This is a genomic window from Stenotrophomonas sp. HITSZ_GD (genome assembly GCF_029543105.1).
Classification (GTDB): domain Bacteria; phylum Pseudomonadota; class Gammaproteobacteria; order Xanthomonadales; family Xanthomonadaceae; genus Stenotrophomonas_A.
In genome coordinates this window covers 1-54,392 of record NZ_JARQXB010000001.1, presented here as the reverse complement: position 1 = coordinate 54,392, position 54,392 = coordinate 1, and the positions used below count along the sequence as shown (strand labels likewise).

Genomic DNA, 54,392 nt, shown 5'->3' with positions numbered 1-54,392 from the left:
ATTTGCCTGAACGCCGCAACGTCCGGGTCAGAAAAGTTCAGACCGGATTCACCCCGAAAAATCAAGAATTTGCCTCGTTTTAGAGGCTCTGCGAGCCGCATCGCGCCTCTTGGTTTTCACGATTTTTGAACGTTTCCCCCGCCCCCGCTAGGATTCTGGCCGTGACGCTTGCTTCCCTCCGCCTGTCGAGTCTCGCAGTGGCCGCCGCGCTGGCGCTGGCCGCCCTGCCGGCCGTGGCGGCGCAGGATCGCGGCCCGCCGGAGGCCCGCGACGCGTTCCCGCGCAGCGGCGGCCGGGCCGGCAACGCCGATGGCCGCTCGCTGTCCGACGCCATCCGCCGGGTGCAGCGCACCACCGGGGGCCAGATTCTGGGCGCCGAACAGGTGCCCTTCGACGGACGCAACATCAACCGTGTGAAATACATGGACGACCGCGGGCGCGTCCGCTACATGGACGACCCGGTGCCGGACCGCGCTCCGCCGCGGGCCCCGCGCCCGGTCGAACCGGCGGCGCCACCACGCGGCGATAACCCGTGACTGGCGATAGTGGCTTAACCACTTCAGTTTCCCCTGGCCGCCGGCCAGCCAACACGTAACTAGGGAGAGTTCATGCGTATCCTTCTGGTCGAAGACGAAGCCCCCCTGCGCGAGACCCTTGCCGCGCGCCTGAAGCGCGAAGGCTTCGCGGTCGATGCGGCGCAGGATGGCGAGGAGGGCCTGTACATGGGGCGCGAGGTGCCGTTCGATGTCGGCATCATCGACCTCGGCCTGCCGAAGATGTCGGGCATGGAGCTGATCAAGGCGCTGCGCGACGAGGGCAAGAAGTTCCCGGTGCTCATCCTCACCGCGCGCTCCAGCTGGCAGGACAAGGTCGAGGGCCTCAAGCAGGGCGCCGACGATTACCTCGTCAAGCCGTTCCATGTCGAAGAGCTGCTCGCGCGCGTCAACGCGCTGCTGCGCCGTGCCGCCGGCTGGAGCAAGCCCACGCTGGAATGCGGGCCGGTCGCGCTGGATCTGGCCGCGCAGACGGTCAGCGTCAATGGCAGCAACGTCGATCTCACCAGCTACGAGTACAAGGTGCTGGAGTACCTGATGATGCATGCCGGTGAACTGGTCTCCAAGGCCGACCTCACCGAGCACATCTACCAGCAGGACTTCGACCGCGATTCGAATGTGCTGGAGGTCTTCATCGGCCGCCTGCGCAAGAAGCTCGATCCGGACGGCGAACTGAAGCCGATCGAGACCGTCCGCGGCCGCGGCTACCGCTTCGCGATCCCGCGTACCGAGGGCTGATCCCTCGCTTCCAGGAACAGACAGCAGCGTGGGCGTCCGTCTTCGGTGGTTCAGGCGCTGGCGGCCGCGCTCGTTGCAGGCACGTCAGCTGCTGGCCGCCAGTATCAGTCTGGTGGCCTTCCTCGCGCTGGCCGGCTACGCGCTGGATGCCGCCTTCGCCGACACCGCGATGGACAACCTGCGTAGCCGCCTGAAGAACTACGCCACGGCCTACAACGGCAGCATCGACTTCCTGCGCGATGGCTCGCTGTACATCCGCGAGCAATCGCCGGATGCACGCTTCGACGTGCCCGGCGGCGGGCTCTACGCGGAAGTGATCCGCCCGGACGAACGCTGGTCGTCCATGTCCGCCGAAGGGCCGGTGCTGCCGGTGTCCGGACCGATGCTGGGGCCGCGCCAGGAAGAGTTCACCGGTCCGCTGGACATGGTGCAGATCGACGGCAGCAAGGGCCAGGTCTACCGCTACGGGCAGGGCGTGATCTACGAGCCCGAACCCGGCCATGAAATTCCCTACACCATCTACGTGATGGAAGACGCGCGTTCGCTCGGCGCGCAGCTGCGCGTGTTCCGCAGCGCGGTGTGGTTCTATCTCGGCGTCACCGGCATCTTCCTGCTGCTGCTGCAGACCTTCATCCTGCAGTGGAGCCTGCGCCCGCTGCGACGCGTGGTGAACGAGCTGAGCAAGGTCCAGCGCGGCGAGGCGCAGCGCATGAGCGAGCATCATCCGCGCGAACTGGAGCCATTGACCGAAAGCATCAACGCCTTCATCGAGAGCGAGCGCGAGAACCTCGACCGCCAGCGCAACACGCTCGCCGACCTGGCGCATAGCCTCAAGACGCCGCTGGCGGTGCTGCGCACGCAGCTGGACAGCGGTGCCGGCGATGCCGACCTGCGCGAGGAGTTCGACGTGCAGCTGCGGCGCATGAACAACCTGGTCTCCTACCAGCTGGCGCGTGCGGCCTCCAGTGGCCACAAGCTGTTCGCCGCGCCGGTGCCGATCGAGTCGAACGCCGAGGAAATCGTGCGTGGCTTGGAGAAGGTCTACGCCAGCAAGGGCGTGTTGTGCGAGTTCGAAATCGACCCGAACGCGCGCTTCTATGGCGAGCCGGGCGACCTGCAGGAGCTGCTGGGCAACCTGCTGGAAAACGCCTTCAAGTGGGCGCGCAGCCGCGTGCTGCTCACCGCCAAGCCCACCGCCGGTGCCGGCACCAGCAAGCGCGCAGGTTTGTTGTTGGCGGTGGACGACGACGGCCCCGGCATCGCGCCGGAGGACGTGGCCAAGATCCTGCAGCGCGGCGTGCGCGGCGACGAGCGCGTGCAAGGCCACGGCATCGGCTTGTCGATCGTGCAGGACCTGGTGCGCGGGTACCGCGGCGAGCTGCACGTGATGCGCTCGCTGGAGCTGCAAGGCGCACGCTTCGAAGTCACGCTGCCGCCGGGCATCTGAAGCCAGCGCGGCACCTGGTGCCGCGGCCCCTCGATCACGCGTGCCTCAGCCGCGCCCCTCGAACGGTGATGGTCCGTAGTACCGACGCAGGTGTGCGGCCACCTTGGGCATTGCCTCGGCCAGCACGCCAGGGGCCGAGAAGTGGTACTCGCTGACCACCGCGAAGAATTCCTCCGGCGCCTCCGCCGCGTAGGCATCGATGCGCGTGCGCTTGCCCGCGTCCACGCGCTGGCAGAAAGCGTCATAGGCCTGCTGGAAGTCCGCCGCCCACTCGCGCTGCCACTCGCGCGGCAAGGGGGGCGTGCCATCCAGTGCGCCATCGAGCACGTCGATCTTGTGCGCCATCTCGTGCACGGCGACGTGGTAGCCCGCGTGCGGATCCTCCAGGTCGGCCTGCACGTCGGCCCACGACAGGATCAACGGGCCCTGGTCCCACGCTTCGCCGATCAGCTCGTCGTCCCACTCGTGCAGCACGCCGGCAGCGTCGACATGGCTGCGGTGTACGCGGAACGCCTCCGGGTACACGATCAGCTGCGACCATCCGCGCCAGCCGCCCGGGCCGATCTCCAGCAGCGGCAGGCAGCACATCGCCGCCAGCAGCACCACCTGCGCCGGCGACAGCGTGAGCCCGTCCACGGGCGAGATGGTCTTCTCGTGCAGGAAGCGCGCGGCCAGTTCGCGCAACCGGGCCTCGCGCTCGCCATCCAGCGCGGCGATCCACGGGCATTGCGCGCGGGCCTGGGCCCACGGGGCATCGTCGATGGTCGGAGGCGGGCGCCGCAGCCAGCCCAGCAAACGCTGGATCAGCGGAACATGCCCGGCAGGAAGCTGTGCCATTTCGGCATGCGGTTGCGCGGCGGCAGCAGGTCGCCGTCGTCGCCGCCACCGCTGGGCGCCAGGGTGCTCGAACGGCGGCCCGGCGAATGCGACGGCGGCACCGTCACTTCGGGGGCCGGGCCGTGCGCTGCGGAGGTCGGCGTGACGCAGGTGCCATGGTCCGCTTCGGCCATGCCGCTGGAGGCCCAAGCCACGGCCGGGGTCAGCAGGAGAAGCAAGCAGGCGGATCGGCGCATCGTTTGACTTCCCGGACAGGGGGCACCAAGCGCCCGATTCTAACGCGCTTTTCACGGCGGCTGGCAAGCGGGCGCTGGGCGGCTCCGGGCGCTTGCTCCATAATCGCGCCGATTGCCCAGCGGGCGGAGTGTGCGGAGGGGCCCGTGGATGATCGCGCTTTACTGGCCAGGCTTGCCCTGGGCCGGCTTTCCGGGGATGCCCTGGCGCGCGATTTCGGGCTGACCCGCGCGGCGGTCTGGAAGCGCATTCAGAACCTGCGCGCCGCCGGCATCGATATCCAGGGCCGCGCCGGCGAGGGTTACGGGCTGGGTTACCCCGTCGAGCTGCTCGACCGCGAGCGCATCCTTGCCGCGCTGCCGGCCGAAGCGGCCGCCGCGCTGGACCGGTTGGAGATCGCCTGGACCGTGGAGTCCACCAATACCGAGCTGCTGTCCCGGCCGGTGCCGGCCCGCGGCGCGGCCGTGATGCTGGCCGAGCGCCAGACCGGTGGCCGCGGCCGCCGCGGCCGGCAATGGGCCTCGCCGCTTGCCGCGCATATCTATCTGTCTGTGGCGCGCGGCTTCGCCGGCGGCCTGGCGCAGCTCGCCGGCCTCAGCCTGGCGGTGGGCGTGGCCGCCGCGGAGGCGCTGCGCGCCTGTGGCTTCGGCGAGGTCGGCCTCAAGTGGCCGAACGACCTGCTGGCCGGGGAACGCAAGCTGGGCGGCCTGCTGATCGAAGGCGGCGGCGAAGTGGGTGGGCCGGCGCGCGCGGTAATCGGGCTGGGCGTGAACGTGCACATGCCCGAGGCCTTTGCCGCGGACATCGGCCAGCCCTGGGTGGACCTCGACACGCTGGCCGGCCAGCCGGTGTCGCGCAACACCATCGTCGCCGCGCTGCTGGCGCAACTGTTGCCGGCGCTGGACCTGTTCGAGGAACAGGGGCTGGCGCCGTTCCTGCCGCGCTACGCGGCGCTGGACCTGCTCGCCGGCCGTCGCGTGCGCATCGAGGAAGCGGGGCGCTTCCATGAGGGCGTGGCCGAGGGACTCGCGCCGGACGGCGCATTGCGCGTGCGTGGCGAAAGCGGCGAGCGCCTGTTCCATGCCGGCGAAGTGAGCGTGAGACCCGCATGAGCGACTGGTTGTTCGACCTCGGCAATTCCCGGTTCAAGTTCGCGCCCCTGCGCGAAGACGGCCGCGCCGGCGACGTGCAGGCGTGGGCGCACGGCGTGCAGGCGATGTCCGGGGACATCGCCGCCACGCTCCCGCGCGGCGACACTGCCTGGGTGGCCAGCGTGGCCGCGCCGGCGCTCACCGAGGATGTCATCGCGCACCTGCGCACGCGGTTTGGCGCGGTGCGCATCGCCCGCACGCTGGGCGAGTGCGCCGGCGTGCGCGTGGGTTACGCGCAGCCGCAGAAGTTCGGCGTGGACCGCTTCCTCGCCCTGCTCGGCGCGCGCGCTGGCGGGCATGTACTGGTCGCCGGCGTAGGCACCGCCCTCACCGTGGACCTGATGGATGCCGACGGCCAGCACCGCGGCGGCCGCATCGCCGCTTCGCCGACCACCATGCGCGAGGCCCTGCACCAGCGCGCCGCGCAATTGCCCGCCAGCGGCGGCGATTACGCCGAATTCGCCAACGACACCGCCGATGCGCTGGCCTCCGGCTGCGATGGCGCGGCGGTGGCGCTGATCGAGCGCAGCCTGCAACAGGCAAGCCTGGCGCTTGGCCCGGTGCGCCTGCTGTTGCACGGCGGCGGCGCGGCACCGCTGCTACCGCTGCTGCCGGGCGCCGAGCACCATCCGTCGTTGGTGCTCGATGGCCTGGCCGTGTGGGCCGCGCACCACCCGACCGCGGCCGACTGAAGCCGCTGGCCGCGGCGCGACCGTGGCTGGTTAGAATCGCGCCATGTACGTCCGCGCCCTGATCGTCGTGCTCGCCATCCTCAACGCCGGTGTCGCCCTGTGGTGGGCGGTGCGTCCGGCCGCGAGCCCGCCCGTGCCTCCGCCGGCCGTGGCCGGTGGCGTGGCCTCGCTGCAGCAGATCGACCCGCCACGCACACCCGCGGCGGCGACGGCGGTGCCGGCCAGCGCTACCGCGCCATCCGCCGCGCCCGCTGCCGCGCTGCCGGCGAAGCCGGTGGCGCCGACGCCCGCCGATCGCTGCTTGCGCCTGGGTCCGTATGCCGACCAGGCCGCCGCGGAGGCCGCCCGCACGGCCGCGGGCGATGCACTGCGCACCCCGCGCGTGCGCGAGGTGGCCGATGCCAGCAGCTTCAAGGTCATGCTCACCGGCGTGGGCGATCGCGACGCCGCGCAGGCCATGGTGGCGAAGATCAAGGCCGCCGGCCTGAGTGACTACTACATCGTCGGCAACGGGGCACAGAGCGATATCGCGCTGGGGCAGTACCGCAGCCGCGAAGGCGCCGAGCGCCGGCAGGCGGAACTCGCGGCCGCCGGGTTCGCCGCCCAGGTCGTGCCCAGCGGCGGCACCACCGGCTCGCGCTGGTGGATCGAGGCCCGCGTTGCCGGCGACGACGCCAGGCTGCGCGCGCTGCATGCGCCAGGCCAGCGATCGCTGGACTGCGCGGCCCTGCGCTAGAATGCCGGCGCCCGTCGCGGGCGACGTGCCGCTTTAGCTCAGTCGGTAGAGCAACTGTCTTGTAAACAGTAGGTCATCCGTTCGATTCGGATAAGCGGCACCACTGCTCCCCATGCGTTGAATCAGGCCGGAAACGGCGGCGCGCTGCTGCATCGCGGCAGGCGCCTCGGGCCCCTGCGACTAGACTTCCTGTCCCGAACCGCATAACCGGAGCCAAGGAATGTCCACGCGCTATCCCCCCGTGTCGCTGATCGGCGTGCCCACCGACATCGGGGCCGGCCATCGCGGCGCCCGCATGGGCCCCGAGGCGCTGCGCATCGCCGGGCTGGGCGAGGCGCTGGTGGCGCGCGGCGTGGAGGTGCGCGACGTCGGCAACCTCGATGGCCCGCGCAACCCATGGACCGCGCCGGTGGCCGGCTATCGCCACCTGCAGGAGGTGGTGGATTGGAACCGCGCGCTGATGGAGGCCACGCATGCCGAGCTGGTCGAGGGCCGCATGCCGATCATGCTCGGCGGCGACCACTGCCTGGCGATGGGGTCGATCACCGCCGTCTCGCGCTGGTGCCGCGCGCAGGGGCGCAAGCTGCGCGTGCTGTGGCTGGATGCGCATTCGGACTTCAACACCAGCGAGGTCACCCCCTCGGGCAACGTGCACGGCATGCCGGTGGCCTGCCTGTGCGGCCTGGGCCCGCGCGAACTCACCCACTTGGGCGGCGACGCGCCCGCACTGCACCCCGAGCAGATCCGCCAGATCGGCATCCGCTCGGTGGACCCGGAAGAAAAGCGCCTCATCAAGCAGCATCGCGTCGATGTCTACGACATGCGCTACATCGACGAGAACGGGATGAAGCGCACGATGGAGGCTGCGCTGGCCGGCCTGGACGCGGACACCCACCTGCACGTCAGCTTCGATGTGGACTTCCTCGATCCCAGCATCGCGCCCGGCGTGGGCACCACCGTGCCCGGCGGGCCGAACTATCGCGAGGCCCAGCTGGTGATGGAGATGATCGCCGATACCGGCCGGCTCGGGTCGCTGGACATCGTCGAGCTCAACCCGGTCATCGACAACCGCAACCTCACCGCGGAGCTGGCGGTGGACCTGGTGGAAAGCCTGTTCGGCAAGTCCACGCTGATGCGCGATTGAGCGCCAGACTGAACGCTTCCCGCCCGGCCCTTTGACGAAGCCGACCGCGTTCACATCCGCTCGACGGTCGGAAAGTCAGATTGTGCGCCAAGCGGCCCGCCTGCCTTCCGCGGGGCCGCACCGACCGGAGAAGGACATGAAGCGACTGATGACCCTGGCCATGCTTGCGCTGTTTTCCGTGGGCATGCTGAGCGGCTGCAACACGGTGGCCGGTGCCGGCAAGGACGTGCAGAAGGCCGGCGAGAAGGTGGAAGACACCGCGCACAAGTGCAGCGACGGCAAGTGCTGACCGGGTAACCCGATCCAACCAATCCAACCCATGCAAAGCGCGACGATGACGTCGCCATCCAACCGAGGAGAGAAGCAATGAAGAAAGTGATGACCCTGCTGGTCCTGGGCATGTTCTCCATGGCCGTGCTGTCGGGCTGCAACACCGTGGCCGGCGCTGGCAAGGACGTGCAGAAGGCTGGCGAGAAGGTGCAGGACGCGGCGAAGTAATTCGCCGGGATGGGAGAAGAAAAAGCGGGCTTCGGCCCGCTTTTTTTTGCGTGTCGTTCGCCGCGATCTTCGCGCGCGTTTCATCTTCGCATTGAATCGTTCACCGCGATGAGGGCGTCCTTGACGCCGGTTGACCTCTCGCGAACGGTTGGGCCGAAAAACTGTCCCCGCGCCGCCGCCAATGGTCGGCCGACATCCCAACAAGAACGAATGGAGCGCACCATGAACAAAGACATCATTTCCGGCAAGTGGACCCAGCTCAAGGGCAAGATGCAGGCCAAGTGGGGCGACCTCACCGACGACGATTTCGACGTCGCCGAGGGCAACGCCCAGTACCTGTCGGGCAAGCTGCAGGAGCGCTACGGCTGGGACCGCGACCGCGCCGAAAAGGAAGTCAAGGATTTCGATGCGTCGCTGCGCAAGGAATACGGCGACCAGTAAGTCGTTCGCCACGGTTTGACCGGACGGGGCGGGTCGCTGGGGCGGCCCGCCTCGTCCGTTTCGGGCTCCGGCCGGGGGCAACGGGTAAACTGGCGGGGTTATCGATCCAGGCCCCCGCACCACATGACCACCCGCGTCCTTACCGGCATCACCACCTCGGGCACGCCGCACCTTGGCAACTACGTCGGCGCCGTGCGCCCGGCCATCGCCGCCAGCCGTGCCACCGACGTGGAGAGCTTCTTCTTCCTCGCCGACCTGCACAGCCTGATCAAGGCGCAGGACCCGGCACGGACCCAGCGCTCGACCCTGGAAATCGCCGCCACCTGGCTGGCCTGCGGCCTGGACCCGGACAAGGTGTGGTTCTACCGCCAGAGCGACATCCCGGAGATCACCGAACTCAACTGGTTCCTGACCTGCATCGCCGGCAAGGGCATCCTCAACCGCGCCCACGCCTACAAGGCCGCCGTGGACAAGAACACGGCCGAAGGCGAGGACGCCGATGCGGGCGTCACTGCCGGCTTGTTCATGTACCCGGTGCTGATGGCCGCCGACATCCTGATCTTCAACGCGCACCGCGTGCCGGTCGGCCGCGACCAGGTGCAGCACATCGAGATGGCGCGCGATTTCGCCCAGCGTTTCAACCACGTCTATGGCCGCGACTATTTCGTGCTGCCCGAGGCGCTGATCGACGAGCAGGTCGCCACGTTGCCCGGCCTGGACGGGCGCAAGATGAGCAAGTCCTACGACAACACCATTCCGCTGTTCGCCCCGCGCGAGGAGCTGCGCCGGCGCGTCTCGGCGATCCTTACCGATTCGCGCGCGCCCGGCGAGCCGAAGACGACCGAGGGCTCGGCGCTGTTCCAGCTGTACCAGGCCTTCGCCAGCGAGGCGGAGACGGCGGCCTTCGCGCAGGCATTCGCCGAGGGTATTTCCTGGGGCGATGCGAAGCAGCAGCTGTTCGAGCGCATCGACGCGGAGATCGCGCCGCAGCGCGAACGCTATGAAGCGCTGATGGCCGATCCGGCCGCCATCGAGGCCACCCTGCGCCGCGGCGGCGAGCGCCTGCGCGAGCAATTCGCCAAGCCCTTCCTGGCCGAGCTGCGCCACGCGGTGGGCCTGCGGGATTTGTCGGCGCACGATGTCGGCCCGGGCAAGCAGAAGAAGGCCAAGGCCGCGCTGCCGGTATTCAAGCAGTATCGCGAGGCCGACGGACGTTTCTACTTCAAGCTGACCGACGACGAAGGCACGCTGCTGATCCAGAGCGAAGGCTTCGACTCGCCGCGCGAAGCGGGCCAGACCATCGCCGTGCTGAAGCATGCCACGGCGGCCGATGCGCTGGAATCGCCATTGTTCACGCTCCAGGCGCAGGCGGATCTGGTGCTGGAGGCGTTGCAGGCGCTGCGCGACGCGGGCTGAGTCCACGCGCGCGCGGCGACCTGCGCAGGGCGCGTTCCTCCGACCAAAGCCGCATCCGCATCCACTCGCGCAGCGCCTAGAATGGATGCATCCAGCGACCCCACAGGACGCCAGATGGCCGAACACGGCATCCACACCCTCGACACCGGCTTTCAGCGGCCGTGCTTCGACGCGGCCTACCTGATCGTCGAACAGGGCCGCGGCGCCTTCATCGACTGCGGCACCGCGCTTGCCGTGCCGTCGCTGCTCGCCGCGCTGCCCGCCGCCGGGCTGCGCGCAGAAGACGTGGACTGGCTCATCCTCACCCACGTGCACCTGGACCACGCCGGCGGCGCCGGCGCGCTGCTGCGCCACCTGCCCAATGCGAAGCTGCTCGTGCACCCGCGCGGCGCGCCGCACATGATCGACCCGACCCGCCTGCTCGCCGGCGCCACCGAGGTGTACGGCGAAGCGGAGATCGCCCGCAGCTACGGCGAGGTGGTCGCCGTGCCCGAGGCGCGCGTGGTGATCGCCGAGGACGGCGGCAGCGTATCGCTGGCCGGCCGCGCCTTGCTGACGATCGACACCCCCGGCCACGCCCGCCATCACCTGTGCGTCTGGGACGCGCGCAGCCGCGCATGGTTCACCGGCGATACGTTCGGCCTGTCCTATCGCGAGCTGGATTCGGCGCAGGGCCCCTTCATCCTGCCCACCTCTTCGCCGGTGCAATTCGAGCCGGAGGCCATGCGTGCCTCCATCGCGCGCATGCTCGCCCACGACCCGGCGGCGATGTACCTCACCCACTACGGGCGCGTGGCGCCGCCGGCCGCGCTCGGACGCGCATTGATCGAGCAGATCGACGCCATGGCGGCGCTGGCGCGCAGCTGCGACGACCGGCCCGACCGCCATCGCTGCCTCGTCGCCGCGCTGACCGAGCTGTATCTCGAACGCGCGCATGCGCACGCGGTGCCGCTGGACGATGCGGCGGTGACGCGCGTACTGGCGATGGACATCGAACTCAACGCGCAAGGCCTGGCCAGCTGGCTGGACCGCGCCCGCCGCGCCGGCTGATCCCCTCGGCGCGGGACGGCGCGCGCACTACACTGTGCGTCCCCCGTCCAAGAAGCCGCCCGCCGTGAATCCGATGCGCATCCTGCTGCTGTCCGCCTGCCTGTTCGTCGGAGGCGTCGCCCATGCGGCGAACGATGCGCCCACGCATATCGATGCCGAGGCGCTCTCGCGCCACGTGCGCGTGTTGGCATCGGACGAATTCGAAGGCCGCGCCCCGGCCAGCGCCGGCGAACAGCGCACGATCGACTACCTCGTCGAGCAGTTCCGGCAGGCCGGCCTGCAGCCCGGTGGCGATGCCGGCGGCTGGACCCAATCGGTGCCGCTGGTGCGCGTGTCGGTCGAAGGTCCGGTCGAGGCCTCGCTGCGCCAGGGTTCGCAAGTGCGCCCGCTGCGCAACGGCGAGGACGTGACCCTGCAGAGCCTGCGCCCCGGCGCGGAAGTCGCGGTCAAGGACGCGCCGCTGGTGTTCGTCGGCTACGGCATCAGCGCGCCGGAGCGCCAGTGGGACGACTACAAGGGCGTGGACCTGAAGGGCAAGATCGCCGTCGTGCTGATCAACGATGCCGACTTCGAAGCGCCGAAGCCGGGCGCGTTCGACGGCAAGGCGGTCACCTACTACGGCCGCTGGACCTACAAGTTCGAGGAAGCCGCGCGCCGTGGCGCCGCCGGCGTGTTGATCGTCCACGAGACCGCGCCGGCCGCCTACGGCTGGAACACGGTACGCAGCTCGGGCCTGTCGCCGTTGTTCGATATCGAGCGCGAGGATGCGCAGGCGCGCGCGCTGCATACGCCGCTGCGCGGCTGGCTGCAGCGCGAGCAGGCGGTCGCGATCTTCCGCGACGCCGGCCTGGATTTCGACGCGCTCAAGCGCCAGGCCATGCAGGCCGATTTCCGTCCGGTGGCGCTGGGCGATGCGCGCCTGAGTGCGCAGTTCAAGCTCAAGCGCGAGCGCGTGGTGACCCACAACGTGGTCGCGCGCCTGCCGGGCACCACCCATGCGGACGAGACGGTGATCTTCTCCGCGCACTGGGACGCCTTCGGCGTCGGCGAGCCGGACAAGGACGGCGACCGCATTCGCCATGGCGCGGTGGACAACGCCACCGGCGTGGCCAGCGTGCTCGAACTGGCGCGCGCCTTCGCCGCCGGCCCGCGCCCGCAGCGCAGCCTGCTGTTTATCGCGCTCACCGCCGAGGAGAAGGGCCTGCTCGGTGCCAGCTACTACGCCGCCCATCCGCTGGCGCCGCTGGACCGCACCGTGGCCGTGTTGAACATGGAGATGTTCAGCCCCGATGGCCCGACCCGCGACATCGCCTCGTGGGGCCTGGGCCGCGTCTCGCTGGAGGGCGACCTCAAGCGCGTCGCCGAGGCCCATGGCCGCCAGTACAGCCCGGACCCGAACCTGGAAGCCGGCTTCTTCTACCGCGCGGACCACTTCGCCTTCGCCCGCGTCGGCGTGCCGGCGATCACGATTGGCCCGGGGCTGGATCGCGTCGAGGGCGGCGTGGCGGCCGGCAAGGCATTGCGCGATGCGTATTTCCGCGATTGCTACCACCAGCCGTGCGACCGCTGGACGCCGCAGTGGGATGCGCGCGGCCACGCCGCCGACACCCAGTTGGTGCATGACCTGGGCCTGGAGCTGGCCAACGGCCGCGGCTGGCCGGCCTGGGGCGAGGGCAGCGAGTTCAAGGGCGAACGCGACCGCAGCGCGGCCGCGCGCCGCTGAGCGCTCCAGCGTTGCATCGGTGTCGCGCGTCGTTCCACTTCGCGCGCTGTAGGGCCGGGGAAAAGGACTAGAATTTCCCTCCTTTCCGGCCTCGCCACGGACTCGCATGTCTTCCCCCGCCGACGCTGGCGCGCATGGAGCGCGCCGCGGCTTTGTCGTCCTTGCCCTGCTGATCGTCTACCTTGTCTGGGGCTCGACCTACCTCGGCATCCGCCTGGCGCTGGAAGGCGGCGCGCTGCCGTTGACGATGGTGTCCGGCGCGCGCTTCATCGTCGCCGGCACGCTGATGTACGCCGTGCTGCGCTGGCGCGGCGTGCCCGCGCCCACGCGCGCGCAGTGGCCCAACATCGCGATGATGGGCGCCACTTTGCTGCTGCTCGGCAACGGCATGGTGGTGCTGGCCGAGCGCGATGTCTCCTCCGGGCTGGCCGCCACCGCGGTGGCCTCGGTGCCGCTGTGGATGGCGCTGTTCTCCGCGCTGCGCGGCCAGCACGCCAGCCGCGGCGAGTGGCTGGGCATCGTGATCGGCTTCCTTGGCGTGGTGTGGCTCAACGCGGGCAGCAGCCTCACCGCCACGCCGACCGGGCTGGTGCTGTTGCTGATCGCCCCGCTGGGCTGGGCGTTCGGCTCGATCTGGTCGCGCGGCCGCGACCTGCCTTCGCCGTTCATGACCGCCGCCGGGCAGATGATCTGCGGCGGCGTGCTGATCGTGCTGGCGGGCTTGCTCATCGGCGAGCGCCCGCACGCGTTGCCGACCCGCCAGGGCCTGCTCGCCGTGGCCTACCTGTGCGTGTTCGGCTCGATCATCGCGTTCACCGCCTACGTGTGGCTGCTGCACAACGTGCGGCCGGCGCTGGCCGGCAGCTACGCCTACGTCAACCCGGTGATCGCCGTCGCGCTCGGTGCCTGGCTCGGCCACGAACGCTTCGGCGCCGGCGACTTCGGCGCGATGGCGGTGATCCTCGCCGGCGTGGTCGTGGTCACCCTTTCGCGCGCACGCAAGTAAACCGCCATGACCGACACCGCATTGCGCCAGCGCCGCCAGGGCGTGGCGATCACCGCCGGCGCCTTCGTCATCTGGGGCCTGTTTCCGGTCTACTGGCACCTGCTCAAGGCGGTGCCCTCGCCGCTGATCATCGCCCACCGCATCGTGTGGAGCACGCTGCTGGTGGTGGGCTGGCTGCTGCTCACCACGCGCCTGGCGTGGTTGCGCCGCATTGCCGCCCAACCGCGCGCGCTCGGCCTGCTGGCGCTCAGCGGCTTGTCGATCGGCTTCAACTGGGGCCTGTACATCTGGGCCATCAACGCGGGCCACGTCATCGAAAGCAGCCTGGGCTACTACATCAACCCGCTGGTCAGCGTGCTGCTGGGCGTGGTGGTGCTGAAGGAACGCCTGCGAGGGCTGCAATGGGTGGCGGTGGGCTGCGCCGCGCTCGGCGTGGCCTGGCTGACCTGGGCGGCCGGTGCGCCGCCGTGGATCGCGCTGGGGCTGGCGCTCTCTTTCGGCCTGTACGGGCTGCTGCGCAAGATCGTCGCCGTGGATGCGGTCGCCGGCCTGGGCGTGGAAAGCCTGTACCTGTTCCTGCCCGCGCTCGGCTTCGTGCTGTGGAGCGAGCAGGGCCACGGCGGCGGCTTCCTGCAGGGCTGGTCGCTGCGCGACGACCTGCTGCTGGCCTTCGGCGGCGTGGTCACCGCGGTGCCGCTGATCGCCTTCGCCTACGGGGTGCGGCGCATTCCGCTCTCGCTGGTCGGCATCCTGCAGTACATCGCGCCGACCCTGCAGCTGCTGCTCGGCGTGTGGGTCTTCCACGAGGTGTTCGACCCCCAGCGCGCCGTGGGTTTCGTCGCGATCTGGATCGGCCTGGCGTTGTTCCTCGGCGAAGGCCTGTGGCAGTCGCGCCGCCGCGCGCCGGCCGCCTAGGCGGTACCCACGCGGCGCATGCACGCGCCGCGTTACGCTAGCGCATCGTTCCGCAGCGAGTGCCCGCCCCGATGACGGCCGCACGACATGGCATTGAAGCCAGCCTCGCCGCCGCCCGCCACGGGCGGCCGGCCACCTTGGCTGTGGTGTTCGCCACGGAGGGCTCGACCTACGTGAAGCCCGGCGCGCTGGCCGTGTTCGGCGAGGACGACGTGCGCCAGGGCTGGCTGAGCGGCGGCTGCCTGGAGGCCGATATCGCCCGGGCCGCGGAAGCGGCGTTGCACGCGGGCGAAGCGGCGTGGATGGAGATCGACACGCGCGGCGATGAGGACTTGCTCTCCGGCGCGGCGGTGGGTTGCCGCGGGCGCCTGCACCTGGCGCTGCTGCCGCTGCCGCAACTGCCGGGCTGGGACGTGTTGGCGCGGGCCTGGCTCGCGCGCCAGGGCGCGTTGCAGCTGCGGCTGGGACACGATGGTGCCTGCCATGCCGAGGTGGGCACGCAATCGCGGCAATGGTCGCTGACGCTCGCCGGTACGCGCGCGGCATCGCTGCAGGTGCGTATCGCGCCGCCGCCGGCCGTGGTGCTGTTCGGCGCCGGGCCGGAAAGCGCCACGCTGCTGCCCTGGCTGCGCGAACTCGGCTGGATGACCACGCTGGTGGAGAAGCGGCCGCGCTGGCGCGACCTGGGCGCGCTCGCCGACCGCCACATCGAGGCGACCCCCACGCAGGCGCTGGCCGACGGCTTGGAAGCGGACGCGGTGCTGGCGATGCACCACCATTTCGAACTGGACCGCGAGACGCTCGATGGGCTGGCGACGCATCCGGTGCCCTTCATCGGCCTGCTCGGCCCGCGCCGTCGCCAGCAGGACCTGTTCCAGCTGCTCACGCCGGCGCAGCGCGAGGCGCTCTTGCCGCGCCTGCGTTCGCCGGTCGGCCTGCACCTGGGCGGCGAGGGGCCGCAGGCGATCGCGCTGAGCATCGCCGCGCAGTTGCAGCGCTGGTACCAGGACGAGGACGCGATGGCGTGAGCGCCGACTTCGTCGCCGTGGTGCTCGCCGCCGGCGGCAGCCGCCGGCTTGGCCGTCCGAAGCAACTGCTGCGCCGCGAGGGCGAGACCTTGTTGCGCCGGAGCGTGCGCCTGGCGCGCGCGAGCGGCGCGGCCCGCGTGCTGGTCGCATTGGGCGCGCAGGCCGCGCGCTTTCGCGCGGAGCTGTCCGGCATGGCGGCCGACGTGGTCGAGATCGCGGACTGGCCGCAAGGCCTGGGCGCAAGCCTGGCCGGTGTACAGGCGGCGCTGGGCGAGCCCGGTGTCCGCCGCGTGCTGGTGCTCGGTTGCGATCAACCCGCGCTGGACCTGCCGCACTTGATTGCACTGCTCGCCGAAGCCGAGGCGAACGAGGCGCAGGGCGCCTTCAGCGCTTATACCGGCGTGCGCGGCTTGCCGGCCGTGGTGGCCGCGCAGGACTGGCGCGCGGCGCGCTTCGGGGGCGATGAAGGGCTGCGCGCGCTGGCGCGCGATCCCGCGCGCCGCTTCGGCCAGGTGGTGGCGCCCGACCTGGCCTGGGATATCGACACGCCCGCCGACCTGGCGGCGGCCGTCAGCCTCGGCTGGTTGGATAGTCCGGATTGAGCGAAGCGCGGATCTCGCCGCCCGCTGGCAACTGCAACGGCGCCGGGCATTGCGCCTGCGGCAAGGGATTGGCCTGGAACCACTCCTCCACCATGGGCGCCAGCACGTCCACGCGCATCGGCAGGCTGAGGTGGTCTTCGTCGTGCAACTCCAGGTAGTGCGCGCGCGGCGCCGCGCTGGCGAGCCGCCGGCCATGCGCCACCGGGATGTGGTGGTCCGCGTCGCCGTGCAGCAGCAGCACGCAGGCGCGCGCATCCACCACCGCGGGCGCCACGTCGAGTTGGTCCAGGTCCAGGCCGAGTTGCTGGTCGGCCGCGGCGATCACCGCGTCCAGGTCCTGGTGGCCGTAGCGCCAGCGCATGTAGCCCGATACCGCGCGTGCCTGCCAGCCGTGCGGGGCTTCGGCCAGCAGGTGGGGCACCATGTCGCGGATGCCGCGCCCGGCGTTGGCGAACGATTCCACCGCCACCACCCCGGCCACCTGGTCGCCGAGCTTGTCGGCGCTGAACAATGCGGTGGCCGCGCCATAGGACACGCCGAACAGGTAGAGCGGCCCACTGATTTCGCCGCGCTGGCGCAGCTCGCCCACCACGCGCACCACGTCGTCCGATTCGCGCGTGCCGTAGCCCGCCAGGCCGGCGCCGGACTGGCCGTGGTTGCGCAGGTCCAGCGCGATCGTGCGGTAGCCGGCCTGCGCCAGCGTCAGCGACCAGGGCAGCAGCGAATTGCCATCCATCATCCAGCCGTGCAGCAGGATGACCGTGCCGCGCGGGGCGGTGCGCGGCTGCGCAGCCAGGCCCGGGTCGAAGTCGAACTTGAAAGCGTCGCGGCGCAAGCCACCGGTGTCGCGGTTGCGGCTGAAGCGATAGCGGAAGCCATAGTCGCCCGGTTCGAACGCGCGCCAGAAGATCGGCACGTCGTCGCGGCCGGGCAGGGTGCCGCTACGGGTGGGGATCTGCCGCAGCAGGGCCTGCGAATCCAGCAGGCCGAGCAACGGCGAGGCGCCGCCGGGCGCGACCAGCCGTGAACTGAGCGAGGTGGAGGAGCAGCCGGTGCCGGCCAGCCACGCGCAAAGCAGGGCCAGCAGGCCGGCCGCGAAGAACGGGCGCGACATGGCGGGACTTACCGGAGGGAACCACGAAGCCCGCAGCCTAGCGGCGATGCGGGCCGCCTTCTACCCTCGTTCCATGACAGCGATGTGACCGTTGGCCGAGGTTGTGCCACGTGGTGCCGGCTTTCACCCGCCTCCGGCGAAGGAGGCGGGGTCGGCGCCGGCCGTCAGACCTCGCGCAGCGCCACGGTGATCGGCAGGCGTGCCGCCCGCAGCGCGGGGAACAGGCCGCCGACCAGGCCGATGGCCAGCGCCCACTTCAGCCCGGTCCACAACAGTTCGGGCGACACGCGGAACTGGAACACCACCTGGCTGAAGTTGCTGCCCAGGGTGGACACGCTGTAGCCGTTGAAGATCGCCCAGGCGATCAACCCGCCCAGCACGCCGCCGAGCAGCGCCAGCAGCATCGTCTCCAGCATCACCGCCACCACCACCGGCAGGCCGCGGAAGCCGATCGCGCGCATCGTGGCGATTTCGCGCGCGCGTGTGGCCACCGCCGCGTACATGGTGTTGAGCGCACCGAACACCGCGCCGAACGCCATGATCGTGCCGATGAACTTACCCAACACCTCCAGCACCTTGCTCAGGTTACCGCCCTGCTTGCGGTAGTACTCGCGCGTGGTGGAAACATCGAGCTTGAGGCGCGGGTCGGCCGCCATCGCGTTCTTGAACTGGCTGTAGCCGTCGGTACCGGTGGTGCGCACGCTGATGGACTGGTACGCGCGCCGGTTGTAGGTGCTGGCCAGGGTCTCGGTGTCGGTCCACAGCTCCGAATCGTGCGCGTCGCCGCTGGTGAACACGCCCACCACCGTCCAGGCCTGATTGCCGAGGTTGAGCGTCTTGCCGACGTCCAGCCCGCGGAACTGCGACCGCGCGCCCTTGCCCACGACGATCTCGCGCAGGCCGGCCTTGAACGGGCGGCCTTCGATGATCTTGACCTTGTCGTGCACCGTCCAGGCCTGCTCGCCGACACCGCGGAACTGCGCGTTGACGTCGGTGCCGTCGGCCTTGGAGGTCAGGTTGACCACCTGCGAGAGCTCGGGCGAGACCAGCGGCCGGTTGGCGGCATCGCGCGCCACGCCGGGCAGGCTGGCGATCAGCGGCACCTGGTCGCGCATGATCACCGAGTTGGTCTCGGCCTGCGAACCGCCGCGCAGCACGATGGCGGTGATGTCATCGCCCGTGCTGTCCAGCGTGGCCTGGAAACCCTGGCCCATCGCCAGCATCGCCACCAGCACGCCCACCACGCCGGCGATGCCGACCACGATCACCGAGGTGGCGCCCCAGCGCTGCGGCAGGCTGGCGATGCCGATGCGCGCGGCCGCCAGCGAGAGCCGGCCGCTGCGCGTCAGCAACAACCACAGCGCCAGCGCCACCACGACGGCGAGCACGCCCTGCCAGGGCAGCACGATCCACACCACCAGCACCAGCGCCAGCAGCACGAGGGACAACACGTTCCACATCCATTGCTTCTTCATCTGTGGGCTCCTCAGCGTCCGGCCAGCGCGTCGACGATCTTCAGCCGCTGTGCGCGCAGCGCCGGCAGCAGCCCCACCACCACGCCGATGCCGACCATCAGCACCAGCCCGACCACCCACGTCTGCACCGGCACGAAGTGCACCGGCAGCGCGCCGCCGGAGGCCTTGGCCAGCCCGGGAATCGCCAGCGAGGCCAGCGCCATGCCGAGCAGGCCGCCCAGTACCACCAGCAGCACCGATTCGAACATCACCAGGCCCAGCACCGTGCCGTCCTTGAAGCCGAGCGTCTTGAGCGTGGCCAGTTCCGGGATGCGCTCGCGCACCGCCTGGGCCATGGTGTTGCCGGTGAGCAGCAGCAACGTGAAGAACACCGCGCCCATGATCGAGGTGACGATCAGCCCGATATCGGCGAACTGCTTGATGAAGGCCTGCTGGAACGCCGACTCGGTCTGCGTCTTGGTCTCGTGGTCGGAGTTGGCCGACAGCGCGTCGATCGCCTGCGCCACGCGCGAGGCCTGGTCGGCGTTGGCCAGCTTCACCGTGTACCAGCTGACCTGGCTCTTGATGTAGTCGTTGGACTCATCGAAGTATTTCCAGTTCATCATCAGCTGGTTCTCGGCCTGCACGTTGGCGCGGTCCTTGGCGCGGAAGATCAGCTTCAGCTCCAGCGGCCAGTCGTTGCTGCCGCCACGCGGGAAGATCGTGGCCTGCAGCGGGATCGTGTCGCCGACCTTCCAGCCGAACTTCTTGGCCAGCGCCTCGCCCACGGCCGCGCCGGTACGCGTGTTCTGGAACGCCTTGAGCTGGTCCGGCGGCACGTCGTACTCGGTGTAGACGTCGAAGAAGTTCGGCGCCACCGAGAAGTTGGGGAAGAAATCCTTCGGGTCGCGATAGATGCCGCCGAACCACATCGCGTAGGTGACATCGCGCACCCCGGGGATGCTGCGGATCTGCGACTCCAGCCGCACCGGCAGGGATTGGGTGATCGACAGCCGCGAGGCCACCACCAGGCGATTGGCGCCTTCCACCGAACCGCCGGAAGTGAACGCCACGCGCACCGAGTCGAGCAGGCCGAACAGCAGGAAGGCCACGATCACCGAGAACAGGGTCAGCAGCGTCCGCGTCTTGCTGCGGAACAGCTGCGCCCACACGAGCGAGAGATATTTCATGGCATCCCCCGGTCAGTGCGCGGCGGGCGCGTCGGCCAGCTCGCCCTTGTCCAGGTGGATGGTGTGCGTCGCGTACTCGGCCGCCTTGGGGTCGTGGGTGACCATGATGATGGTCTTGCCGTGCTCGCGGTTGAGCTGCTGCAGCAGCTTGAGAATTTCCTCGGCGTTGTGGCGGTCCAGGTCGCCGGTCGGCTCGTCGCAGATCAGGAAGGTCGGGTCGGAGACGATGGCGCGGGCAATGGCCACGCGCTGCTGCTGGCCGCCGGACAATTCGTTCGGGCGGTGGTTGGCACGGTCGGCCAGGCCGACCAGGGTCAGCGCGATTTCCGCGTTGCGCTTGCGCTGCGCCGCGCCCAGGTGGGTGAGCAGCAGCGGCAGCTCGACGTTCTTCTGCGCGTTGAGCATCGGCATCAGGTTGTAGAACTGGAACACGAAGCCGACATGGTGGCTGCGCCAGCTGGCGAGCTGGCCACCGCTGAGGCGGTCGATGCGCTCGCCCTCGATCTCGATCTCCCCGCCGGTGGGGCTGTCCAGCCCGCCGATCAGGTTGAGCAGGGTGGTCTTGCCCGAGCCGGACGGGCCCATCAGCGCGACGAAGTCGCCGCGTTCGATCTCCAGGTCGATGCCGTGCAGCACCTGCACTTTCTCGGGGCCGCGTTGATAGGTCTTGGTGACGTTGCGCAGGGTTACCAGGGTGGACATGGGCTTTCCTCTATGAATGCGGCGGATGCAAGGTGATTCGACCAAGCGGGCGGATGCTTACAGCAGACGAACGGCGCGTGGCCGGATCGACAGGGCGCGCCCGTCCCACGCAACCGCGATGTTCGGGCAACGGTGAAAACGACTGCTTGAGGCAACAGCTAAAGCAACGGCTGAGGCAACGGCGGTGCGGCGGGCGGCGGTTACTCGGCTTCGGCGCCGGCGAGCTTGACCTTGTCGCCGTCCTTGAGCGCCGGCGGCGGGTCGAGCACGACGGTGTCGCCGGCGGTCAGGCCGGACAGCACCTGGCGGTCGTCGCCCATCGCCAGGCCGGTCTTCACCGGATGCAGCGCGACGCGGTTGTCCTCCCCGACCACGAACGCGGCGGTCGCGCCTTCGCGCTCCACCAGTGCGCCACCCGGCACGCGCACGCCCTGCGGCTGCTGCGCCTGGGCCGGCTTGGCCTCCTCCAGGAAGCTCACGCGCACGCCCATCTCCGGCACGATGCGCGGATCCTTCACCTTCATCGCCACGCGTACCTTCACCGTGGCCTTGCCGCGGTCGGCGGTGGGGATGATGGCGATGACCTCGCCGGGAATCTTCCAGTCCGGGTAGGCGTTGAGCACGATCTCCACCGGCATCTTCGGCTGCACGCGGCCGATGTAGGCCTCGCCCACCTCGACCTCCACTTCCAGCGATTCCATGTCCACGATGGTGCCGATGCCGGTGCGGGTGAAGCCGCCGGTCGCCAGCGGCGAGACGATCTCGCCCGGCTGCGCGGCCTTGGCCGTCACCACGCCGGAGAACGGCGCGCGCACGATGGTGTTGTCCACGCCCAGGTCGGAAATGGACAGGTTGTTGCCGGCGACCTTGACGTTGCGCTGGGCGGTCAACAGCTGCGCGCGCAGGCCATCGCGCAGCGCCACGGCCTCGTCGTACTGCGAGCGCGAGACCAGTTGCTGGCCCACCAGCGTCTGCAGGCGGGTGGCATCGGCCTCGGCGCGCCTGAGCTGCGCCGAGACGTTTTCCACCTGGCTGCGCGCGGCGGCCACCTGCGAATCGGCGAGCGCGCGCGCGGCGTCCGCGTCGATCGGGTCGAGGGTGGCCATCACCTGGCCCTCCTCCACGCGCATGCCTTCCTCGATCTTCACTTCGCGCACCTTGCCGGTGATCTTGGCCGACACCGTGGCCATGCGCCGTGCCACCACGTAGCCGGAGGCATCCAGCACCGAGGCACTGCTGCCGCCGGCGGCGATCGCCACGACCGGCGCGGTGCGCACTTCCACCGCGGCCTTGCGCCCGAACAGCGCCCACGCGCCGGCGGCCAGCAGCAACACGACCAGGCCCACGCCCAGGCCAATCCACAGGCCACGCCGCGAGGGCGGCTCGCGCCCAGCCGGCGCCTTGCGGTCGATCTTCAGTTCCTTCAGCAGATCAGCGGAGGTGTTCATCATGTACACGGGACGGGGAATGGGACGGAATGTGACCGCCGGCGCGCCGCGGTGCAAGTTGCCGAAAGTCACTTTGCGGGCGGCCGGCGCCATGCGACCGGGGCGCAGCATGCCCCGCCGGCGTGGCATGCGGCCAGTGACAGCTGTCATCGACGATGGCTGACAGCGGTGACTGCCCGGCCGGGGCGCGCGGCCGGATGCTGGCGGCGTCCACCCTCGGAGCCGCTCATGTCCCTTGTCCCTTCCGCGCCGCTTGCCTGCCTGCGCGGCGTCCACAAGCATTTCGGTGCGCGGCACGCACTGCGCGGTGTCGACCTCACGGTCGAGGCCGGGCAGGTCGTCGCGCTGCTCGGCGGCAACGGCGCCGGCAAGAGCACCAGCGTCGGCCTGCTGCTCGGGCTGCTGCGGCCCGATGCCGGCCAGGCGCAGCTGTCCGGCATCGACGCGGCCGACCGCCGTGCGCGCCAGGACGTGGGCGTGATGCTGCAGGCCTGCGGCCTGCCGGACATGCTGCGCGTGCGCGAGCTGCTCGATCTCACCCGCCGCTACTACGCCTCCCCGCGCAGCGTCGCCGATTGCATCGCGCTGGCGGGGCTGGAGGATATCCACGCGCGCCGCTACGGCCAGCTCTCCGGCGGCCAGCAGCGCCGCGTGCAGTTCGCCCTGGCGATCTGCGGGCGCCCGCGCGTGCTGTTCCTCGACGAACCCACCACCGGCCTGGACATCGAGGCGCGGCAGCGGCTGTGGGAATCGATCCGCGAAATGGTCGCCGAGGGCTGCGGCGTGCTGCTGACCACGCACTACCTGGAGGAGGCCGAGGCACTGGCCGGGCAGGTGACGGTGCTGCGCGAAGGCACGGTGGTGGCGTCCGGCGGCATCGACGCGATCCGCGGCCGCGTGGCGCGGGCCGCGGTGCGCTGCCGCACCGTGCTGGCCGCCGAGGACATCGCGCGCTGGCCCGGCGTGGAGGCCGTGGCGGTGCAAGGCGCCGGGCTGGAGATCAGCGCCGAGCCGGCCGAGCCGGTGGTGGCCCGCCTGCTCGCGGCCGATCCCTCGCTATCGGCGCTTGAAGTCCGCCGCGCCGGCCTGGCCGACGCGTTCCTCGATCTCACCCGCACCACGGAGGCGGCATGAACACTTCCCCCACTCTGGCCCCGCAGTGGCCGATCTACCTGGCCGAAGCGCGCTGCGAACTGCTGCGCGTGGTGCGCACGCCGGCCTTCGTGGTGCCGTCGCTGGCGTTCCCGCTGGTGTTCTACCTGATGTTCGGCGTGCTGCTCGGCCATGGCCAGGGCGCGTTGCCGTTGCTCGCCAGCTATACCGTCTTCGGGGCGATGGCGCCGGGCCTGTTCGGTTTTGGCGTGGGCCTGGCGCTGGACCGCGAGCGCGGCCTGCTCACGCTCAAGCGTGCGCTGCCCACGCCCCCCGCCGCGTGGCTGCTCGCGCGGGTGGCGATGGCGACGGTGTTCGCACTCGCCATCGCCGCGCTGCTGCTCGCCGCCGGCATGCTCTGCGGCGGCGTGCGGATGCCCCCCACGCAGGCCGCCGCGCTGCTGGCGGTGGCGGTGTTCGCCGCCTGGCCGTTCTGCGGCATCGGCCTGTTGGTCGGCAGCTTCGTGCCCGCCAATGCGGCGCCGGCCGTGGTCAACCTGGTGTACCTGCCGATGTCGCTGTTGTCCGGCCTGTGGATGCCGCTGTCGGTGCTGCCGCCGGTGTTCTCGGCGCTGGCACCGCTGTGGCCGGCGTGGCACCTCGGCCAGCTGGCGCGGCTGGCGGTGGGGCTGCCGGCGCAAGGCGCGGCGTGGACGCACGTGGCCGTGCCGCTGGCGATCGCGGCGCTATGCTTGGCGCTGGCGCAGCGCCGGTTGCGCCGCGAATGATCCGGACCCTGGCCATGCCCGCCTTCCTGGAACCCGCGCCCGATTCCCTCGTCGGCCTGCGCAATGCGGGCGGCTCGCACGGGCGCACCTGGTTCCCGCTGTTGATGCTGGCGTGGTCGGTGTGGATCTTCCTCACGCCACTGTTCAGTGCCCCGGCATTCCGCGACTGGCTGTGGCCCACGCTGGCCAGCTATGCGGCATTCCTGGTGCTGTACCGCCATGCGTACTACCGCAGCCGCGCGCACCTGCTGGCCTGCGCGTTGGGCATCGCCGCGCTGGGGTTCGCGCTGACGCCGTTCAATCCCGGGGCGCAGGGCTACCTCGTCTACGCCTGCGCGTTCCTGGCGTTCGTCGCGCGCCCCAAGGGCGCGGTGCTGTGGATGGTCGGCGTGCTCGGCGCCTATGCGCTGGTGTGGCTGTGGCTCGGTTTTCCGCTCATCTATCTCTTCAGCGTACTGATGGTGGGGTTGGCGGTCGGCCTGATGAACATCAGCATCCAGCGCCGCACCCAGGCCGATATCGCGCTGCGGCTGAGCCACGACGAAGTGCGCCGGCTCGCCGGCGTGGCCGAGCGCGAGCGCATCGGCCGCGACCTGCACGACCTGCTCGGCCACACGCTGTCGCTGGTGGCGTTGAAGGCCGACCTCGCCGGGCGGCTGGTGGAACGCGACCCGGCCGCCGCGCGGCGCGAGATCGACGAGGTTGCGCGGGTCTCGCGCGACGCACTGGCGCAGGTGCGCCATGCCGTCACCGGCATCCGCGCCGCCGAGCTGGTGGCCGAGCTGGCCTCGGCGCATCTGCTCCTGGAGAGCGATGAGATCGTGCTGCACTACACGCCGCCGGCGCTGCCGTTGCCCTCCACGCTGGAGACCGCGCTGGCGCTCACCGTGCGCGAGGCGGTCACCAACGTGCAGCGCCACGCCCGCGCGCGGCAGGTATGGATCGCGCTGGAATGCACGCGCGAGCACGTGCTGTTGCGCGTGCGCGACGACGGCCGCGGCGGCGACATCGTGCCCGGCAACGGCCTGCACGGCATGGGCGAGCGCTTGCGCGCGCTCGGCGGCGAACTGCGCATCGACGCGCGCCCGGGCGCCGGCACCGAGCTGCAGGCCCGCCTGCCGTGGCCGCGTGCGGGTATCGCGGCCGCCGAGCCCACGCCCACGTGAGGCTCTGCTACCGTGCGCGCCATGCCATGAGAGGACGGGCGCGATGATCCGCGTGTTGCTGGCCGAGGACCAGGCCATGTTGCGGGGCGCGCTGGCCGCGCTGCTCGGCCTGGAAGAGGACATCACCGTGGTCGGCAGCGCCGGCGACGGTGAAAGCGCGTGGCGCGAGCTGCAGCGGCTTCGGCCGGACGTGCTGGTCACCGACATCGAGATGCCCGGGCTCACCGGCCTGGAGCTGGCGCAGCGCATCCAGCGCCAGGGCCTGCCGGTGCGCGTGGTGATCGTGACCACCTTCGCGCGCCCCGGCTTCCTGCGCCGCGCCCTGGATGCCGGCGTGGGCGGTTACCTGTTGAAGGACGCGCCGGCCGAACAGCTGGCCGATGCGCTGCGCCAGGTCGCGCGCGGCGGGCGCGCCATCGATCCGCAGCTGGCCGCCGAAGCCTGGGCCGAGGCCGATCCGCTCAGCGACCGCGAGCGCGGCGTGCTGCGCCTGGCCGGCGAGGGCCGCTCGGCCAGCGAGATCGCCGAGCTGCTCGGGCTCTCGCACGGCACGGTGCGCAACTATCTTTCCGAGTGCATCGGCAAGCTCGGCGTAGCCAACCGCATCGAGGCCTATCGGCTGGCGCGGCAGAAGGGCTGGCTGTAGCGGCGCTATGCCGTCCCGCGCGGCAGCCATGAAAATTCCGCCTGCCCCAGCCGCGGCGCGGCCTCGCTGGCTAGACTGCGGGCCACCTCATGCGGGAGTGCCCGATGATCGCAAAGCGCTGGATGCTACTGGCCTGCCTCTGGCTCGCCTGCGCGCCCGCCCTGGCCCAGCAATTCAAGGTGCTGGTGGCCGCCATTCCGAACAAGTACCACCACGACTACATCCCGGTGGCCAAGCCGCAGTTCGAGCGGATGGCGCGCCGGCATGATTTCGCGCTGACGTGGGACTGGGACGGGCGTGCGTTCGACGGCGACCTCTCGCAATACCAGGCGATCGTGCTGCTCAACTCGCCGGCCAGCGACCTGGACCCCGAGCGCCGCGCGAACTTCCAGAAGTACGTGCGCGCCGGCGGCGGCGTGGTCGCCGTGCACAAGGCCTTCGCCATCAAGCGGGGCGACTGGGACTGGTACGACCGGATGATCGGCCGTTCCTTCCGCACCCATCCCTACCTGCAGACCGCGATGGTGGACGTCATCGACCCGACCCACCCGGCCACCGCCGGCCTGCCGAAGCGCTGGCTGTGGAGCGACGAGTGGTACGAGTACGACCCGCCCTACAGCGACGACCTGCACGTGGTGATGGAAGTGGACGAGCGCAGCTACGACCCGACCGCGATCTGGCCGGGCCAGGTCGCCCAGGGCATGGGCCGGCATCATCCGGTGGCGTGGTACCACGTGTTCGAAGGCGGCCGCGTGTTCGCCACCGCGCTGGGGCATCCGCCGGAAGCCTACGACGATGCGCTGTACCTGGGCCACCTGTACGGCGCCCTCTACTGGGCCGCGACCGGGCGCGGCATCGACACACCCCGCTGAGCGGAACGGGTAGGCTGGGCGCCTGCCAGCGTGGGCGACGTATCGATGGGCCTTGAAGCGTTTCTGCGGGAGTACCGGGGGCTGCTGGCGTTGTTGTCGGTGCTGGCGACGGTCAACGTGATGTTCGCGCACCGCGCGCTGCTGCGGCTGGCGCAAACGCAGCCGCAGTTGCTGGCCGCGGTGGGCATCCGCCGCATCGACTGGTGGCCGCGCTGCGTGCTGGGCGTGGGCCGGCTGGGCTTCACCGCCGCCGGTCGTGGCCTGCCGCTGCGCCCGCGCGTGCAGTTCCAGGCGGTGGCGGTGACCTACGTCGTGCTGCTGGCGCTGTTCGCCCAGGGCGCGGTGCAGATCGCGGGCTTGCTGCTGCGCTGAGCCCCTGCCTTCCGGCACCCGTCCCATCGGCACATGGCCGCGTGTGGGCGGCTGCCGAGAATCGCGCGACACCCTTACAGGAAGCTGTCATGACACCCGCATGGCGTTGCGCCGCCCTCGCATTCGCGCTGGGCCTGCCGCTGGCCGCCCAGGCCGTGGACCTCACCCGCCTCGACGAGGGCATGACGGGCCCGCGCACGCGCGTGCTCGTGCTGGGGACGGTGCACCTGCGCGAGCAGCCGGCGTTCAAGCCCGAAGCCCTCGACCCGGTGCTCGACCGCCTCGCCGCTTTCAAGCCGGGTTTCATCACCATCGAGGACATCAGCGGCGAGCAGTGCGACATGGCCGCGCGCCATCCCGCGATCTACGGCGAGGACTATTGCGGCACCCAGGTGGTGGAGAAGGCGCGCGCGGCCACGGGCCTGGACATCCCGGCGGCGGTCGCGGCCGTCGATCGCGCACTGGCCGCCTGGCCCGCCGCGCCCACGCCCGCGCAGCGCCGGCAACTCGCCAGCCAGTTCCTGGCCGCCGACGATCGCGCGTCGGCCTACGTGCAATGGCTACGCCTGCCCGACGCCGAGCGCCACACCGGCGATGGGTTGGACGAGGCCTTGGTGGACGTACTGCGCCAGACCGCGCAGATCCGCAACGAGGATTACCTGATCGCCGCGCGCCTCGCCGCCCGCCTGGGACTGGAGCGCGTCTACCAGGTGGACGACCATACGGGCGACAACATCCGCGTGGCCGATCGCCAGACCTTCGGCCGGCAGATGGAAGCCGCGTGGAAGGCCGGGCGCACGCAGCTGGACGACATGGAGAAAGCGCAGGCGAACTGGGCGAAGGCCGGCGACTACCTGTCGATCTACCGGGCGATCAACCAGCCGTCATCGCTGCAGGTGTACGCCGAGGTGAACGCGAATGCGGCCTTGCGCGCCGTCTCGGCCGAGCACTACCCGCAGATGTGGGTGAGCGGCTGGGAGATTCGCAACCTGCGCATGGTCGCCAACGTGCTGCAGGTGGTGCGCGAACAGCCGGGCGCGCGCGTGCTGAGCATCGTGGGGGTTTCGCACAAGCCCTGGTTCGATGCCTGGCTGGGGCAGATGCAGGGCGTGGACGTGGACGACGTGGAGCAGGTGCTGCGCTGAAGCGCTCGCTCCGGAGCGGGGACGTGACGCGGGAGAGGTGTGCCGACATGACGTCGCCATGGGGGGCGGTCTACGCCTCGCCGTTGCCGCGCCCACCCCGCGCCATCGCCTGGAACACGCCATCCCTGCGCACCCACGCGTGGTACAGCGCCGCGGACAAGTGCAGCAGCACCGTGGCGAACAACAACCTGGCGAGCCAGCCATGCGCGTCGCGCAGCCACGCATACAGCGTGGCGTCGTGCGGTGCGATCGGCGGCAGCTGGAACCCGGCGAACATCGTCACCGGGTAGCCCGCGGCCGACACTGTCGCCCAGCCCAGCAGCGGCATGGCGAACATCAGCCCGTACAGCACCCAGTGCGAGGCCTTCGCGGCGAACGCCTGCCACGCCGGCAGGTCCGCCGGCAGCGGCGGGGGCGCGTGGCGCAGGCGATTGCCCAGCCGCACAATCACCAGCAGCAGGATCGCGATGCCCAGCGGCCGGTGCAGGTCGATCAGCCACGGCCGCTGCGAGATCGACGCCACCATGCCCACGCCGATGAACAGCATCGCCAGGATCATTGCCGCCATCAGCCAGTGCAGCACGCGCGCGGTGAGGTTGAAATGCGCGGAGGTATTCATTTCGCCTGCTCCTGGCCGGTGGCTTCCGGGGCTTTCCCGTGCGCGATCTCGCGCTCGCGGCGGTTGAAGGATTGCGAGTACACCGCCGAGCGCGCGGCCAGGATCGGGTCGTCGGACCCGGCGATGCCGTCGGGCAGGATCAGCGGGTCGTAGTTGATGTCGCGGCACTGGCCCTGTTCCTGCGGCTGCGCGGCGGTCAGTTCCAGCGTGCCGGCCACGACCTGCTCGCGGTCGTCCGGCCACGGCTGCGAGGCGTCGTTGACCGGATCGCCCGCATGGGCCAGCGTCATCACCATGTCCCAGCGCAACGGGCCCTGCGCCAGGCGCTGCTGCAGGTCGCGCGAGAGGAAATCCGCGCCGGCCTGCTCGCGCTGGGCCGCGTCCATTTCGCGGAACGGCGCCTGCGGCCGCATGGACCAGCGCACGAAGCGCGCGTGACCATCGGCGTCGATCAGGCGGAAAGCGTTGACGCCGTTGTACTGCGTGTTGGCCCAGCTGTCCGGCCACGGCGCGCTCTTGGCCCAGGCCAGGAACTTCGCCGCCTCCGGATACTGCTTGAGGAACGCGGCCATCTTCGCCGGGTCCGGCTTGCCGGTGGCCGGGTCCGGCCGCGCGGCCTCGCCCTGCGCGGCGAAGCCTTCCGGCGTGGCGACGACAAAGAACGGAAAGCTGTTCATCGCCGTGCGCCACTGCTGGCCGTCGTCGGTGGTGAGCAGCAGCGCCATGCTGCGCACGCGCGCGCTGTTGTCCGCACCGTGCGGATCGCCACCGCCGATCGACAGCCGCCCCATCACCGGCACGTCCTGTTGCCGGAACACGCGGGCCTTGGACAGCGCCGTGGCCTGTCCGCTGGCGTGGAAAGTGCCGGTGACGCACACGCCCTTGCTGTGCGCCCGGCGGTAGCCGGGATAGGGCTGCTTGTTGCCGGCCTCGATGCCGTCGGTCATGCGCTGGGCGGTGAGGCGCCCGCCGCCGATCCAGCCGGCGGTCCAGGCGAAGGCCGCGGCCAGCACGGCGACGAGGGCGCCGATGCCGAGCAGTGGCAGGTAACGGGTGGGGCGGGGGGCGGGGGATGGCGCGGACATGCGGGGCTCCGGGGCGGGCATACCCGGTCAGACGCACGGGCAGGCGATCTATTCCACGCTTCGTGGCGTGAAGCCGGGGAATAATCTCCGCGCCGGGACGTCCCACCCCTGTCCCCATCCGCCATCGCCCCCCATGCCCCTGCGAGATGCCACCGCCGATGACGACCGCCTGCGCGCGCTGCTGCCGCGCCTGTGGCGCTTCGCCCGCTCGCTGGCCGGCGACCCCGCCGCCGCGGATGACCTGGTGCAATCCGCACTGGAGCGCGCGCTGCGCGGCTGGGACGCCCGGCGCGACGACCAGGCGCTGCAGGCCTGGCTGTTCTCCATCCTCTACCGGCGCTTCATCGACGAGGCGCGCCGGGCGCGGCGCTGGCAGCGGTTGCTGGGCCTGCTCGCCGCCAGCCCGCCACCGCTGGCGCCCTCCCCGGAGCAGATCCATGGGGAGCGCGTCCTGCTGGGCCACTTCGGCGAGCTGCCGGCGGAACATCGCGCCGTGCTGATGCTGGTCGCGGTGGAAGGCTTCACCTACCAGCAGGCCGCCGACACCCTGGGCATACCGATCGGCACGGTCATGTCGCGCCTGTCGCGCGCACGCGAACGCCTGCGCGCGCTCGGCGAAGGTCAGGCCCCTCTTGCGCCCGCGCTGCGGAGAATCAAATGAACCTGCTCATGGACGCGACCGAGCGCGACCTGCGCCTGCACGCCTATGTCGATGACCAGCTGGACGCCGCCGCGCGCGCCGAGGTCGAGGCGTGGCTGCGCGACCACCCCGAGGATGCCGCGCGCGTGGCGGCGTGGCGGCGTGATGCCGCCGCCCTGCGGACCGCGTGGGCATGGACCGAACGCGTGCCGCTGCAGGCGCAGCTGGATCCGGCACAGCTGCGCCGGCGTCGCCACGCGCGCCAGCGCACCTGGATGGGCATGGCGGCCGCCTGCGTGTTGGCGCTGGGCGCCGGCGGCTGGGGCGGCTGGCAATTGCACGATGCACGCCTTCGCGCCGAACGCCCGCCCATGGCCGATGCGATGGCCGCGTACCGCCTGTTTGCCACCCAGGACGCCGCGCTCGAATACCGCGACGGCGAGGCCGACGAAGCCCGCCTGCGCGCCTGGCTGGCCACGCAGTTCCACGATGCGGTGGCGCTGCCGGACCTGCGCGCGCAAGGCCTGCGCGCGCGCGGCGGGCGCCTGCTCTCCACGCCCGAGGGCGCCGCGGCAATGCTGGTGTACGAAGACGCGGCCGGTAGCCGCGTGGCCCTGTACGTGCGACCGCTGGCGCCACGCCTGCGCCCCGGCGAGCGCACCGAGGATGGCCTGCACGCGCGCTACTGGTCGCAGGGCGCGGCCTCGTATGCCTTGGTGGCGCCGGTGGCGGCGCGCGTGCCGGGGCGCGGTTGACCGTCGCCTAGCCGCCGGCCTTCAGGCGCGCATCGGCCAGCGCGCGCACGCGCGCGGCGGCGTCGGCATCAACCGGGTGGTAGACCACCATCGCCAGGTCGGGCCGGCCGTCCACCGCGAAGTACGAAATCTCCAGGTCGATGGTCCCCACCTGCGGATGATGGATGCGCTTGGCGTGCGCGCGCTCGTCCGGCAGCCCGCGGTCCTGCCAGAGCGCCGCGAACTCCGCGCTGTGAGCGCACAGCTCCGCCACCAACTGCGCGATCTCGGCATTGGCGCCGGCACGCATGGCATCGATGCGGAAGGAGCGCACCACCGAGCGGGCCACGCTGTCCCAGTTGTCCTGGGCGGCGCGTACCCGCGGGCTGGAGAACATCAGGCGCAGGATGTTGCGCTGCTCGCGCGGCAACTGGCCGTAGTCGGTGAACAGCGCGGCCGCCGCGCGGTTCCAGGCCACCACGTCCCAAGTGGCGGTCTTGACGATGGCCGGCGTGTCGCCCAACGCGTCGAGTACGCGGCGCAGGCGCGGCGTCACTTCGTCCGCGCCGTGGAAGCGCGCTTCCGGGGGATGGCCCAGCGCGAGGAGGAACACGTGCTCGCGCTCGCGTTCGGTGAGCATCAGCGCCGTGGCGATGCGTTCCAGTACCTCGGGCGAAGGCGGACCACCGCGACCCTGTTCGAGCCACGTGTACCAAGTCGGGCTGATATGCGCGCGCTGCGCCACTTCCTCGCGCCGCAGGCCCGGCGTGCGGCGCCGCGTGGCGCTGAAGCCGAACGCGGCCGGGTCGAGCCGCGCGCGGCAGTCGCGCAGGAACGCACCCAGCATGCCGTCGGTCGCTTCGCGCAAGGGGAGCCTGTTAGTGGCCATACCACGATGATGTCACTACTTACCGGTAAACCAGTGTAGTGGGATAAAACGCGCCTCACCAAACGGAGCTTTCCCATGCGCGTATTCCTGACCGGCGCCACCGGCTTCATCGGTTCGCACGTGCTGCCCGAATTGCTCGCCCGCGGCCACGAGGTGATCGGCCTGACGCGCTCTCAAGCCGGTGCCCGGCAGTTGGCTGAAGCCGGCGCGCAGGCGCACTTCGGCACGCTGGAAGACCTCGACAGCCTGCGCGCCGGTGCCGCGCGGGCCGATGCCATCGTGCATACCGCCTTCGATCACGACTTCTCGCATTTCGCCGAGAACTGCGAGAAGGACCGCCGCGTGATCACCGCGCTGGGCGAAGGGTGGCAGGGCACCGCACGCCCACTGCTCATCACCTCCGGCGTCGGCATGGGCAGCATCGCGCCGGGCGTACCCGCGAGCGAGGACGTGTTCGACAGCGCCCACCCGCATCCGCGCGTGGCCTCCGAGCAGGCCGGCGCCGCGCTGCTGGCGCAAGGCGTGAACGTCTCGGTCGTGCGCCTGCCGCAGGTGCACGACACGGTGAAGCAAGGGTTGATCACGCCGTATGTCGCCTTGTCGCGCCAGCAGGGCCGCGCCGCCTATGTCGGCGAGGGCGGCAACCGCTGGTCGGCGGCCGCGGTGGGCGATGTCGCGCGGCTGTACGTGCTCGCGCTCGAACGCGGCGAAGCGGGCGCGCGCTATCACGCGGTGGCCGAAGAAGGCGTGCCGATGCGGTCGATCGCCGAGCAGGTCGGCCGCGGGCTGGGCGTGCCGGCGGTCTCGCTGAGCCCGGCCGAAGCGCCGGCGTACTTCGGCTGGCTGGCCTCTTTCGCCGGGCTCGACCTGACCGCCTCCAGCGTGATCACCCGCCGCACGCTGGGCTGGACGCCCACCGGGCCTTCGCTGCTGGAAGACCTTGCGCGGATGGACTACGGCGCGGCCGCGTGATCGCGCGCGTCGCGCGACGGCGGCTGGCCGAACAGGCGCCCGTACTCGCGGGTGAACTGGGTGACGCTCTCGTAGCCCACGGCGTGCGCCGCACGCTTGGCGATGGCGCCTTCGTTGCGCATCAACCGGCGGGCCTCCACCAGGCGCAACTGCTTCTGGAACTGCAGCGGCGTCAGTGACGTCACCGCGCGGAAATGCGCGTGGAAGGTGGTCAGGCTCATGCCCGCCACCTCGGCCAGGTGCTCCACGCGCAGTGGCTGCGCGTAGTGCGCGCGGATCAGCTTCACCGCGCGCCCGATGCGCGCGGCATGCCCGTTGACCGCGCCCAGCTGGCGAATGGCCGCGCCATGCCGGCCCGCCAGCAGCCAGTGGTGCATCTCGCGCAGCAGCCCGTCGCGCAGGATGGGCAATGAGCGCGGACGTTCCAGAAGCTGCAGCAGGCGCAGCGCGCAATCGGCGACCTCGGCTTCCGTCGCCTCCACCTGCAAGGGCGAAGCGGGCGAGGCCGCGTCGGCCACTGCGTCCATCTCGCCGACGAGGCTGGCGATGATGGCCGGGTCCAGGTGCAACACGAACGAGTAGTAGGGCTGCCGTGCATCGGCACCGGTGATCTGGCTCGTGGTGGGCACGTCGGCGGTGATGAGCAGCGACTCGCCCGCGCCGAAGCGCGCCACGTGCGAGCCGAATGTCACCTGCTTGGTGCCTTGCAGCAGGAGCACCAGCATCGGGCAGGAGATGTCGTACTGCAGCTCACCCGGCGCGGTGGCCGAGATGGTGGACAGGCCGGCGATCGCCGTGCGCGCCACCCCGTGCGCGTCGGCGTGGGCGAGCGTGCAGTGGCGAACGCGATCGAGCAGGGCGGCGGTCATGCGCGCACGATAGCCGAGGACCACGGCATGCGGGTGCCCTTCCGCATTTCCAGGCAAGTCCACCGCATGACCAGGCAATGCAGGCGCCCACGGGCCACGCGCGAAAGCTGCAAGCTCACCAACCCCGCTCGCGATGACCGCAGAACCAGGCATCTCCGCCGCAGGATCAGGCAACCCGCGCGCGGCGGCGGCGACCAGACTTTCCGCACCCCCCAAACGATCCTGAGGAGTGCAGCCATGAACACGATTTCCCTCGTCACCGGCGCCAATCGCGGCCTCGGCCGCGCCACCGCCTTGTCCATCGCCCGCCAGGGCGGCGATGTCATCCTCACCTGGCGCCACGGCGAAGCCGCCGCCCGCCAGGTGGTCGAGGAGATCACCGCCATGGGCCGCCGCGCCATCGCCTTGCAGCTCGATGTGGGCGAGGTATCGAGTTTCCCCGCCTTCGCCCAGACCCTGCGCACCACCCTGCGCGCGCACTTCGGCCGCGACCACGTCGACCATCTGGTCAACAACGCCGGCCACGGCGAGATGGCCGCCTTCGCCGACACCACCCCGGCGCAGTTCGACGCCCTGTTCGCCGTCCACGTCAAAGGCGTGTTCTTCCTCACCCAGGCGCTGCTGCCCTTGCTGGCCGACGGCGGGCGCATCGTGAACCTGTCCACCGGCCTCACCCGCGTCTCGCAACCGGGCTTCTCGGCTTACGCCGCCGCCAAGGGCGCCATCGAGATCCTGACGGTCTACCTCGCCCGCGAACTCGGCGCGCGCGGCATCACCGCGAACGCCGTGGCACCGGGGGCGATCGAGACCGACTTCCTCGGCGGGGCCGTGCGCGATACGCCCGAATACAACCAGGCCTTCGCCGGCATGACCGCGCTGGGCCGCGTCGGCGTGGTGGACGATATCGGGCCGATGGTCGCCAGCCTGCTGGGGCCGGCGAACCGTTGGGTCACCGGCCAGCGGATCGAAGTGTCCGGCGGCCAGGCGATCTGATCCGGCTCAGCCGCCGTAGCGCGCCTGCAGCATGGCCCAGGCCGAACGCAACGCCAGCGCCTCGCCGCCCGCCGGGCGGCCGGGGCGCTCGGCATCGTTCCAGGCGTACACGTCCAGGTGCGCCCACGGCTGGCCCGCCGGCACGAAGCGCTCCAGGTACAGCGCCGCCGTCACCGCGCCGGCCATGCGCGAACCGGCATTGGCGAGATCGGCCACGTGGCTGGTGAGGTAGCGCAGGTACGGGCGCCACAGCGGCATGCGCCACACCGGGTCGCGCGTGCGCTCGCCGGCGGCGATCCACGCCTGCGCCACCGCTTCGTCGTTGGCAAACAGCGCCGGCAGGTCCGGGCCGAGCGCGATGCGCGCCGCGCCGGTGAGCGTGGCGAAGTCCAGGATCAGCGCCGGCTTCGCCTCGCCGGCGTAGGTCAGCGCGTCGCACAGGATCAGGCGGCCTTCGGCATCGGTGTTGTCGATCTCCACGGTGACGCCCGCGCGCGTGGTGATCACCTCGCCCGGGCGGAAGGCGTCCGGGCCCACCGCGTTTTCCACCGCCGGGACCAGCAGCGTCAGCCGCACCGGCAGCTGGCGCGCCATCACCAGCCCGGCCAGCGCCAGCGCGTGCGCCGCGCCGCCCATGTCCTTCTTCATGTGGCGCATGCCGTCGGCCGGCTTGAGATCCAACCCGCCGGTGTCGAAACACACGCCCTTGCCGACCAGCACCAGGTGCGGATGCGCCGCATCGCCCCACTGCAGTTCGATCAGGCGCGGCGCGCGGTGCGATGCGCGGCCCACGGCGTGGATGGTGGGGAAGTTCTTTTCCAGCAGCGCCTGCCCGGTGATGACCTCGATGCGCGCGCCGTGCGCGCTGGCGAGCTCACGCGCGGCCGCTTCGAGCTGGTCCGGCCCCATGTCCTCGGTCGGTGTGTTCACCCAGTCGCGCACGCGTAGGCAGGCCTGCACCAGGTCGGCCACTTCCGCCGACGGCGTGGCCGCCAGTTCGGCCGGCGCGCGGGTCGGCTTGCGATAGCGGCTGAAGCGGTAGCTGCCCAGGCCCCAACCCAGGTGCAGCAGCGATTGCTCCGCTTCGCCCAGCCCCTCGGCGCGCCACACCGTGCCGGCCGGCAGCGCGTAGGGCGCATGCGCGTAGGCGTAGGCATCCTCGCGGTCGCCCACGCCGATCACCGCGCCGGCCAGCCCGTCCGCGCCCGGCAGCAGCAGCACGCTGCCCGGCGAGGCTTCGAAGCGCTGCGCCTGCGCCCAGGCGACCACGGCCGGCGGCTGGCGCTCCAGCCAGGCGGCGAAGTGCGCGCGGTCCAGGACATGCAGCGGCAGGGCGGTGGCGGTATCGGCGGTGAAGCCTTGGGGCAGGGACATGAAATTTCCTTGGCGTCAGGCGCGCATCACGCGCCGGGAGAAATCGGGGGCAGCGCGGCGCTCATGCCGCGCGCGCGGCCTGGGCGTCCAGCCAGTCGGCCAGCCCGGCGAGGGTGTCGAACGCCAGGTCCGGCACCTTGTCGGCGTGCGGCCAGGTTGCTTCGGTGCGGTTGATCCAGCAGGCACGCAGGCCGGCGTCGAGCGCGCCGACCACGTCCATGTCGACGTGGTCGCCCACGTGCAGCACCTCGCCCGGCGCCACGCCCAGGCGGGCGCAGGCCGCGTGGAAGATGCTGGCCTGCGGCTTGGCCGCGCCATGTTCGCGCGAGCCGAGCTGGAAGGCGAAGTGGTGGTCCAGGCCGATGCGCGCCAGGTCGGCGTTGCCGTTGCTTACCGCCGCCACCGGCACGCGCGCGGCGATGCGCGCCAGCGCGTCCAGCGCATCGGGGTAGCACTCCACCTCGTTGCGCGCGGCGTAGAACACCTCGTAGGCCGGCTCGACCAGGGCGACATCGCCGCCGCTCAGTTCGAACGCCTGCTGCAGGGTGAGCCGGCGCAGCGCGCTGAGGTCGTGATGCAGGTGCGGGTTGTCGGCGAAGCTGCGCTCGCGCAGTTCGCGCATGCCGGCCAGGTCGAAGCGCGCGGCGGTGACCGGGCTGTGGACCTGCATCCATTCGTGCAGCACGCGGTCGATGCGCGCGCCGATGGGCGCGAACGGCCACAAGGTGTCGTCGAGATCGAGGGTGATGGCGCGGATCGGGAAGCTCACCGCGCCATTTTAGGGCAGATGGCCGGCCCCGGCGTGAGCGCGCCACTCCTCGCACGCTGCACCGCGCCGGCCCCGGCGCGCCGCCGGGCTCACTCCAGCAGGCGTGCCCAGCGCTGCATGCCGTCCAGCCGGCTCAGGATCATCTTGATGCACACCAGCAGCGGCACCGCGAGCAGCAGGCCGACCAGGCCCCACAGCCAGCCGAACAGCATCAGCGCCAGGATCAGCATGAGCGGGGAGATGGCCATCCGCCGGCCGAGGATGATCGGCGTGACCACCTGCCCCTCGATGGTGTGCAGCACCAGGTACAAGGCGGCCGGCAGCGCGCTGGCGGCCGGCGTATCGAAGGTGACGAAACCCATCAGCAGCATCAGCATCACGCCGATCAGCGGGCCGACATACGGCGCGAAGTTCAGCAGCGCCACCACCGTGCCCCAGAGCAGCGCCTCCTGCACGGGAATGCCCAGCGCGTAGAGGATGCCCGCGTAGATCATGCCCACCGCGGTGTTGATCATGCTGATGGTGAGCACGTAGCGCGACACCTCGCGCTCGATCTCCAGCATGATCCCGGTGGTGAACCGTTGCTGCGCGCGGCTGGGCAGCAGCGCGATCGCATGCCGCTGCAGGTTCTCGCCGTACACCATGAAGAAGAACGTCAGCAGCACCACCGCCAGCACCGAGGCGGCGAGCTTGGGCGCGCGCACGAGGGCGCGGTACGGATCGTCCAGCTGGGTGCGCACGATCTGCACCTGCCGGCCGGTTTCGCCGCCCGCCGCGCGCGCGAAGCTTTCCGCGGCCTGGTTGGCCTGCTGCACGGGCTTGGTGAAATCGCGCACCTCGCGCGAAATCTGCCGCATCTGCGAGGGGGCCTGCTGGAACCATACCGCCGCCGGGCCCACCAGTTGCACCGCGAGCGCGATGGTGCCGGCCACGCCCACCACGATCACCAGCAGCGCCGCCAGGAAGCGTGGCAGGTGGAGCTTGCGCAGCAGGCGAATGATGGGGTTGCCGACCATCGAGAAGAACGCGGCCAGCATGATCGGCAGGATCACCGTCTGCGCGGCCCACAGCGTGTAGCCGACGGCCAGCACGGCCAGCACCACCAGCGAGGCGGGGCCGCGCGGCCGCGGGCGGGGCGGCGGCGGGAGCGCGGCGAGGGGTTCGGCGGGCGATTCGGGGTCGAGCGGGGCGAGGTGGCTCATGCGCGGGCGGCCGTGGGTGGTCGCCCATTATCGGCGGCGCGCGTCAACGCGGCGCATGCCTCAGCGCTCGGACAACTCCGTGGCTGCCTCGGCCGGATGCGGCGCGTGTGCCGGTGCCTCGCGCGCAGCGACCGGCGCGGCGGCGGCCGCACCGGTGGCGACGACCGCAGCGGTATCGGCCGCGCGTTCGGCGTGGTCGCCGGCGCGCTCGGCCTCCTGCGAGGCGGCTTGTGCCTGCATCGCGGTGAACATGCCCGAGACGGTGCTGAAGAGCTGCACCCAGCGCGTGGCCTGCCCGGCCACCGCGCGGCCCTTGGCCGGCTCCAGCTTGCCGGCCAGAAAACCGCCGACCAGCCCGGCCACCACGATGCGCGGAGCCGTCCAGCCTTCGCGCCAGGCCCGGCGAAGGGTGTGCCAGTGCACCTGGGTATCGTCGGCGCGTCCTTGCACCAGTCGTTCGGCGCGCTCCACGCGGCGCCGGAGCTGGTTGAAATTCATCGCGTCTTCTCCTGCGCGCGCGCCGCCATGCTGGCGTGTTGCGCCGGCGGCGTGGGCGCGTTCTTCGTGGCGTCGTCTTCTTCGCCCTGCTCGTCGAACAGGCCGAGCCGGCTGAGCTGGCGCCGGGTGGCGTGCAGGCCGGTGTGGTCGAAGAAATGCGACACGCGCCAGATGGCGATGCCGGTCATCGCCAGGCTGACCAGGGCGGTGAAGAACAGCGACTGGAACCACGACAGCCCCAGCCGCTGCAGCAACGCGATGATCGCGCCGGTCAGCAGCAGCCAGGAAGAAGCGCCAAACACGACGGCCACGCCGGCCCAGGCCAGGCCGCGGCCGAACGCACTGCGCGCCAGCGCCAGATCGGCGGACACCAGCCGGCGCAGTGCGCGGCCGGTGTCGCGGGCCGAACCCATCGTCGCCTTACCGGCCTCGCCGACCTGGCGGAGGCTTTCCTCCAGGCCGGGGGGCTTCTCGGGCGCTTCGCCTTCCGGTGGCGGGGTGGTATCGCTCACGCCGCGCTTAGTCGTTGCTGCTGCGTGCGAGCTTGGCGATGATCCAGCCGGCCGCGAAGGCCACGCCGAACGATGCCAGCGGACGCTCGCGGATGAGTTCCGACGCGCTGTCGAGCAGGTCGCGGCCCTTGTCCATTAGCGCATCCACCTGCTCCTTGGCGGCGGCGCCACCGACTTCGGCGGCGGCCAGGCCCGACAGCGCGCTGTCGCTGAGTTCGGCCTTGACGTTCGCCTTGCCCAGGCGCAGTTCTTCGCCGGCGGCGGTGCTGGCGCTGCGCACGGCTTCGCCGGCGGCGCTGGCGGCCGACTTGAGGTGGCTGCCAGCCTCGTTGAGGTTGCCCTTGAGCTGGTCGGTATGGGTCGGAACGCTCATCGTGATCTCCTTGGGGGTGCGGTCCTCCGCGCAGCGCGGAGCATGGAACCTAGCAATAACATCGAGGGGGTGTACGGCATGTGTGAGTGCGCGCCGCGTGCGATGAGCGGTTCATCTGCCCAGCGGTGCGGCGTCACCGCACCAGCACGTCGTACTGCGCCCCGCCACGCACGATGCGCAGCACCAGGCGCTGCGGCGGGCGGGTGAAGTTCGCACGCCAGCCGGCCAGGTCGGAGAAGTCGCCCGCGGAGGCGGCGATCACCACGTCGCCGCTGGCCAGCCCGTTCTGCGCGGCGCGACTGCCGCGCTTGACCTCGCTGATCAGCACGCCGCTGATGCCGGACTGGCGCAGCGATTCGGGCAGGTCGGTGAACGTGGCGCCGTCCAGGCGCGGGTCCAGCGCCGCGCCGCCGGCGGCGCGCGCCTGTTCCTTGAGCACCGCGCGCAGTTGCAGCGCCTTGCCTTCCCGGCGCACGTCCAGCGTCACCGCGCTGCCAACCGGCTGCAGCCCTTCGTAGTTGTGCAGCGCTTCGGCGCTGTCCACGCGCTCGCCATTGGCCGCGACGATGACATCGCCCGGCTGCAGGCCGGCGGCCGCCGCGGCCGAGCCCGGCAGCACGCGCGCCACCAGCGCGCCGCGCGCGTTGTCCAGGCCCAGGCCCTGCGCCATCTGCGCGGACAGGTTCTGCGTCTCCAGCCCCAGCGTGCCGCGGATCACCACGCCGTTGTTCTTGAGCAACTGCTCCACCACGCCGCGCGCCAGGTTGGACGGAATCGCCAGGCCCAGCCCGATGTTGCCGGCCATGCTGCCCTGCGGGTTGAAGCTGGCGGTGTTGATGCCCACCAGCCGCCCCTGCAGATCCACCAGCGCGCCGCCGGAGTTGCCCGGGTTGATCGATGCGTCGGTCTGGATGAAGTTCTGGTAGCCCAGCCCGCGGATCCCGCTGCGGCCCACGGCCGAGACGATGCCGCTGGTCACCGTCTGGGTGAAGCCGAACGGGTTGCCGATCGCCACGACGAAATCGCCCACGCGCAGCTGCGCGCTGTCGGCGAGCTGGATGGCGGTGAGCTTGTCGGCCGGGATGCGGATCAGCGCGATGTCGGTGTCCGCGTCCGAGCCGAGGAATTCGGCTTTCACCGTGCGTCCGTCGGCCAGCGTCACCTGCACGTCGTCGGCGTTCTCGATGACATGGTGGTTGGTCAGCACGTAGCCCTTGGCCGCGTCGATGATGACGCCCGAGCCGAGCGATTCGTTGATGCGCTCCTGCGGGATATCCGGGAACAGCCGGCGGAAGAACGGGTCGTTGAAGAAGGGGTTGCGCACGCGCACCACCTGCTTGGTGTTCACGCTCACCACCGCCGGCATCACCTGCTGGAGCATCGGCGCCAGGCTCGGCACCGGCTGCCCGCCCACCGAGGCCGGCAGCGCGGCGGTGGTCGGCACGAGGCTGGCGACAGGCGCGGGGGCCAGGGGCGCGGCTTCGGCGCGGTTGTCCAGCCATTCGTGGAGGCCGGTGGCGGCAAAAGCACCGAAGGCGGCGGCCAGGGACAGGGTTAGCAGCGTGGGCAGCGGGCGCATGGGCGGTCGTTTTTTCGGGAACGCGGGACGGAGGGAGACAGGCGGGCAGGATGGCCCGGACCTGCAAGCTGAACAAGCGTGCCGCCGACGTTTTTAATGGCGGGTGAAAACGCCCATTCGCCCGTCGCCGGCACCGTTTGACAGTGCCCGACCCCAGCGCTAGCGTTCGCCGAAATCCCCAGATGTTGTGGCGCCTGCGCGACGGAGCCCAACATCCGGGCATGCACCCCGATGGCCGCCGCGGACGGCCATCGCCCGCCGACGGCCCCGCATGCGGGGCGCGCGGGTGTACAGCCTGTTCATCCGCACCGCGTTACATCGCTGCGTAGACAACGCCCGAAGGAGGGCCCATGAGCAACGGTAATGGTGCATCGGCGACGGTTTCCCAGGTCGCTGGAAACGTGAAAGAGTCGGCCGTCCACCTGGGCGAATCCATCGCCCATACCGCCAGCGAGGCCGTGGCCAGCGTGGAGAAGTTGGCCAAGACCGCGCGCAAGCAGGTCACCCAGCGCGTGAGCAAGGCGCGCAAGGCCGTGGCCAAGAAGACCGCCAAGGCCGGCAAGGCGGTGAAGAAGCGCATCGCGTCGGCGCGCCAGAAGCTGGAGGCGGCCAGCGCCAGCGCCAAGGCCGAGGCCGCCGCGCTGCGCCGCAAGAGCGGCAAAAAGGCGGCCAAGAAGACGGCCAAGAAGACGGCCAAGAAGGCGACGGCCAAGAAGTCGGCCGCGACCAAGAAGGTCGCCAAGAAGAGTGCGGTGAAGAAGGCCGCCGCGCGCAAGCCGGTGGTCAAGAAGGCCACCGCGAAGAAGGCCGTCGCGCGCAAGCCGGTGGTCAACAAGGCTGCCGCCAAGAAGGCAGTGGCGAAGAAGGCGGTCGCCAAGAAGGCGGTTGCCAAGAAAGCCACCGCCAAGAAGACCGGCGCGCGCAAGGTCGCCAAGAAGGCCACCGCCCGCAAGGCGAGCAAGAAGGCAGCCTGAGCAGGAAAAGGAAAGGGCGGGAAAACCCGCCCTTTCCACATGCCGCGATGACGCGCGCGATCAGTCGCCCAGCGTCAGCAGCGAGGCGTTGCCGCCGGCGGCGGTGGTGTTCACCGTCACCACCTTCTCGGTGGCGAAACGCAGCAGGTAGTGCGGGCCGCCCGCCTTCGGGCCGGTGCCCGACAGGCCCTGGCCGCCGAACGGCTGCACGCCGACCACCGCGCCGATCTGGTTGCGGTTGACGTACACGTTGCCCACGTTGACGCGCGAGGCGATGCGATCGACCGTCTCGTCGATGCGCGAATGCACGCCCAGCGTGAGGCCGTAGCCGGTCGCGTTGATCTGGTCGATCACCGCATCGAGCTGGTCGGCCTTCCAGCGGATCACATGCAGGATCGGGCCGAACACTTCGCGCTGCAGCTGGTCCAGCGACTTGAGCTCGTATGCACGCGGCGCGAAGAACGTGCCGTGCGCGGTGGCCGCATCGACCGGCGCGACGGCGATCGCACGGGCCTCGGCGTCCATGCGCTGGGCGTGCTTTTGCAGGATCTCCAGCGCGTCGGCGTCGATCACCGGGCCCACGTCGGTGGACAGTAGCGCCGGGTCGCCGATCTTCAGTTCGGCCATCGCCCCGCCGAGCATGGTCATCACCTTGTCGGCGATGTCGTCCTGCACGAACAGCATGCGCGCGGCCGAGCAGCGCTGGCCAGCGGAGATGAAGGCGCTGGCGATGGCGTCCTTGACCACGGCTTCCGGCAGCGAGGACGAATCGGCGATGAAGGCGTTCTGGCCGCCGGTCTCGGCGATGAGTACGCCGATGGCGGCATCGCGCGCGGCCATGGTGCGGTTGATCGCGCGCGCGGTCTCGGTCGAGCCGGTAAAGGCGACGCCCGCCACGCGCGGGTCCTTCGTCAAGGCCGCGCCCACGGTGGCGCCGTCGCCGGGCAGGAACTGCAGCACCGCTTCCGGCACGCCAGCTTCGTGCAGCAGCTTCACCGCGTAGTAGCCGATCAGGTTGGTCTGCTCGGCCGGCTTGGCGATCACGCTGTTGCCGGCGGCCAGCGCCGCGGTGACCTGGCCCAGGAAGATCGCCAGCGGGAAATTCCACGGGCTGATGCACACGAACACGCCGCGGCCGTGCAGCTGCAACTCGTTGGATTCACCGGTCGGCCCCGGCAGGCGCTCGGGCGCGCCGAACTGCGCGCGCGCCTGGCCGGCGTAGTAGCGCAGGAAATCCACCGCCTCGCGCACTTCGGCCACCGCGTCGGGCAGGGTCTTGCCGGCTTCCTTCACGCACAGCGCCATGAACTCGGGCATGCGCGCTTCCAGCAGGTCGGCGGCGTGTTCGAGGATGGTGGCGCGGCTGGCGGCCGGGGTGCGGTTCCAGGCCGGCATCGCGGCCACGGCATTGGCCAGCGCCTTGTCGACCACGGCCGCGTCAGCCGGCTGCCACTGGCCCACGACCTGGCGGCGGTCGGCCGGAGAGGTCACCTCCAGCGCGGCGGTGGAGACCACCGCGCCCGGCACCAGCGGGCCGGCCTTCCAGGGCTTCACCGCGGCGTTGAGCTGCTCTGCGAGCTGGCGCAGGTCCTGGTCGTTGGCGAGGTTGGCGCCCATGGAGTTCTTCCTGTTCTGGTTCTGGCTGCGCAGCAGGTCGGCCGGCAGCGGGATCTTCGGATGCGGGATGGAGGCGAACGAGGACACGGCTTCTACCGGGTCGCGGATCAGGTCCTCGATGGCCACCTTCTCGTCGGTGATGCGGTTGACGAAGCTGGAGTTGGCGCCGTTCTCGAGCAGGCGGCGCACCAGGTACGGCAACAGGTCCTCGTGCGAGCCAACCGGGGCGTACACGCGGCAGGGCAGGCCGAGGCGGTCAGCGGGCACCACCTCGGCGTAGAGGTCATCGCCCATGCCGTGCAGCTTCTGGTGCTCGTAGGTGCGGCCCTGGCCGAGGGTGCGGATCGCCGCGATGGTGTGCGCGTTGTGCGTGGCGAACATCGGGTAGATCGCATCGGCGTGGCCGAACAGCCGCTTGGCGCACGCCAGGTAGGAGACGTCGGTGTTCTGCTTGCGGGTGAACACCGGGTAGCCGGGCAGGCCGTCGAGCTGGGCGCGCTTGACCTCCGCGTCCCAGTAGGCGCCCTTGACCAGGCGCACCTGCATGCGGCGGCCGCTGCGGCGGGCCAGATCGGCCAGGTAGTCGATCGTGTACGGCGTGCGCTTCTGGTAGGCCTGCACGACCACGCCGAAGCCTTCCCAGCCGGCCAGCGAGGCATCGCCAAACACGCGCTCGATGATGTCCAGCGACAGCTCCAGCCGATCGGCTTCCTCCGCATCGACGGTGCAGCCGATGCCGTAGGACTTGGCCAACTGCGCGAGCTCCAGCACGCCAGGCACCAAGTCATCGAGCACGCGCTCGCGCTTGGCGTGCTCGTAGCGCGGGTACAGCGCCGAGAGCTTGATCGAGATGCCCGGCGCCTGGGTGACGTCGCCGTCCGGCTTGCCGCCGCGGCGCGCGTGGTCGCCGCCGATGGCGTGGATCGCCCGGCGGTAGTCCTGCAGGTAGCGCAGCGCGTCCTTCATCGTCAGTGCGCCTTCGCCGAGCATGTCGAACGAATAGCGGTAGCTGGCGTTGTCGCCCTTGTGCGAGCGCGAGAGCGCCTCGTCGATGGTGCGGCCCATGACGAACTGGTGGCCCATGATCTTCATCGCCTGGCGCACGGCCAGGCGGATCACCGGCTCGCCGACGCGGGCGACCAGGCGCTTGAACGCGCCCGGCGCATCGGCGCGGGTGAGGTCGTTGATCTGCACGATGCGCCCGGTGAGCATCAGGCCCCAGGTCGAGGCGTTGACCAGCACCGAGTCGCTGCCGCCCAGGTGCTTTTCCCAGTCGGCGTCGCCCAGCTTGTCGCGGATCAGCTTGTCGGCGGTCTCCTGGTCGGGAATGCGCAGCAGCGCTTCGGCCACGCACATCAGCAGCACGCCTTCCTCGCTGCCCAGGTCGTACTGGCGCATGAAGGCCTCGATGGCGCCCTGGTCCTGGGCGCGGGCGCGCACGCGGCTCACCAGGTCGGCGGCCAGCGCCTGCACCTTGGCCTGTTCGGCGGCGGGCAGGCGCGCCTGTTCGAGCAGTTCGCGCACGTGCTCGGTTTCGTCCTTGAGCCAGGCGGCGGTGACGGCCGCGCGCAGCGCGGAGGGCGCCGGCGGCAGTTCGGGGGAAAGCAGCGACGGGGACGGCGGGGGGCCGCCGGCGGCGGTATCGGGCAGGGCGCTCATCGGATCGGGAGGGCAGGGAAACCGGCGCCATTCTAGGAGCGCGGGTGCTACCCGCACTTGAAGGGAAACGACGCCCCGGACGCCGTTTTCTGCATGGACCCCGGCGAGGGCCCGGCACGAGGTGTTTCGCGAAATGATTGATTTGCCGGGCGTTTCTGGTTGCAGTGCAGCATCGCCGATGGGCCGGCGATGCTTGCCGCGCTCGCTTCGGCAGGGCTACCATCCAGGCGTTCTCCGTGGTTGGGAGCGCGCACGCGAGATGATCGAAGTGTTGCCGTCCAGCACCGATGGCCCGGCCATGCAGCTTCGCCTGCGTCCGCCACGGGCGCTGACGGCCCGCCAATTCGTCGCGCTGTTCGGCGTGCTGGTGGGGCTGATGTGGCTGGCGGCCGGTTTGGGGTGGTGGGCCGGCAATGTCTTCGCCCCGGTGTTTGCCTTGTTGTATGGCGTATTGGTGGCGGTAGCGCTGCGCTGTTCCTGGCGCGGCGGCGAACGCGAAGAAGCGATCCGGGTGGGGCCGGCCGCAGTCCAGGTCTTCCCTTCTCCCGGCTCGCCGCCCGCGTTCCAGGCGCATCCGCATTGGGTGCGGCTCCGGATCGGCAGCGACGAAAGGGTATGGCTGGCGAGCAGTGGCAGGCAGGTCGAGGTGGGCAGCTTCCTCGGACCGGCCGAACGGCTGCAACTGGCGGAAAAACTGCAAGGCTTGCTCGCGGCCGCCGACGGCCGTAACCGATGACGCCCACCCGATGGGCAAGGGTCTAGGCAATGAAGCAAAGCAACAGGGGTCGCTTTACCGCGTGGTACCGGGGAATGATGGCGTTGGCCGCGCTGCTGGCCGCGCCGCTGGCGTGGGCGCAATCGGCCGATCCGAAGGAATGGCAGCTCAACATGGGGCGCGGCGTCACCCATACCGCGCGCATGGCCTACGAGGCGCACATGGTCGCGCTGTGGGTGTGCGCGGTGATCGGCGTGATCGTGTTCGGCGCGATGGGCTATGCGATCTTCGCCTTCCGCAAATCCAAGGGGGCGGTGGCGGCGCAGTTCAGCCACAACACCAAGGCCGAGATCCTGTGGACGGTGATCCCGGTGCTGATCCTGATCGTCATGGCCTGGCCGGCCACGGCCAAGCTGATCGCCATGTACGACCTGCGCGACTCGGAAATGACGGTGAAGGTCACCGGCTACCAGTGGATGTGGAAGTACGAATACCTGGGCGAGAACGTCAGCTTCACCTCGCGCCTGGACCGTGAATCCAACCGCGTGCGGCAAAGCGGCGAGGTGCCCACGGTCGCCAACAACCCGCACTACCTGCTGGACGTGGACAACCGCCTGGTGCTGCCGGTGGATACCAAGATCCGCTTCGTCATCACCTCCGACGACGTGATCCACGCCTGGTGGGTGCCGGCGCTGGGCTGGAAGCAGGACGCGGTGCCGGGCTTCGTTAACGAGGCCTGGACCAACATCGAGAAGCCCGGCGTGTACCGCGGCCAGTGCGCCGAGCTGTGCGGCAAGGACCACGGCTTCATGCCCATCGTGGTGGAGGCGCTGCCCAAGGAGGAGTTCAAGCGCTGGCTGGCCTCGCGCAAGCCCAAGCCCGCCGAGCCGGCGGCCCCTGCCGAAGCGCCCGCCGCGCCCGCGCAAGAAGCGCCGCCCGCCACCCCGCCGCAGCCCGCCGCCGGCTGAGCCGCACACCCCGCAACGATTCGCAGAGGTAGTCCATCGTCATGGCGCATTCCGCAGTCGATTCCCACGGGCACCACCAGCAGAGCTTCGTCGAACGCTGGTTCTTCTCGACCAACCACAAGGACATCGGCACCCTCTACCTGGGGTTCTCGTTCCTGATGTTCATCGTCGGCGCGGCGATGAGCGTGATCATCCGCGCCGAACTGGCGCAGCCCGGGCGGCAGTTCGTCAGCCCCGAGTTCTTCAACCAGATGACCACCGTGCACGCGCTGGTGATGATCTTCGGCGGCGTGATGCCGGCCTTCGTTGGCCTGGCGAACTGGATGATCCCGCTGCAGATCGGCGCGCCGGACATGGCGCTGCCGCGCATGAACAACTGGTCGTTCTGGCTGCTGCCGGTGGCCTTCTCGATGCTGCTGGTCACGCTGTTCCTGCCAGGCGGCGCGCCGGCCGGCGGCTGGACGATGTACCCGCCGCTGATGCTGCAGGGCGGCTACAACGTGGCCTTCTCGGTGTTCGCCATCCACGTGGCCGGCATCAGCTCGATCATGGGCGCGATCAACATCATCGCCACCGTGCTCAACATGCGCGCGCCGGGCATCGACCTGCTGAAAATGCCGATCTTCTGCTGGGCCTGGCTGATCACCGCCTTCCTGCTGATCGCGGTGATGCCGGTGCTGGCCGGCGCGGTCACCATGCTGCTGACCGACAAGTTCTTCGGCACCTCGTTCTTCAACGCCGCCGGCGGCGGCGACCCGGTGATGTACCAGCACATCTTCTGGTTCTTCGGGCACCCCGAGGTCTACATCATGATCCTGCCCGCCTTCGGCGTGGTCAGCGAGATCATCCCGACCTTCAGCCGCAAGCCGCTGTTCGGCTACCAGGCCATGGTGTACGCCATCGCGGCGATCGCCTTCCTGAGCTTCATCGTGTGGGCCCACCACATGTTCACCGTGGGCATGCCGCTGGGTGGCGAGATCTACTTCATGTTCGCCACCATGCTGATCTCGATCCCGACCGGCGTGAAGGTGTTCAACTGGGTCAGCACGATGTGGAAGGGCTCGCTGACCTTCGAGGCGCCGATGCTGTGGGCGGTGGCCTTCGTCATCCTGTTCACCATCGGCGGGTTCTCCGGCCTGATGCTGGCCATCGTGCCGGCCGATTTCCAGTACCACGACACCTACTTCGTGGTGGCGCACTTCCACTACGTGCTGGTCACCGGCGCGGTGTTCGCCTTGATCGCCGCGGTCTACTACTGGTGGCCGAAGTGGACCGGGCGCATGTACAACGAGCGCTGGGCGCAGTTCCACTTCTGGTGGACGATGATCTTCGTCAACGTGCTGTTCTTCCCGCAGCACTTCCTCGGCCTGGCCGGCATGCCGCGCCGCATCCCGGACTACAACGTGGTGTTCGCCGACTGGAACCTGGTCAGCTCGATCGGCGCGTTCGGCATGTTCGTCACGCCGTTCCTGATGGCCGGCATCCTGCTGTCCTCGCTGCGCAGCGGCGCCAAGGCCGCCGACCGCGCCTGGGAAGGCGCGCGCGGCCTGGAGTGGACGGTGCCTTCGCCGGCGCCGGCGCACACCTTCACCCTGCCGCCGGTGATCAAGCCGGGAGACCTGGCCCATGACGACGTCAGCCACTGATCCGGCCGCCACCGAGCTGGCCCAGCGCCGCCGCCGCGCGCGCCACACCGCCGCGGTCGTGGCGGCGGTGGCCGTGCTGGTCTATGTCGGCTTCATCCTGACCGGGGTGCTGGGCCGTTGAACGCGCCGCAGCCCACGCCCAATGCCCAGGCCGGCACGCTGAAGCTGGTGGGCGTGGTGCTGGCGGCGTTCGTGCTGACCTTCTCGCTGGTGCCGCTGTACCGCATCGCTTGCGAGAAGGTGTTCGGCATCCGTGTGGAGCGCGGGCCGGGCGCCGGCCGCGCGGCCCTCGCCACGCCGGCCGGCGAGCGCCGCGTGCGCGTGGAATTCGACGGCAGCGTCAATTCGCGCCTGCCGTGGGCCTTCCACCCCGAGCAGCAGTCGATGGACGTGGTGCCCGGCCAGCTCAACGAGGCGCTGTACTTCGCCCGCAACGAGAGCGACCACGCGGTGGTCGGCAGCGCGGTGCCCTCGGTGGCGCCGGCGCGCGCGTCGGGCTATTTCAGCAAGACCGAATGCTTCTGCTTCACCGCCCAGACCCTGCAGGCCGGCGAGCAGCGCGACATGCCGCTGCGCTTCATCGTCGACCCCAACCTGCCGGCGGACGTACACACCATCACGCTGTCGTACACCTTCTACAGGAACGACGCACTGACTTCCGAGCTGTCGACGGGCGCGCCGGCTGGCGCACCCAAGGCCGCGCCCTGAGTCCATCGAAACCCGATCCCGGAAACGACGCCATGGCCGAACACAGTCCCGATGCCAACGCCTATTTCGTGCCCACCCAGAGCCGCTGGCCGTTCATCGGCTCGATCGCGATGCTGGTCACGATGGTCGGCGTGGCTTCCTGGCTCAACGATGCGGGATGGGGGCGCTGGACCTTCTTCGCCGGCGTGGCGATGCTGGTGGCGACCTTGTTCATGTGGTTCGGCGATGTCATCCGCGAATCCAACGGCGGGCGCTACAACCACCAGGTCGGCGTGTCGTTCCACATGGGGATGGTGTGGTTCATCTTCTCCGAAGTGATGTTCTTCGGCGCCTTCTTCGGCGCGCTGTTCTACACCCGCGTGCTGGGCCTGCGCTGGCTGGGCGGCCATGGCGACGGGGTGATGACCAACGAGCTGCTGTGGAACGGCTACTCGGCCGCCTGGCCGACCAACGGGCCCGGCGGCGTGGGCGGCCACTTCCAGACCATTCCGGCGTGGGGCCTGCCGCTGATCAATACGCTGATCCTGCTCAGCTCCGGCGTGACGCTCACCATCGCCCACCACGCGCTCAAGGCCGGCCATCGCACCCAGTTGCTGGTATGGCAGGGCGCCACCGTGCTGCTGGGCTGCACGTTCCTGTACTTCCAGGCCGAGGAATACCTGCACGCCTACCGCGAGCTCAACCTCACGCTGGGCTCGGGCATCTACGGCTCCACCTTCTTCATGCTCACCGGCTTCCACGGCATGCACGTGGCGCTGGGCACGATCATGCTGATCGTGATGTGGCTGCGCGCCGCGCGCGGGCACTTCACCCGCGACCACCATTTCGCCTTCGAAGCGGCAGCGTGGTACTGGCACTTCGTCGACGTGGTGTGGCTGGCGCTGTTCCTGTTCGTCTACGTGCTGTAAGCGCGCACGACCTACAGGCCGTGCGGCTTGATCCAGCCGGTCCAGATGCCGAGGATGACCAGCACGATCAGCGCGACCGACAGGCCGATGCGGCGCGTGAGGGCGTTGACCGTGCGCTTGCTGTCCTCGCGGTCGGTCAACAGGTAGTACAGCCCCGCGCCGAGTTGCCAGACGATGACCAGCAGGAACGCGACAATCAGCAAGGTCTTGAGCGAATCGTTCACGACAGTCCTGCAAGCCGGTAGGGAAGCCGCATTGCACTCCTTTTGCCGGCCGCTGTCATGACGCGCCACCACACGCAGCTGGCCGGCTGGGCGCTCGCCCTGGCCGTGGCTGCCGCCTTCGCCCTGCTGGGGCGCTGGCAGCTGCAACGCATGCACCAGAAGGAAGCCTTGCTGGCGCAGGCCAGCCAGGTCCGCGCGCATCCGCGCACGCTCGACGAGGCGCTGGGCCGCGCGCAGACGCTGCAGTGGGTAAGCGGGGAGGTGGAACTGCAGCCGCAGCAGATCCTGCTCGACAACCAGCTGCGCGAGGGCCGCGCCGGCGTGCGCGTCTACCAGCCCGCACGCAGCGCGAAGGGGCACTGGCTGCTGGTCGAACTGGGCTGGTGGCCGCTGCCGCCGGATCGGCAACTGCCGGCGCTGGCACCGATCACCGGGCGCCAATCCGTGCGCGGCCTGCTCGCCCCGCCGCCCTCGGCGGGGTTGCGGCTGGGGCCGCCGATGAGCGCGACGGCGCAGCCGGCCACCTGGCTGGCGACGCGCATCGAGCCCGGTGCCATCGCCACCGCCACGGGCAGGCGCGACATATCGTCGCAGGTGCTGCGGCTCGATCCGGCGCTGCCGCTGGGCTACGCGCGCGACCTCGACGTGCTGCCCAACACGCTGCCACCCGCGCGCCACCTCGCATACGCGGTGCAATGGTTCGGCCTGGCCGCGGCCGTGCTGGCCACGCCGGTGGTGCTGGCCTGGCGCCGGCGCCGGGTGCGCCGGCAGGCGCGGACCGCCTTGCCATGAGAAAATCCCCCGCATGACCTCTCCTTCCCTGGCCACGGCCGCACCCGGCCGACGCGGCCGCGGCAAGCTGATCGGCCTGTTCGCGCTGTTCTTCGGCACCCTGCTGGTGGCGGGGATTCTGCGTTTCAGCGGCTGGCAGCCGGCCGGCCACCGCAACCATGGCGAGCTGCTCTCCCCGCCGGTGGACCTGCGCGCGCACGCGCCGCGCCTGGCCGATGGCACGCCGTACGCCTGGAACCCGCAGGCGCGGACCTGGCGCGTGGTGCTGGCCCCGCCGGCGGAATGCGCGGCGGCCTGCGTGGCACTGGCCGCCGACATCGACCACGCCTGGCAGATGCTGGGCCACAACGCCGACAAGGTGGAGGTGCTGTGGCTGGGCGTGCCACCGACCGGGCTGCCGGCGATGCCCGAGTTGCGCGTGCTGCAGCCCAACCCTTCGCTGCGCGCGGCATTGCCCCAGGTGGATGACCCGCGCGGCACGCCGGTGTACGTGATCGACCCCAATGGCTTCGTGATCCTGCGTTACGCCCCCGGCCTGGACGCCGGCGGCTTGCGCCAGGACCTGGCCAAGCTGCTGAAACTGATGTGAGTTGACTGGATGAACCTGTTCGCGCGCCCGGCGCTGTTCCGGCATTTCCACCGCATGGCCTGGCTGGCGGCCCTGATGACCGCCAGCACGATCATGTTCGGCTCGTTCGTGCGTCTTTCCGACGCCGGGCTGAGCTGCCCGGACTGGCCGACCTGCTATGGCCGCGTGACCTGGCCGCAGACCACCGACGAGGCGAACGCGCACGCCGCCAGCAAGATCCGCCCGCTGGAAACCCACAAGGCGTGGCGCGAGCAGGTGCACCGTTTCCTCGCGGGCGCGCTGGGCATCGAGATCCTGGTGCTGGCGCTGCTGGCCGCGCGCCGTCGGCGCGCGGGCATCGCGCAGATCGTGAGTGCGGCCGTGCTGGTGGCGCTGTCGATCCCGCTCTATATGTCCGGGCAGCACGAAGCGGGCGCGGCGGTGGCCCTGGCCGGCGTGGCGATCCTGCTGTTCGCCGCGCTGCGCTGGTCCAACGAGGACCTGGCGCGCGTGGCGGTACTGACGCTGTGCACGGTGATCTTCCAGGCGCTGCTGGGCATGTGGACGGTGACGCTGCTGCTCAAGCCCATCGTGGTGATGGGCCACCTGCTCGGCGGCATGTTGATGTTCGCGCTGCTGGTGTGGATGGCATGGCGCGCCACGCACCTGCCGATCACCCTGGCCGATGCGCAGCGCCTGAAGTGGATGGTGCGCGTGGGCGTGCTGCTGCTGGTGGTGCAGATCTCGCTGGGCGGCTGGGTCAGCGCCAACTACGCGGCGCTGGCCTGCGGCGGTGGCGACTGGTCGGCGGACAACTTCCCGCGCTGCGTGAGCCAGTGGTGGCCGCCGCATGATTTCGCCGAGGGCTTCACCCTGTGGCGCGGCATCGGCGTGGATTACGAAGGTGGCGTGCTCGATGGTGCCTCGCGCATCGCGATCCAGATGGCACACCGGTTGATGGCGGGGGTGGCCGGCCTGTACCTGCTGTGGCTGTCGTGGCGGCTCGCGCGCACACCAAGCATGCGTGGCTGGGCCACGGCGCTGGGCCTGCTGGTGGTGCTGCAGGTGACGCTGGGCATCCTCAACGTCAAGCTCGCGCTGCCGCTGGCGGTGGCGGTGCTGCACAACGGCGGGGCGGTGGCGCTGCTGTTCGTGCTGGTCAGCCTGCTCGCGCGCCTGCGCGCGCCGGAGTGATGGCCATGGTGAATGTTCGCGACTATTGGGACCTGACCAAGCCGAAGGTGGTGGCGCTGATCGTGTTCACCGCGCTGGTGGGCATGTGCCTGGCGATTCCGGGCCTGCCGACGGCCGAGCAGGTGCGCGCGGGGGTGTTGGGTTTCATCGGCATCTGGCTGGCGGCCTCGGCCGCGGCGGCGATCAACCAGCTGCTGGATGCGCAGATCGACGCGCAGATGGCGCGCACCTCGTGGCGGCCGCTGGTGGTGGGCAAGGTGAAGCCGGCGCAGGTGCTGGTGTTCGCGGGCATCCTGACGCTGCTCTCGATGGCGATCCTGGTGCTGTGGGTCAACGTGATCACGGCGGTGCTGACGTTCGCCTCGCTCATTGGCTACGCGGTGATCTACACGGTGTACCTGAAGCGGGCAACGCCGCAGAACATCGTGATCGGCGGGTTGGCCGGGGCGGCGCCGCCGCTGCTCGGCTGGGCGGCGGTGACGGGCATGGAAGGGCCGTGGGACTGGGGCTATTCGCTGCTGCTGGTGTTGATCATCTTCCTGTGGACGCCGCCGCATTTCTGGGCGCTGGCGATCTTCCGCCGGGCGGATTACGCGAAGGCATCGATCCCGATGCTGCCGGTGACGCACGGGGTGGAATACACGCGGCGGCAGATCTTCCTGTACTCGGTGCTGCTGGCGGTGTCCACGCTGCTGCCGGTGGTGTTCGGCATGAGCGGGGTGCTGTATCTCGCCGGGCTGGTGGGGTTGAACGGGATGTTCATGTGGTATGCGTGGCGCATCCAGTCGCCGCCGGACGAGTTGTTCTCGATGAAGATGTTCCGGTATTCGATCGTCTACCTGATGGCGCTGTTCGCATTCCTGCTGGTGGATCACTACCTGTTGTTCTTGTTGCCGCCGCCTATGGCGGTGCAGTAAGAGGTGGTTTTTTTGTGGGGCGGCCGGTGGCCGCCCTTTTTTGTGTTGCGGTGTTTGTTGCTATGTGGGCCTTCGAGGTGGATCGGCTCGCGTTGGTCTTGCACGGCCTGCGGGGGCGGGGCCCTTTCGGGACACGCCGTGAATCCATCCATGGAGGCTCGTAGGCGACATCCATGTCGCCTACGGTCCCGAA

Annotated in this window: 59 protein-coding genes and 1 tRNA gene; 40 read left to right on the top strand and 20 right to left on the bottom strand. The window is 70.4% G+C overall.

Annotated elements, in window-relative coordinates:
* Positions 1-161 precede the first annotated feature (161 nt).
* The 3 genes from P6166_RS00300 to P6166_RS00290 all read left to right on the top strand — a co-directional run bounded on the left by P6166_RS00300 (position 162) and on the right by P6166_RS00290 (position 2,739).
* Positions 162-536, top strand: coding sequence for a hypothetical protein (locus P6166_RS00300; RefSeq protein WP_277762543.1), 375 nt, complete (start codon positions 162-164; stop codon positions 534-536).
* A gap of 72 nt (positions 537-608) precedes the next feature.
* On the top strand, positions 609-1,292 hold the full coding sequence (locus P6166_RS00295) for a response regulator transcription factor (protein WP_057648635.1): 684 nt from the start codon (positions 609-611) through the stop codon (positions 1,290-1,292).
* Between the two features lie 73 nt (positions 1,293-1,365).
* Positions 1,366-2,739 (top strand): sensor histidine kinase, encoded by a 1,374-nt coding sequence (locus P6166_RS00290; RefSeq protein WP_277762542.1) that lies wholly within the window; start codon positions 1,366-1,368, stop codon positions 2,737-2,739.
* A 45-nt stretch (positions 2,740-2,784) separates the two neighbouring features.
* On the opposite strand, the gene P6166_RS00285 is transcribed toward P6166_RS00290, so the two are convergent.
* Positions 2,785-3,576 carry a M90 family metallopeptidase gene (locus P6166_RS00285; RefSeq protein WP_277762541.1) on the bottom strand — a complete coding sequence of 264 codons (792 nt, stop codon included), beginning with the start codon at positions 3,574-3,576 and terminating at the stop codon, positions 2,785-2,787.
* Positions 3,543-3,812 (bottom strand): hypothetical protein, encoded by a 270-nt coding sequence (locus tag P6166_RS00280; RefSeq protein ID WP_277762540.1) that lies wholly within the window; start codon positions 3,810-3,812, stop codon positions 3,543-3,545. The genes P6166_RS00285 and P6166_RS00280 overlap by 34 nt, the downstream gene beginning before the upstream one ends.
* Positions 3,813-3,956: 144 nt before the next feature.
* Between P6166_RS00280 and birA the strand changes: the two genes are divergently transcribed.
* The 15 genes from birA to P6166_RS00205 all read left to right on the top strand — a co-directional run bounded on the left by birA (position 3,957) and on the right by P6166_RS00205 (position 16,212).
* Positions 3,957-4,922 (top strand): bifunctional biotin--[acetyl-CoA-carboxylase] ligase/biotin operon repressor BirA, encoded by a 966-nt coding sequence (birA, locus tag P6166_RS00275; protein WP_277762539.1) that lies wholly within the window; start codon positions 3,957-3,959, stop codon positions 4,920-4,922.
* Positions 4,919-5,653 (top strand): type III pantothenate kinase, encoded by a 735-nt coding sequence (locus P6166_RS00270; RefSeq protein ID WP_277762538.1) that lies wholly within the window; start codon positions 4,919-4,921, stop codon positions 5,651-5,653. The genes birA and P6166_RS00270 overlap by 4 nt, the downstream gene beginning before the upstream one ends.
* Positions 5,654-5,696: 43 nt before the next feature.
* Complete coding sequence (locus tag P6166_RS00265) at positions 5,697-6,389, top strand: SPOR domain-containing protein (protein ID WP_277762537.1); 693 nt, start codon at positions 5,697-5,699, stop codon at positions 6,387-6,389.
* A gap of 27 nt (positions 6,390-6,416) precedes the next feature.
* Positions 6,417-6,492: transfer RNA gene (locus P6166_RS00260), tRNA-Thr, on the top strand.
* A 117-nt stretch (positions 6,493-6,609) separates the two neighbouring features.
* A complete protein-coding gene (gene rocF / locus P6166_RS00255; RefSeq protein ID WP_277762536.1) occupies positions 6,610-7,533 on the top strand; it encodes an arginase in 924 nt (307 codons plus the stop codon).
* A 136-nt stretch (positions 7,534-7,669) separates the two neighbouring features.
* The gene (locus P6166_RS00250) at positions 7,670-7,822 is read left to right on the top strand and encodes an entericidin A/B family lipoprotein (RefSeq protein ID WP_277762535.1); all 153 of its coding nucleotides are present in this window, start codon (positions 7,670-7,672) and stop codon (positions 7,820-7,822) included.
* Between the two features lie 77 nt (positions 7,823-7,899).
* Entirely contained in the window at positions 7,900-8,031 is a 132-nt protein-coding gene (locus tag P6166_RS00245) for an entericidin A/B family lipoprotein (protein WP_277762534.1), read from the top strand.
* Between the two features lie 222 nt (positions 8,032-8,253).
* The gene (locus tag P6166_RS00240) at positions 8,254-8,472 is read left to right on the top strand and encodes a CsbD family protein (RefSeq protein WP_277762533.1); all 219 of its coding nucleotides are present in this window, start codon (positions 8,254-8,256) and stop codon (positions 8,470-8,472) included.
* A 123-nt stretch (positions 8,473-8,595) separates the two neighbouring features.
* On the top strand, positions 8,596-9,888 hold the full coding sequence (locus P6166_RS00235) for a tryptophan--tRNA ligase (protein WP_277762532.1): 1,293 nt from the start codon (positions 8,596-8,598) through the stop codon (positions 9,886-9,888).
* Between the two features lie 81 nt (positions 9,889-9,969).
* Entirely contained in the window at positions 9,970-10,938 is a 969-nt protein-coding gene (locus tag P6166_RS00230) for an MBL fold metallo-hydrolase (protein ID WP_277762531.1), read from the top strand.
* A 73-nt stretch (positions 10,939-11,011) separates the two neighbouring features.
* Positions 11,012-12,661, top strand: a complete 1,650-nt coding sequence (locus P6166_RS00225; protein WP_277762830.1) for a M28 family metallopeptidase — start codon at positions 11,012-11,014, stop codon at positions 12,659-12,661.
* 106 nt (positions 12,662-12,767) lie between these two features.
* On the top strand, positions 12,768-13,667 hold the full coding sequence (gene yedA / locus P6166_RS00220) for a drug/metabolite exporter YedA (protein WP_277762530.1): 900 nt from the start codon (positions 12,768-12,770) through the stop codon (positions 13,665-13,667).
* A 6-nt stretch (positions 13,668-13,673) separates the two neighbouring features.
* Positions 13,674-14,582: an EamA family transporter RarD gene (rarD, locus tag P6166_RS00215; protein WP_277762529.1), complete on the top strand. Its 909-nt coding sequence runs from the start codon at positions 13,674-13,676 to the stop codon at positions 14,580-14,582.
* A gap of 71 nt (positions 14,583-14,653) precedes the next feature.
* Positions 14,654-15,610, top strand: a complete 957-nt coding sequence (locus P6166_RS00210; RefSeq protein WP_277762528.1) for an XdhC/CoxI family protein — start codon at positions 14,654-14,656, stop codon at positions 15,608-15,610.
* The gene (locus tag P6166_RS00205) at positions 15,607-16,212 is read left to right on the top strand and encodes a nucleotidyltransferase family protein (RefSeq protein ID WP_277762527.1); all 606 of its coding nucleotides are present in this window, start codon (positions 15,607-15,609) and stop codon (positions 16,210-16,212) included. The genes P6166_RS00210 and P6166_RS00205 overlap by 4 nt, the downstream gene beginning before the upstream one ends.
* Here the strand turns inward: P6166_RS00205 and P6166_RS00200 are convergent.
* From P6166_RS00200 to P6166_RS00180, 5 genes are all read right to left on the bottom strand, one after another.
* Positions 16,181-17,326 (bottom strand): alpha/beta fold hydrolase, encoded by a 1,146-nt coding sequence (locus P6166_RS00200; RefSeq protein WP_345781843.1) that lies wholly within the window; start codon positions 17,324-17,326, stop codon positions 16,181-16,183. The two genes, P6166_RS00205 and P6166_RS00200, sit on opposite strands and share 32 nt — an antisense overlap.
* A 164-nt stretch (positions 17,327-17,490) precedes the next feature.
* Positions 17,491-18,801 carry an ABC transporter permease gene (locus P6166_RS00195; protein ID WP_277762526.1) on the bottom strand — a complete coding sequence of 437 codons (1,311 nt, stop codon included), beginning with the start codon at positions 18,799-18,801 and terminating at the stop codon, positions 17,491-17,493.
* Positions 18,802-18,812: 11 nt separating this feature from the next.
* Positions 18,813-19,970 carry an FtsX-like permease family protein gene (locus P6166_RS00190; RefSeq protein WP_277762525.1) on the bottom strand — a complete coding sequence of 386 codons (1,158 nt, stop codon included), beginning with the start codon at positions 19,968-19,970 and terminating at the stop codon, positions 18,813-18,815.
* Between the two features lie 12 nt (positions 19,971-19,982).
* On the bottom strand, positions 19,983-20,672 hold the full coding sequence (locus tag P6166_RS00185) for an ABC transporter ATP-binding protein (RefSeq protein ID WP_277762524.1): 690 nt from the start codon (positions 20,670-20,672) through the stop codon (positions 19,983-19,985).
* Positions 20,673-20,872: 200 nt separating this feature from the next.
* Positions 20,873-22,120 (bottom strand): efflux RND transporter periplasmic adaptor subunit, encoded by a 1,248-nt coding sequence (locus tag P6166_RS00180; protein ID WP_277762523.1) that lies wholly within the window; start codon positions 22,118-22,120, stop codon positions 20,873-20,875.
* Positions 22,121-22,348: 228 nt separating this feature from the next.
* Here P6166_RS00180 and P6166_RS00175 point away from each other — a divergent pair, with 228 nt between their 5' ends.
* The 7 genes from P6166_RS00175 (at position 22,349) to P6166_RS00145 (ending at position 28,201) form a co-directional block, all read left to right on the top strand.
* Positions 22,349-23,254 carry an ABC transporter ATP-binding protein gene (locus tag P6166_RS00175; RefSeq protein WP_277762522.1) on the top strand — a complete coding sequence of 302 codons (906 nt, stop codon included), beginning with the start codon at positions 22,349-22,351 and terminating at the stop codon, positions 23,252-23,254.
* Complete coding sequence (locus tag P6166_RS00170; protein WP_277762521.1) at positions 23,251-24,000, top strand: ABC transporter permease; 750 nt, start codon at positions 23,251-23,253, stop codon at positions 23,998-24,000. Before P6166_RS00175 ends, P6166_RS00170 begins: the two co-directional genes overlap by 4 nt.
* 14 nt (positions 24,001-24,014) lie before the next feature.
* On the top strand, positions 24,015-25,166 hold the full coding sequence (locus tag P6166_RS00165; protein ID WP_277762520.1) for a sensor histidine kinase: 1,152 nt from the start codon (positions 24,015-24,017) through the stop codon (positions 25,164-25,166).
* 43 nt (positions 25,167-25,209) lie between these two features.
* Positions 25,210-25,812 (top strand): response regulator transcription factor, encoded by a 603-nt coding sequence (locus P6166_RS00160; RefSeq protein ID WP_277762519.1) that lies wholly within the window; start codon positions 25,210-25,212, stop codon positions 25,810-25,812.
* 104 nt (positions 25,813-25,916) lie between these two features.
* Positions 25,917-26,684, top strand: a complete 768-nt coding sequence (locus tag P6166_RS00155) for a ThuA domain-containing protein (RefSeq protein WP_277762518.1) — start codon at positions 25,917-25,919, stop codon at positions 26,682-26,684.
* A 45-nt stretch (positions 26,685-26,729) separates the two neighbouring features.
* Positions 26,730-27,056, top strand: coding sequence for a hypothetical protein (locus tag P6166_RS00150; RefSeq protein ID WP_277762517.1), 327 nt, complete (start codon positions 26,730-26,732; stop codon positions 27,054-27,056).
* 89 nt (positions 27,057-27,145) lie between these two features.
* A complete protein-coding gene (locus tag P6166_RS00145) occupies positions 27,146-28,201 on the top strand; it encodes a DUF5694 domain-containing protein (RefSeq protein ID WP_277762516.1) in 1,056 nt (351 codons plus the stop codon).
* A gap of 70 nt (positions 28,202-28,271) precedes the next feature.
* On the opposite strand, the gene P6166_RS00140 is transcribed toward P6166_RS00145, so the two are convergent.
* The gene (locus P6166_RS00140; protein WP_277762515.1) at positions 28,272-28,820 is read right to left on the bottom strand and encodes a cytochrome b; all 549 of its coding nucleotides are present in this window, start codon (positions 28,818-28,820) and stop codon (positions 28,272-28,274) included.
* Entirely contained in the window at positions 28,817-29,905 is a 1,089-nt protein-coding gene (locus tag P6166_RS00135; protein ID WP_277762514.1) for a catalase family peroxidase, read from the bottom strand. The genes P6166_RS00140 and P6166_RS00135 overlap by 4 nt, the downstream gene beginning before the upstream one ends.
* A gap of 133 nt (positions 29,906-30,038) precedes the next feature.
* Here P6166_RS00135 and P6166_RS00130 point away from each other — a divergent pair, with 133 nt between their 5' ends.
* Together P6166_RS00130 and P6166_RS00125 are read left to right on the top strand one after the other, a co-directional pair.
* A complete protein-coding gene (locus P6166_RS00130) occupies positions 30,039-30,566 on the top strand; it encodes an RNA polymerase sigma factor (protein WP_277762513.1) in 528 nt (175 codons plus the stop codon).
* Positions 30,563-31,300: an anti-sigma factor gene (locus tag P6166_RS00125; RefSeq protein WP_277762512.1), complete on the top strand. Its 738-nt coding sequence runs from the start codon at positions 30,563-30,565 to the stop codon at positions 31,298-31,300. The genes P6166_RS00130 and P6166_RS00125 overlap by 4 nt, the downstream gene beginning before the upstream one ends.
* Before the next feature lie 7 nt (positions 31,301-31,307).
* On the opposite strand, the gene P6166_RS00120 is transcribed toward P6166_RS00125, so the two are convergent.
* Complete coding sequence (locus tag P6166_RS00120) at positions 31,308-32,147, bottom strand: helix-turn-helix transcriptional regulator (RefSeq protein ID WP_345781842.1); 840 nt, start codon at positions 32,145-32,147, stop codon at positions 31,308-31,310.
* A gap of 96 nt (positions 32,148-32,243) precedes the next feature.
* On the opposite strand from P6166_RS00120, the gene P6166_RS00115 reads away from it, so the two are divergent.
* Positions 32,244-33,140 carry an SDR family oxidoreductase gene (locus P6166_RS00115; protein WP_277762511.1) on the top strand — a complete coding sequence of 299 codons (897 nt, stop codon included), beginning with the start codon at positions 32,244-32,246 and terminating at the stop codon, positions 33,138-33,140.
* Here the strand turns inward: P6166_RS00115 and P6166_RS00110 are convergent.
* Positions 33,122-34,009: an AraC family transcriptional regulator gene (locus P6166_RS00110; protein ID WP_277762510.1), complete on the bottom strand. Its 888-nt coding sequence runs from the start codon at positions 34,007-34,009 to the stop codon at positions 33,122-33,124. The two genes, P6166_RS00115 and P6166_RS00110, sit on opposite strands and share 19 nt — an antisense overlap.
* Positions 34,010-34,246: 237 nt before the next feature.
* On the opposite strand from P6166_RS00110, the gene P6166_RS00105 reads away from it, so the two are divergent.
* On the top strand, positions 34,247-35,002 hold the full coding sequence (locus tag P6166_RS00105; protein ID WP_277762509.1) for an SDR family oxidoreductase: 756 nt from the start codon (positions 34,247-34,249) through the stop codon (positions 35,000-35,002).
* A 6-nt stretch (positions 35,003-35,008) separates the two neighbouring features.
* Here the strand turns inward: P6166_RS00105 and P6166_RS00100 are convergent, their stop codons facing one another.
* From P6166_RS00100 to P6166_RS00070, 7 genes are all read right to left on the bottom strand, one after another.
* On the bottom strand, positions 35,009-36,376 hold the full coding sequence (locus tag P6166_RS00100; protein ID WP_277762508.1) for a leucyl aminopeptidase family protein: 1,368 nt from the start codon (positions 36,374-36,376) through the stop codon (positions 35,009-35,011).
* 61 nt (positions 36,377-36,437) lie between these two features.
* Positions 36,438-37,145, bottom strand: coding sequence for an HAD-IA family hydrolase (locus tag P6166_RS00095; protein ID WP_277762507.1), 708 nt, complete (start codon positions 37,143-37,145; stop codon positions 36,438-36,440).
* An 89-nt stretch (positions 37,146-37,234) separates the two neighbouring features.
* Entirely contained in the window at positions 37,235-38,347 is a 1,113-nt protein-coding gene (locus P6166_RS00090; protein ID WP_277762506.1) for an AI-2E family transporter, read from the bottom strand.
* 60 nt (positions 38,348-38,407) lie between these two features.
* Complete coding sequence (locus P6166_RS00085) at positions 38,408-38,845, bottom strand: protein sip-5 (protein WP_277762505.1); 438 nt, start codon at positions 38,843-38,845, stop codon at positions 38,408-38,410.
* Complete coding sequence (locus tag P6166_RS00080; protein WP_277762504.1) at positions 38,842-39,357, bottom strand: phage holin family protein; 516 nt, start codon at positions 39,355-39,357, stop codon at positions 38,842-38,844. The genes P6166_RS00085 and P6166_RS00080 overlap by 4 nt, the downstream gene beginning before the upstream one ends.
* 7 nt (positions 39,358-39,364) lie before the next feature.
* Positions 39,365-39,730, bottom strand: coding sequence for a hypothetical protein (locus P6166_RS00075; RefSeq protein ID WP_277762503.1), 366 nt, complete (start codon positions 39,728-39,730; stop codon positions 39,365-39,367).
* A 133-nt stretch (positions 39,731-39,863) separates the two neighbouring features.
* Positions 39,864-41,309: a Do family serine endopeptidase gene (locus P6166_RS00070; RefSeq protein WP_277762502.1), complete on the bottom strand. Its 1,446-nt coding sequence runs from the start codon at positions 41,307-41,309 to the stop codon at positions 39,864-39,866.
* Positions 41,310-41,659: 350 nt separating this feature from the next.
* On the opposite strand from P6166_RS00070, the gene P6166_RS00065 reads away from it, so the two are divergent.
* Positions 41,660-42,283, top strand: a complete 624-nt coding sequence (locus P6166_RS00065) for a histone H1-like repetitive region-containing protein (protein WP_277762501.1) — start codon at positions 41,660-41,662, stop codon at positions 42,281-42,283.
* Between the two features lie 60 nt (positions 42,284-42,343).
* Here the strand turns inward: P6166_RS00065 and putA are convergent, their stop codons facing one another.
* Positions 42,344-45,559 carry a bifunctional proline dehydrogenase/L-glutamate gamma-semialdehyde dehydrogenase PutA gene (gene putA / locus P6166_RS00060; protein ID WP_277762500.1) on the bottom strand — a complete coding sequence of 1,072 codons (3,216 nt, stop codon included), beginning with the start codon at positions 45,557-45,559 and terminating at the stop codon, positions 42,344-42,346.
* A 259-nt stretch (positions 45,560-45,818) separates the two neighbouring features.
* Between putA and P6166_RS00055 the strand changes: the two genes are divergently transcribed.
* From P6166_RS00055 to P6166_RS00030, 6 genes are read left to right on the top strand one after another with little or no spacing between them, the layout of a single operon-like run.
* Positions 45,819-46,295 carry a DUF2244 domain-containing protein gene (locus P6166_RS00055; RefSeq protein ID WP_130317173.1) on the top strand — a complete coding sequence of 159 codons (477 nt, stop codon included), beginning with the start codon at positions 45,819-45,821 and terminating at the stop codon, positions 46,293-46,295.
* A 29-nt stretch (positions 46,296-46,324) separates the two neighbouring features.
* Positions 46,325-47,242 (top strand): cytochrome c oxidase subunit II, encoded by a 918-nt coding sequence (gene coxB, locus P6166_RS00050; protein WP_165392023.1) that lies wholly within the window; start codon positions 46,325-46,327, stop codon positions 47,240-47,242.
* Between the two features lie 41 nt (positions 47,243-47,283).
* Positions 47,284-48,888, top strand: a complete 1,605-nt coding sequence (ctaD, locus tag P6166_RS00045; protein WP_130317175.1) for a cytochrome c oxidase subunit I — start codon at positions 47,284-47,286, stop codon at positions 48,886-48,888.
* Positions 48,869-49,009: a hypothetical protein gene (locus P6166_RS00040; RefSeq protein ID WP_165392024.1), complete on the top strand. Its 141-nt coding sequence runs from the start codon at positions 48,869-48,871 to the stop codon at positions 49,007-49,009. Before ctaD ends, P6166_RS00040 begins: the two co-directional genes overlap by 20 nt.
* Positions 49,006-49,596, top strand: coding sequence for a cytochrome c oxidase assembly protein (locus tag P6166_RS00035; RefSeq protein ID WP_277762499.1), 591 nt, complete (start codon positions 49,006-49,008; stop codon positions 49,594-49,596). Before P6166_RS00040 ends, P6166_RS00035 begins: the two co-directional genes overlap by 4 nt.
* A 32-nt stretch (positions 49,597-49,628) precedes the next feature.
* A complete protein-coding gene (locus P6166_RS00030; protein ID WP_277762498.1) occupies positions 49,629-50,504 on the top strand; it encodes a cytochrome c oxidase subunit 3 in 876 nt (291 codons plus the stop codon).
* A gap of 11 nt (positions 50,505-50,515) precedes the next feature.
* On the opposite strand, the gene P6166_RS00025 is transcribed toward P6166_RS00030, so the two are convergent.
* A complete protein-coding gene (locus P6166_RS00025) occupies positions 50,516-50,728 on the bottom strand; it encodes a twin transmembrane helix small protein (protein ID WP_277762497.1) in 213 nt (70 codons plus the stop codon).
* 57 nt (positions 50,729-50,785) lie between these two features.
* Here P6166_RS00025 and P6166_RS00020 point away from each other — a divergent pair, with 57 nt between their 5' ends.
* From P6166_RS00020 to cyoE, 4 genes are read left to right on the top strand one after another with little or no spacing between them, the layout of a single operon-like run.
* The gene (locus tag P6166_RS00020) at positions 50,786-51,520 is read left to right on the top strand and encodes an SURF1 family protein (protein ID WP_277762496.1); all 735 of its coding nucleotides are present in this window, start codon (positions 50,786-50,788) and stop codon (positions 51,518-51,520) included.
* Positions 51,521-51,533: 13 nt separating this feature from the next.
* Positions 51,534-52,109, top strand: a complete 576-nt coding sequence (locus P6166_RS00015) for a hypothetical protein (protein ID WP_277762495.1) — start codon at positions 51,534-51,536, stop codon at positions 52,107-52,109.
* A 9-nt stretch (positions 52,110-52,118) separates the two neighbouring features.
* Entirely contained in the window at positions 52,119-53,282 is a 1,164-nt protein-coding gene (locus P6166_RS00010) for a COX15/CtaA family protein (RefSeq protein WP_277762494.1), read from the top strand.
* Complete coding sequence (gene cyoE / locus P6166_RS00005; protein ID WP_277762493.1) at positions 53,282-54,199, top strand: heme o synthase; 918 nt, start codon at positions 53,282-53,284, stop codon at positions 54,197-54,199. Before P6166_RS00010 ends, cyoE begins: the two co-directional genes overlap by 1 nt.
* Positions 54,200-54,392 lie beyond the last annotated feature (193 nt).

Excerpts from the sequence above, each read along its gene's own strand:
- P6166_RS00295 (WP_057648635.1), top strand. The coding sequence starts at position 609 with ATGCGTATCCTTCTGGTCGAAGACGAAGCCCCCCTGCGCGAGACCCTT.
- P6166_RS00285 (WP_277762541.1), bottom strand. The coding sequence starts at position 3,576 with ATGGCACAGCTTCCTGCCGGGCATGTTCCGCTGATCCAGCGTTTGCTG.
- P6166_RS00280 (WP_277762540.1), bottom strand. The coding sequence starts at position 3,812 with ATGCGCCGATCCGCCTGCTTGCTTCTCCTGCTGACCCCGGCCGTGGCT.
- P6166_RS00270 (WP_277762538.1), top strand. The coding sequence starts at position 4,919 with ATGAGCGACTGGTTGTTCGACCTCGGCAATTCCCGGTTCAAGTTCGCG.
- P6166_RS00265 (WP_277762537.1), top strand. The coding sequence starts at position 5,697 with ATGTACGTCCGCGCCCTGATCGTCGTGCTCGCCATCCTCAACGCCGGT.
- rocF (WP_277762536.1), top strand. The coding sequence starts at position 6,610 with ATGTCCACGCGCTATCCCCCCGTGTCGCTGATCGGCGTGCCCACCGAC.
- P6166_RS00250 (WP_277762535.1), top strand. The coding sequence starts at position 7,670 with ATGAAGCGACTGATGACCCTGGCCATGCTTGCGCTGTTTTCCGTGGGC.
- P6166_RS00245 (WP_277762534.1), top strand. The coding sequence starts at position 7,900 with ATGAAGAAAGTGATGACCCTGCTGGTCCTGGGCATGTTCTCCATGGCC.
- P6166_RS00240 (WP_277762533.1), top strand. The coding sequence starts at position 8,254 with ATGAACAAAGACATCATTTCCGGCAAGTGGACCCAGCTCAAGGGCAAG.
- P6166_RS00235 (WP_277762532.1), top strand. The coding sequence starts at position 8,596 with ATGACCACCCGCGTCCTTACCGGCATCACCACCTCGGGCACGCCGCAC.
- P6166_RS00230 (WP_277762531.1), top strand. The coding sequence starts at position 9,970 with ATGGATGCATCCAGCGACCCCACAGGACGCCAGATGGCCGAACACGGC.
- P6166_RS00225 (WP_277762830.1), top strand. The coding sequence starts at position 11,012 with ATGCGCATCCTGCTGCTGTCCGCCTGCCTGTTCGTCGGAGGCGTCGCC.
- yedA (WP_277762530.1), top strand. The coding sequence starts at position 12,768 with ATGTCTTCCCCCGCCGACGCTGGCGCGCATGGAGCGCGCCGCGGCTTT.
- rarD (WP_277762529.1), top strand. The coding sequence starts at position 13,674 with ATGACCGACACCGCATTGCGCCAGCGCCGCCAGGGCGTGGCGATCACC.
- P6166_RS00210 (WP_277762528.1), top strand. The coding sequence starts at position 14,654 with ATGACGGCCGCACGACATGGCATTGAAGCCAGCCTCGCCGCCGCCCGC.
- P6166_RS00200 (WP_345781843.1), bottom strand. The coding sequence starts at position 17,326 with ATGTCGCGCCCGTTCTTCGCGGCCGGCCTGCTGGCCCTGCTTTGCGCG.
- P6166_RS00195 (WP_277762526.1), bottom strand. The coding sequence starts at position 18,801 with ATGAAGAAGCAATGGATGTGGAACGTGTTGTCCCTCGTGCTGCTGGCG.
- P6166_RS00190 (WP_277762525.1), bottom strand. The coding sequence starts at position 19,970 with ATGAAATATCTCTCGCTCGTGTGGGCGCAGCTGTTCCGCAGCAAGACG.
- P6166_RS00185 (WP_277762524.1), bottom strand. The coding sequence starts at position 20,672 with ATGTCCACCCTGGTAACCCTGCGCAACGTCACCAAGACCTATCAACGC.
- P6166_RS00180 (WP_277762523.1), bottom strand. The coding sequence starts at position 22,120 with ATGAACACCTCCGCTGATCTGCTGAAGGAACTGAAGATCGACCGCAAG.
- P6166_RS00175 (WP_277762522.1), top strand. The coding sequence starts at position 22,349 with ATGTCCCTTGTCCCTTCCGCGCCGCTTGCCTGCCTGCGCGGCGTCCAC.
- P6166_RS00170 (WP_277762521.1), top strand. The coding sequence starts at position 23,251 with ATGAACACTTCCCCCACTCTGGCCCCGCAGTGGCCGATCTACCTGGCC.
- P6166_RS00165 (WP_277762520.1), top strand. The coding sequence starts at position 24,015 with ATGCCCGCCTTCCTGGAACCCGCGCCCGATTCCCTCGTCGGCCTGCGC.
- P6166_RS00160 (WP_277762519.1), top strand. The coding sequence starts at position 25,210 with ATGATCCGCGTGTTGCTGGCCGAGGACCAGGCCATGTTGCGGGGCGCG.
- P6166_RS00155 (WP_277762518.1), top strand. The coding sequence starts at position 25,917 with ATGATCGCAAAGCGCTGGATGCTACTGGCCTGCCTCTGGCTCGCCTGC.
- P6166_RS00150 (WP_277762517.1), top strand. The coding sequence starts at position 26,730 with ATGGGCCTTGAAGCGTTTCTGCGGGAGTACCGGGGGCTGCTGGCGTTG.
- P6166_RS00145 (WP_277762516.1), top strand. The coding sequence starts at position 27,146 with ATGACACCCGCATGGCGTTGCGCCGCCCTCGCATTCGCGCTGGGCCTG.
- P6166_RS00140 (WP_277762515.1), bottom strand. The coding sequence starts at position 28,820 with ATGAATACCTCCGCGCATTTCAACCTCACCGCGCGCGTGCTGCACTGG.
- P6166_RS00135 (WP_277762514.1), bottom strand. The coding sequence starts at position 29,905 with ATGTCCGCGCCATCCCCCGCCCCCCGCCCCACCCGTTACCTGCCACTG.
- P6166_RS00130 (WP_277762513.1), top strand. The coding sequence starts at position 30,039 with ATGCCCCTGCGAGATGCCACCGCCGATGACGACCGCCTGCGCGCGCTG.
- P6166_RS00125 (WP_277762512.1), top strand. The coding sequence starts at position 30,563 with ATGAACCTGCTCATGGACGCGACCGAGCGCGACCTGCGCCTGCACGCC.
- P6166_RS00115 (WP_277762511.1), top strand. The coding sequence starts at position 32,244 with ATGCGCGTATTCCTGACCGGCGCCACCGGCTTCATCGGTTCGCACGTG.
- P6166_RS00110 (WP_277762510.1), bottom strand. The coding sequence starts at position 34,009 with ATGACCGCCGCCCTGCTCGATCGCGTTCGCCACTGCACGCTCGCCCAC.
- P6166_RS00105 (WP_277762509.1), top strand. The coding sequence starts at position 34,247 with ATGAACACGATTTCCCTCGTCACCGGCGCCAATCGCGGCCTCGGCCGC.
- P6166_RS00100 (WP_277762508.1), bottom strand. The coding sequence starts at position 36,376 with ATGTCCCTGCCCCAAGGCTTCACCGCCGATACCGCCACCGCCCTGCCG.
- P6166_RS00090 (WP_277762506.1), bottom strand. The coding sequence starts at position 38,347 with ATGAGCCACCTCGCCCCGCTCGACCCCGAATCGCCCGCCGAACCCCTC.
- P6166_RS00085 (WP_277762505.1), bottom strand. The coding sequence starts at position 38,845 with ATGAATTTCAACCAGCTCCGGCGCCGCGTGGAGCGCGCCGAACGACTG.
- P6166_RS00075 (WP_277762503.1), bottom strand. The coding sequence starts at position 39,730 with ATGAGCGTTCCGACCCATACCGACCAGCTCAAGGGCAACCTCAACGAG.
- P6166_RS00070 (WP_277762502.1), bottom strand. The coding sequence starts at position 41,309 with ATGCGCCCGCTGCCCACGCTGCTAACCCTGTCCCTGGCCGCCGCCTTC.
- P6166_RS00065 (WP_277762501.1), top strand. The coding sequence starts at position 41,660 with ATGAGCAACGGTAATGGTGCATCGGCGACGGTTTCCCAGGTCGCTGGA.
- putA (WP_277762500.1), bottom strand. The coding sequence starts at position 45,559 with ATGAGCGCCCTGCCCGATACCGCCGCCGGCGGCCCCCCGCCGTCCCCG.
- P6166_RS00055 (WP_130317173.1), top strand. The coding sequence starts at position 45,819 with ATGATCGAAGTGTTGCCGTCCAGCACCGATGGCCCGGCCATGCAGCTT.
- coxB (WP_165392023.1), top strand. The coding sequence starts at position 46,325 with ATGAAGCAAAGCAACAGGGGTCGCTTTACCGCGTGGTACCGGGGAATG.
- ctaD (WP_130317175.1), top strand. The coding sequence starts at position 47,284 with ATGGCGCATTCCGCAGTCGATTCCCACGGGCACCACCAGCAGAGCTTC.
- P6166_RS00040 (WP_165392024.1), top strand. The coding sequence starts at position 48,869 with ATGACGACGTCAGCCACTGATCCGGCCGCCACCGAGCTGGCCCAGCGC.
- P6166_RS00030 (WP_277762498.1), top strand. The coding sequence starts at position 49,629 with ATGGCCGAACACAGTCCCGATGCCAACGCCTATTTCGTGCCCACCCAG.
- P6166_RS00020 (WP_277762496.1), top strand. The coding sequence starts at position 50,786 with ATGACGCGCCACCACACGCAGCTGGCCGGCTGGGCGCTCGCCCTGGCC.
- P6166_RS00015 (WP_277762495.1), top strand. The coding sequence starts at position 51,534 with ATGACCTCTCCTTCCCTGGCCACGGCCGCACCCGGCCGACGCGGCCGC.
- P6166_RS00010 (WP_277762494.1), top strand. The coding sequence starts at position 52,119 with ATGAACCTGTTCGCGCGCCCGGCGCTGTTCCGGCATTTCCACCGCATG.
- cyoE (WP_277762493.1), top strand. The coding sequence starts at position 53,282 with ATGGCCATGGTGAATGTTCGCGACTATTGGGACCTGACCAAGCCGAAG.